The sequence below is a fragment of the Naasia sp. SYSU D00057 genome (genome assembly GCF_017916505.1).
Classification (GTDB): Bacteria; Actinomycetota; Actinomycetes; order Actinomycetales; family Microbacteriaceae; genus Naasia.
In genome coordinates, this window is record NZ_JAFMSZ010000002.1 from 391,366 (window position 1) to 446,699 (window position 55,334).

Here is a 55,334-nt window from a genome sequence, read left to right on the forward strand (position 1 = left end):
CCTTCTGCTCGGCTCAGGCGTTCGCCAGCTCGGCGGCCTTGTCCGCGGCGTCGTCCATGGTGTCGACCACGGTGACGAGCGGGTGGGCGGCGTCGGCGAGGATGCGGCGGCCCTCCTCGACGTTGTTGCCGTCGAGGCGGACGACGAGGGGCTTCGTGGCCGCGTCGCCGAGCTTGCCGAGCGCGCCGACGATGCCGTTGGCCACCGCGTCGCACGCGGTGATGCCGCCGAAGACGTTGACGAAGACGCTCTTCACCTGCGGGTCGCCGAGGATGACGTCGAGGCCCGCGGCCATGACCTCCGCGGAGGCGCCGCCGCCGATGTCGAGGAAGTTGGCGGGCTTCACGCCGCCGTGGCGCTCACCGGCGTAGGAGACGACGTCGAGCGTCGACATGACGAGGCCCGCGCCGTTGCCGATGATGCCGACCTCGCCGTCGAGCTTCACGTAGTTGAGGTCGCTCTCCTTGGCCTTCGCCTCGAGCGGGTCGACGTCGCCGGCCTCGGCGAGCGCCGCGTGGTTCTCGTGGCGGAACACGGCGTTGTCGTCGACGGTGATCTTGCCGTCGAGGGCGATGATCGTGCCCGACTCGGTGAGCACGAGCGGGTTCACCTCGACCAGCGTGGCGTCCTCATCGCGGTAGACCCACCAGAGGCGCTCGATCACGGGCACGATCCGGTCGAAGAGCTCCTCGGGGAAGCGCGCGGCCCGCGCGATCTCGGTGGCCTTCTCGGTGTCGATGCCGGCAAGCGGGTCGATCGCGATCCGGGCGAGCGCCTCGGGCTTCTCGACCGCGAGCTGCTCGATGTCCATGCCGCCCTCGACGCTCGAGAGCGAGAGGTAGGAGCGGTTCGCACGGTCGAGGAGGATCGAGAAGTAGAACTCCTGGGCGATGCGGGCGCCCGCGGCCACCATGACGCGGCGCACGACGTGGCCCTTGATGTCGAGGCCGAGGATGTCCTCCGCGAGCTCCTCCGCCTCGGCGGGGCTGTGCGCGACCTTGACGCCGCCGGCCTTGCCGCGGCCTCCGGTCTTCACCTGCGCCTTGACGACGACGGTGCCGCCGAGCTTCTCGGCCGCGGCGCGGACCTCGGCGGGGGTGTCGGCGACGATGCCGGCGAGTACGGGAACCCCGTAACTCTCGAACAGGTCACGGGCCTGGTACTCGTATAGATCCACGCTTGTCTTCCGGGTCCTTTTGGAGCGGGTCGGACGGCGACGCGCCGCCCGAGTGGGACAGGAGAACTCTACCCTCCCGACCCCGCGCCGCTCGCCGCTCCGCGGGTTCGGCGCCGTGGGCGACCGCAATTCACCGAAGTAATTGCCTTATCACAGCAATATTGAATTGCCGTTCGACTCGCGCTTCTGCGCCGTTTATCCCTACACTAATCGGCGCGGAGATCTCCGCCGATTCATGGCCTTGTCGCCCCTCACGATTGAGAAGATTCCCGTGGCACAGAAAGTCATTGTTGAGACCGTCGACGATCTCGACGGCACCGTCATCACGGATGGTTCCGGTGGAACCGTCGCATTCTCCTATCAGGGGAAGTCCTACGAGATCGACCTTTCCTCCGAGAACCGCGACCGGCTCGCCGCGGCCCTCGACCCCTTCATCTCGAAGGCCCGCCCCACCGGCCAGTCGCGCCGCGGCGCCGCTCCTTCGCAGTCCTCCCGCAGCGGGGGCGGCGGAAACCGCCTCCAGGAGATCCGCGAGTGGGCCCGCACGAACGGCTACACCGTGTCGGACCGCGGCCGGATCTCGAAGGAGATCCAGGACGCGTTCGAGCAGGCTCGCTGAGCCTCGGCTCCTCTGAGCGGCCCCGGTCCTCGCGGCCGGGGTCCGCTCGACCCCGCCTCGACCCCTCGGGGGCCGGGGCTTCTCAGCGCAGACGCCGAAGCGCCGGCGCGATCGTCGCGACGGCCTGACCGATCAGATCGCCGGCAGCCGCGTAGACAGCGAGCGGCCGTCGGTACGGGTCCGGCACGTCGTCGGCATCCGCGGGCGCCGGAGGCGCGTACCCCCGCCGAGCCGCGACCTGCGCCACCAGCTGCCGCCCGTCCGCGACCTCGGGCAGCGGCGCCAGCTCGAGCAGCCGCGCGAACTGCCGCAGCGTGAACGTGTAGGCGGACGCCCGCGGGAACAGCTCGACCGCCCGGGCGCGGTGCTCCCGCGACGCGGTGAGCACCAGACCGGCCCCCGCGACGAGGTCGCGGGTGAGGCGCCGCGACGTGCGGCCGTCCGGCTCGCCGCCGAGCGAGACCGCCGTCGAGAGCGCCTCGTCGGTCATCGGCACGCCGGGGTTCGCCAGCGTGCCCGCACTCGAGAACTCGACGGCGTTCCCCGTCACCCCCGCGCGAAGCACGAGCTCGGCCATCCTCGACCGGCAGATGTTGCCGGTGCACACGAGGAGCACCGGGAACGGCGCCGCGGTCACCGCCGCCGGCCCCTCCGCTGCTGGATGCGACCGGGGATGCGGCGCGGCGTACTCATGTCTCGTTCCTCCTTGCGGCGGTCCCGCGTGTCCAGGTTCAGAGCGTAAAGCGGCACGAGCGGAATGAGGAAACCGGGAACTCTCAGGCGTCCGCAATCAGTCTCTTCCCCATGCCGGAAGCGGAATCATCCGCATAGCCGAGAGCGGACCAGAATCCGGCCGCCTTCCCGTTCCCGGAGCGGATCTGGATGTTGACCTTCGGGCAGCCGAGTGCGGTCAGCCGGGCCTCGACCTCGGCGAGCAGCAGCCGTCCGAGGCCGCTCCCCTGCCGGTCGGGCGCGACGGCGACGTAGTAGACCCAGCCGCGATGTCCGTCATAGCCGGCCATCGCGGAGGCGATGAGCTCGCCCTCGTCCTCGCCGACGAGGAACAGCTCCGGCTGCACCGCGAGCTTCCGCTCGATGTCCCGTCGGGGATCGTTCCAGGGCCGGGTCAGCCCGCACTCCTCCCACAGGGCGACGACCGCGTCGGTGTCCGACCGGTCGAAGGCGCGGAGCCGCACGCTCAGATCTTCTCGATCGGCGCGACCTTGATCAGCAGGCGCTTGCGCCCGGCGGTGTCGAACTGCACCTCGGCGATGCGCTTGGCGCCCTCGCCCGTCACGGCGCTCACTCTGCCCTCGCCGAAGTCCGTGTGCTTGATGCGGTCGCCGGCGGCGAGCACCAGGTCGCCGTTGTCGCGCACCTGGCCGGTCACCTTGTTGGCCCACTCGGTCTTCGGCTTGAGTGCCGGACGCTCGGCGGGCACGCTGTACGCGCCGCCGTAGCCGTCCCGCCGGGCGTTGAGGGCGCGAGGCTGGGTGCCGCCGCGGCTGGTGGCCATGCCGGGCGACTGGCGCCAGTCGATGAGCTCGGCGGGGATCTCCTGCAGGTAGCGGCTCGGCATCGCCACCGCGACGTCGCCGTACTGGGCGCGAGTCATCGCGAGCGACAGGAAGAGCCGCTTCCGGGCGCGCGTGATGCCGACGTAGAACAGGCGCCGCTCCTCGGCCGGTCCGCCGGGCTCGCCCGCCGACATCCGATGCGGCAGCAGGTCCTCCTCGACGCCGGTGAGGAACACCGCCTCGAACTCGAGGCCCTTCGCGGTGTGCAGCGTCATCAGCGACACGGTGCCGCTGCGGTCGTCGAGGTCGTCCGCGGCGGCGACCAGCGAGACCTCGGTGAGGAAGTCGAGCAGGGTGCCCTCGGGGTTGTTGCGCTGGAACTCCTTCGTCACCGCGACGAGCTCCTCGACGTTCTCGGCGCGCGCCTCGTCCTGAGCATCACGGGACGAACGGAGGGCGTCGAGGTAGCCGCTCTTGCTGATCAGCAGGCTGAGCACCTCGGGCACGCCGTCGCCGGGCGCCGTGACGGGCCGCGTCGAGAGCGCCCAGGCCTCGTCGAGCAGGTCGGAGAGCGCGGTGATCGCCGCCGTGACCTTCGGTCCGAGCCCCAGCTCCGGCGCGTGGCGCAGGGCCTCGCGGAAGGTGAGCTCGTTCTTCTCGGCATAGGTGGCCAGCTGGGTCTCGGTGGCCGGTCCGATGCCGCGCTTCGGCGTGTTGAGGATGCGGCGGACGGCCAGCGTGTCCGCCGGGTTCGCGACCGCGATCAGGTACGCCATCGCGTCCTTGATCTCGGCCCGCTCGTAGAACTTGGTGCCGCCGACGATCCGGTACGGGATCGCGGACCGGATGAAGATCTCCTCCAGTGCGCGGGTCTGCGAGTTCGTCCGGTAGAAGACGGCCATGTCGTGATAGGCCATGCCCCGGTCGCGCAGCGCCTGGATCTCGTCGGCGACGAACTGCGCCTCGTCGTGGCCCGAATAGCCGGTGTAGCCGACGATCTTCTCGCCGTCGCCGTCGGCGGTCCACAGCTTCTTGTCGACGCGGTCGAAGTTGTTCGCGATCACCGAGTTCGCGGCGCTCAGGATGTTCTGCGTCGACCGGTAGTTCTGCTCGAGCAGGATCACCTTCGCGTTCGAGAAGTCGCGCTCGAACTCGACGATGTTGCGGATGTCCGCCCCGCGGAACGCGTAGATCGACTGGTCCGAGTCGCCGACCACGGTGAGCGACGCCGGCTCGACCGCGGCGATCAGCCCGGGCTCGAGCTCGGCCGGCTCGCGGGTGAGCTCACGGATGAGCGCGTACTGGGCGTGGTTCGTGTCCTGGTACTCGTCGACCAGGATGTGCCGGAAGCGCTTCTGGTACATCGCCGCGACGTGCGGGAAGGCCCGGAACAGGTACACGGTCTGGCTGATGAGGTCGTCGAAGTCGAACGCGTTCGCCGCGGACAGCGCGCGGCTGTACTGGCGGAAGATCTCGACGAACATGACCTCGTTGGGGTCGTTGAAGTTCGCCTGCCGGGCGTAGGTCTCGACGTCCGAGAGCTCATTCTTGAGCTTCGAGATCTTGGCGGCCGCGACCGGCACGGTGAAGCCGAGGACGTCGGCCTCGAGCTCCTTGATGATCCGCTTGAGCAGGGCGCGGGTGTCGCCGGAGTCGTAGATGGTGAAGTTGCGGCTGTAGCCGAACTGCTCGGCCTCGCGGCGGAGGATGCGCACGCAGGCGGAGTGGAAGGTGGAGATCCACATGCCCTCGGCGGCGCCGCCGACGAGCGCCTTCACGCGCTCCCGCATCTCGCTCGCGGCCTTGTTCGTGAAGGTGATGGCGAGGATCTGGCTCGGCCATGCCTCCCGCGACTCGAGCAGGCTGGCGATGCGGTGGGTGAGCACGCGGGTCTTGCCCGATCCCGCGCCGGCGACGATCAGCAGCGCCGGTCCGCGGTAGAGGACGGCTTCGCGCTGCTGTGGGTTGAGCCCCTCGAGCAGCGGCGAGGAGGCGAGGGCAGGGGTGCTCATGAGGCCATCGAGTCTAAGCGAGGGGTCCGACAGCGGGGCCGGGACGCGACGGTCCGCGCGATACGGTGACCGGGTGAGCGAGCGTCCCGCCTCCGCCGAGCCGAACGCGCTGCTGCCCCTCCGCTGGTCCGGCTACCGCACCCGGCAGGTGCTCGGGCTCGCCCTGATCTTCGCGGGCGCCGCCCTCCTGCTGCCGACCACCGCGTACACGATGCCGGTCGGCCTCGCCGGCGCGGCCGGGCACGTCACCGGATGGCTCATCCTCCCCGCCCCGGGCGGGCGGCGGCTGCTCGCCGCCGTCGCGAGCGTCTCGGCGCTGCTGCTGATGACGCTCCTGCCGCAGCTCGCCGCTCTCATGGCGGTGCCGCTCGCGCTGTGGCTGCTCGTGCGCCGCCGACCCGGCCGGGTGTATCCGCTCGCCCTGGCGCCCGCCCTCGCGGGCGTCCTCGTCACCCAGGTGGCGGGCCCCTACGCGGCCCGGCTGCCGGTGCTCGCGGGCACCGCGGCGGTCGCCGTCGCCGCGGCGTGGGCGGCGTCCGCTCTGAGCGTGAGATCTGCCCGTCCTATCAGCGCAAATTCACTCGCGGATCGCTAAAATCAGAGCAGTAATCACCTTCCCTGTTCGGGACCGTCCCGATCAGAGGGATCTGAGGAGCCATGGCATCGTCCAGCAATCCCGCATTCGCCAACAGCCCCGCCTTCAACGGGCGTGGTGATGTCGCCGCTCGCGTGAACACGCCGAGCGCCGACGAGCTCGACGCGCTCTACTCGCGTCCGTCCGCCAGCCCCACCGACACCGGCCGGATGACGTACGAGGACACCATCGTCAAGACGGTGAGCCTCTTCGCGGTCCTGCTCGTGGGTGCGGCCGTGGGCTGGTTCTTCCCGCCCCTGTTCATCCTCGGTGCGATCGTCGGCTTCGTCCTCGCGCTGGTGAACACGTTCAAGCGCCAGCCGTCGGCCGGCCTGATCATCGCCTACGCCGCGTTCGAGGGCCTCTTCGTCGGCGGCATCTCGGCGTTCTTCGAGATGGCGTGGCCGGGCGTCGTCGTCCAGGCCGTGCTCGCCACCCTCGTCACCGTCGGCGTGGTGCTCGCCCTGTTCGCGAGCGGCAAGGTCCGCGCGTCCGCCCGTGCGACGAAGATCTTCCTCGTCGCGATGATCGGCTACGCGGCGTTCTCGCTCGTGAACGTGCTGCTGATGGTCTTCAACGCCCCGGTCGCGGGCGGCGCCTTCGGCCTGAACTCGTCGATCGAGATCATGGGCATCCCGCTCGGCGTGATCATCGGCATCTTCGCGGTGCTGCTCGCCTCCTACTCCCTCGTGCTCGACTTCGACTTCATCAAGCGCGGCGTGGAGACGGGCCTCCCCCAGAAGTTCGGCTGGCAGGCGGGCTTCGGCATCATGGTCACCGTCGTGTGGCTGTACGTCGAGTTCCTCCGCATCTTCGCCCTCACCCGCGAGTAAGCGGCCGGATCCACACCACCGGAAGGCGGTCCCCTGCGGGGGGCCGCCTTTCCTCGTTCGTGGGGTTCTTCGGGTTTGCTGCGGGGCTAAGTCCGAGGTAACGGCGGTTCCAGCGGGTGCGGGTTTCTTCGGCTTAATACGCGCAGCAGGTGCGGCTCGCGTTGCCGGAGCGGGTTCCGTCGGATGCAGGGTCGCATTGCGTCCGTCGCGCTGCGTCTAGCTTCCGGGGCGCTCCTACTCACCGAGTGCGCCCTGAAGCACCGAATGCACCCTGGGCAACGGGGGCTTTCGGTGTTTCGGGTAGCAATCGGCGCATAAGGGCCCGGAGGCGGCGATTCCGGAGGGCTCCGCAGGAGTCCGACGGAATCGCCCAGCTACCGGCCTGCACCGCTGCGGACAGACAGAGCGGGGGCGGGGTGGTCCATTTTCTTGCGAGTTTTGGCGCGCATGCTTGCGCGCCAATGTCTGAGCTGAAAATGGACCACCCCGCCCCCGCGGACGAGCTGTCAGGAGTGGGGGATCACTCCCATTCGATGGTCCCCGGCGGCTTCGACGTGACGTCGAGCACGACGCGGTTGACGCCGGCGACCTCGTTGGTGATGCGGTTGGAGACGCGGGCGAGGAGGTCGTACGGGAGGCGCGTCCAGTCGGCCGTCATCGCGTCCTCGGAGGACACGGGGCGCAGCACGATCGGATGGCCGTAGGTGCGGCCGTCCCCCTGGACACCGACGGAGCGGACGTCGGCGAGGAGCACGACGGGGCACTGCCAGATCTCGCTGTCGAGGCCGGCGGCGGTGAGCTCCTCGCGGACGATGGCGTCGGCCTCGCGGAGGAGGTCGAGGCGGTCGCGGGTGACCTCGCCGACGATGCGGATGCCGAGGCCGGGACCGGGGAACGGCTGGCGGGCGACGATCACCTCGGGGAGCCCGAGCTCGCGGCCGATGGCGCGCACCTCGTCCTTGAAGAGGGTGCGAAGGGGCTCGACGAGCTCGAAGGTGAGGTCTTCGGGGAGTCCGCCGACGTTGTGGTGCGACTTGATGTTGGCGGTGCCGGTGCCGCCGCCGGACTCGACGACGTCCGGGTACAGGGTTCCCTGCACGAGGAACTTGATGCTGCTGCCGCCCTCCGCCTTCGCCTCGAGCACGAGCGCCTCGGCGGCGTCCTCGAAGGTGCGGATGAACTCGCGGCCGATGATCTTGCGCTTCTGCTCCGGGTCGCTGACGCCGGCGAGGGCGTCGAGGAAGCGGTCCTCGGCGTCGATGGTGACGAGGCGGACGCCGGTGGCGGCGACGTAGTCCTCCTGCACCTGGCGTGCCTCGTCCTTGCGCAGCAGGCCGTGGTCGACGAAGACGCAGGTGAGCTGGTCGCCGACGGCGCGCTGCACGAGGGCGGCCGCGACGGCGGAGTCGACTCCGCCGGAGAGGCCGCAGATGACGCGGGCGTCGCCGATCTGGGCACGGATGCGCTCCACCTGCTCGGCGATCACGCTGCCGCTGTTCCAGTCGCCCGGCAGGCCGGCGGCGCGGTGGAGGAAGTTCTCGATGACGGCCTGTCCGTAGGGCGAGTGCTTCACCTCGGGGTGCCACTGGACGCCGTACAGCTTGCGCTCGTCGCTCGCGAAGGCCGCGACGGGGGTGGCCGCGCTGCTCGCGAGCACCTGGAATCCGTCGGGAGCCTTCGCGACCGAGTCGCCGTGGCTCATCCACACCGTCTGGTCGACGGGGACGCCCTCCAGCAGCGAGCCGGCCTGGCTCACCTCGACGGGCGTGGAGCCGTACTCGCGGCGCCCGGTGTGCGCGACCTCGCCGCCCAGCTGCTTCGCCATCGCCTGGAAGCCGTAGCAGATGCCGAGCACGGGGACGCCGAGCTGCAGGATGCCGGGGTCGAGCTCCGGGGCGCCCTCCTCGTAGACGCTCGACGGGCCACCGGACAGGACGATGCCGGCGGGGTTGCGGGCGGCGATCTCATCCGCGGTGGCGGTGTGCGGCACGATCTCGGAGTACACGTTCGCCTCGCGCACCCGCCGCGCGATCAGCTGCGCGTACTGGGCGCCGAAGTCGACGACGAGGACGGGCCGCGCATCCGTGCCGGATGCGGGCTCCGGGGTCTCCGGGCTGACGGGGATGCTGTCGCTAATGGCGGGCCTCCGAAGGGACGGGCGTTGCGGCCGCCTCGCGCGAGGCGAGGTAGTCGCCCACCTCGCGCGTGATGCGGCGCTCGGTGAAGAACGAGAGCAGGGGGACCACGCCGCCCGCGGCGATCAGCAGGAAGCGCGTGATCGGCCAGCGGAGGAACGTGATGAGCACGAAGTCGACGACGAGGTACGCCAGGTAGAAGTACCCGTGCGCGATCTGCGCGACGAGGCTGAGGTTGATCCCGGTGTGGCCGTCGACGGGCACGAGCGCGAGGAACCCGTTCGCGCCGCCGAGGTCCGCCTCCAGTCCGAAGCCGTACTTGAGGATCATCTCGACGACGAGGATGAGGAGCATCACACCGGTCGCGTACGCGAGAACCCGGTAGATCGCGAGCGTCCTCCGGATCTTCGGGAAATCGCTGGTTCGCGGCTCGGCGGGCATGCCCTCAGTCTACGGGCGGACGCTGAGCGGACCCGGCGGGGACGGCACCGCCCGCGCTCCCGCCCTCACCGGTCGCGTCGTCCTCGGCGTCGCGGTCGGACCCCGGATCCGGCCCGGCGGCGGCGAGAGCCGCCTCCTCCCGCTCCTTCTCGTAGACGTCGCGGATGAGGCGGTACCAGATGTAGATGGCGGCGCCCGAGAAGAGCACCCACTCCGCCGCGTAGAAGAGGTTGAGGAAGTTGAGCTCCACCTCCACCTCGGGTGCCGGCGAGTCGATGGTCTCCAGGGCGGACGGCGCCTCGCGGAGGGTGATGTAGCCGGGGTATGCGGGGCCGGGGTCGGCCCACTGGTTGACGAAGGCCGCCGCCGACATCTCCGCGGGCAGCGGGTCGTCGGGGTCCGGCTCCTCGGGCGACTCGCCCGTCTGGTAGCGGCCCTCGAGGTCCGTGGGCAGGTCGGCCGCGTCCGAGTTCCAGCGATCCGCGGCGGCGAGCGCCGCATCCCGGTCCTCCGTCCAGCCGAGGCCGACGGCGAGCGTGTCGCCCGCCTCGGTGCGGAAGTGGCCGGCCGTCCAGTAGCCGCTGCGGCCCTGATCGATGCGATCGCGCAGCACGAGGAAGTCGCCTTCCACCCAGCTGCCGCTCACCGACACGAGCTGCCCGACCGCGCTGGCGGGCGTGAACACCTCCGGCTGGACGACCTCGGAGATCGGCCGCACGTCGTCGACCGGCTCGCCGACCACGTGCCCGTTCTGCGACGCCCTGCTCAGCTGCCACTGCCCGAGCAGGGCGAACACGACGGCGACCGCCATAGCGAGCACGAACAGCGCGATCGAGCGCGGGCGCGCCATCACGGCGAGCAGCGCGCGGCGCTCCTCCGGGGTCGTCCGCCGGGACTCCGTCACGTGGCCGCCACGATCTCCGGGGCGCCGAGCCGGATCCGGTCCGCGGACTCGTCGTCGGGCTGCAGCTGGCTCTCCCGCTCCGCCTGCACGCGGCGCAGGTAGGTCTGCACCTCCTTGTCGATGCGGGCCTCGTCCCAGCCGAGCACCTCCGCCATCAGGCGGGCGGCGACCGGCGCGGCGGAGACGCCGCGGTCCCATGCCTCGATCGAGATGCGCGTTCGGCGGGCGAGCACGTCCTCGAGGTGCAGGGCGCCCTCGTGGCTGGCCGCGTAGAGGACCTCGGCCTGGATGTAGTCGTCCGCGCCGGGCAGGGGCTCGGTGAGCTCCGGCCGCGCCTTGATGAGGTCGAGGATCTCGTCGGTGAGGACCCCGTACCGGTTCAGCAGATGCTCGACCCGCACCTTGTGCAGTCCGAAGTGGCGGGCGATCTTGCCGCGCTTGTTCCACGCGGCCTGGTAGCCCTCCGCACCGAGCAGCGGGATGTCCTGGGTCACCGACTCGGGCACGCGGCCGTCGAGGGCGTCCGCCGCCGCGTCGATCGCATCCTTCGCCATGACGCGGTAGGTCGTCCACTTGCCGCCGGCGACGACCACCAGCCCGGGCACAGCGTGCGCGACGACGTGCTCGCGGGACAGCGCCGACGTCTGCTCCGACTCGCCCGCGAGCAGCGGGCGGAGGCCGGCGTAGACCCCCTCGACATCGTCCCGGGTCAGCGGGACGGCGAGGATCTGGTTGACGTGCTCCAGCACGTAGTCGATGTCCGCCGCGGTCGCCGCCGGGTGCGCCTTGTCGAGGTGCCAGTCGGTGTCGGTGGTGCCGATGATCCAGTGCCGGCCCCACGGGATGACGAAGAGGACGCTCTTCTCCGTCCGGAGGATGATGCCCATCTTCGACTGGAAGCGGTCGCGGGGCACGACGAGATGTATGCCCTTCGAGGCACGCACCTTGAACTGGCCGCGCTCCCCCACCATCGCCTGGGTCTCGTCCGTCCAGACGCCGGTCGCGTTGACGACCTGCTTGGCGCGGACCTCGAACCGCTCCCCCGACTCCAGGTCGTGGGCCTTCACGCCGACCACGCGCTCGCCCACCTTGAGGAAGCCCTCGACCCGGACGCGGCTCGCGACGTGGGCGCCGTAGAAGGACGCCGTGCGCGCGAGCACCGCGTTGTAGCGCGCGTCGTCGACCTGGGCGTCGTAGTAGGTGAGGCCTCCGGTGAAGGCGCCGCGGCGGAGGCTCGGGATCGCCCGGAGCATCTGCCTCTTCGTCAGGTGGCGGTGGTGCGGGACGCCGGGCGGGCGGCCGCCCGTCCAGCTGAAGATGTCGTAGAGCGCCATGCCGGCGCCGATGTAGAACCGCTCCCAGACCCGGTGCGTGAGCGGGTACAGGAAGCGCACCGGCTTCACGAGGTGCGGTGCGAGGCGCTGGAGGAGCAGCCCGCGCTCGATGAGCGCCTCGCGGACGAGGCCGAAGTCGAGCTGCTCGAGGTAGCGGATCCCGCCGTGCACGAGCTTCGACGACCGGCTCGAGGTGCCGGACGAGAAGTCCCGAGCCTCGAGGAGGCCGACGCTCAGTCCGCGAGTCACGGCATCGAGTGCGGCGCCGGTGCCGACGATGCCCGCACCCACCACGAGGATGTCGACTTCGCGCTCCTTGAGAGCGGAGATCGCCGAGGCCCGCTCCTCGGGGCCGAGCTTCGACGAGAGAGTGACGGAATTGCCCTGCGCCATGATTCCTCCGTCCATCCGGCTGCACCGCGCCGGACAGTGCCGATCTGACTACACCCGGTACGGTGCGACGACGACTTCCACCCGCTGGAACTCCTTGAGGTCGGAGTATCCGGTGGTGGCCATGGACCTCTTCAGCGCGCCGACGAGGTTCGCGGTCCCGTCCGCCACCGGCGACGGGCCGAACAGGATCTGCTCCAGCGGAGCCACCTGACCGACCCAGACCCGGTTGCCCCGGGGAAGCTCGGAGTGGTGGGCCTCCTGGCCCCAGTGCCAGCCGCCGCCCGGGACGTCGGTCGCGCGGGCGAGGGCGGTGCCGAGCATGACGGCGTCCGCACCCATCGCGATCGCCTTCACGATGTCGCCCGCCGTGCCGAGCCCGCCGTCCGCGATGACGTGGACGTAGCGTCCGCCCGACTCGTCGAGGTAGTCGCGGCGGGCGCCGGCGACATCGCCGACCGCGGTCGCCATCGGGGCGTGGATGCCGAGGGTGGCGCGGGTGGTGGATGCGGCCCCGCCGCCGAAGCCGACGAGGACGCCCGCGGCGCCGGTCCGCATCAGGTGCAGCGCCGCCATGTAGGTGGCGGCTCCGCCCACGATGACCGGGACGTCGAGCTCGTAGATGAACTCCTTGAGGTTGAGCGGCTCCCGGCTGCGCGACACATGCTCGGCGGACACCGTGGTGCCGCGGATCACGAACAGGTCGACGCCCGCCTCCACGACGGTGCGGTAGTGCTCCTGCGTGCGCTGGGGGCTGAGCGCGCCCGCGACCGGCACGCCCGCGGCGCGCACCTCGGCGAGGCGGCTCTGGATGAGCTCCGGCCGGATCGGCGCCGAGTACAGCTTCTGCATGGCAGCGGTGACCTGGTCGCCCTCGAGCTCGCGGACCTGCGCGAGCTTGTCCTCCGCGTCCTCGTAACGCGTCCAGAGACCCTCGAGGTCGAGCACGCCGAGCCCGCCGAGCCGCCCGATCGCGATCGCGATCTCCGGGCTCGAGACGGAGTCCATCGGCGCGGAGAGGACCGGGACGTCGAAGGTGAAGGCGTCGATCGTCCACGACGTCGACACGTCCTCCGGGTTGCGGGTGCGGCGGGAGGGCACGACCGCGATGTCGTCGAACGCGTAGGCCCGTCGTGCCCGCTTGCTGCGTCCGATCTCGAAGTCCATGCTCACCCTCCCAGCCTACCGACCCCTCCCTGTGCCCGTTCCGGCCCCGTCCACCGGAAGCGCGGGCGAAGCCGGGCCGATTCGGCGGATCCGGCCCGCCTAGGTGGCCCGGATTCGCCGGACCGGCCCGGTTCGGGCGGACGGCAGTCCTGCGCGGTGCAGCAGCTCGAAGAGCTGCGGCCCGTCCGAGGCCGTCCGCCAGCCCCAGCGGACCATCCCGCGGCCGGTGCGCCGCAGCCGGTCCTCACGCCACTTCTCGTCGATCACCATGCGGCGGGCTGTCGCCCCATCGGGGCCGTACTTCCCCTCGCCGTCGAACTCCCCGATCAGCCGGTGCTCGGGCCAGTGGAAGTCGACGCGTCCGACGAAGCCCCGCTCGTCGCGGATCACGGACTGAAGGTCGGGAGACGGGAACCCCAGCTCGTGGATCATCGCCCTGCTCACCGACTCGCCGGGCGACTCGGCTCGCGGATCGGCGAACGCCAGCACGCGGGCGACCCGCGCCGCCCCTCGTCCGAGCGCCTGGTGTGCGACGTAGGAGGCGAACGCCTGCCTGTCCAAGGAGGGCTTCGGCTCGGAGCGCGCGGGCCGAAGCGCCCAGTCGAGGGCGACGGTGCCGGCCGGGAAGCTGCCGTCGCGCAGCAGGTCCAGGAGCGTCCGCCGCAGACTCGTGAAGCGGAAGCCGCCGTCCTCGAGGACGTCCTCGTCGTCGACCGCGAGCCCGTGCCGGCGCACGCCGTTCTCGGTGCGGGTGCCCGCGGTCGGCGAGGTGAGGACGTGCACCAGCTCCGACGCCCGGATGGTGGGGATGCCCCAGAGCGCGGCGGCAGACTCGTGGCTCAGCACCGGTCGTCCCCGCGACACCAGACCGACGGCTCTGACCCGGCAGCGGTACCGCTCGTTCCGATCCATGCCGTCCCAGACCTCGGCGGGGACGAACGCGCCGCGGTGCACGCGGATCAGCTCGCCCCGCGCCGCCGCGGAGCGGAGCGCCCGGTCATCAGCTCCGATGCGCACCACGTCGCTCGTGAACGTGATGCCGTGTGACGTCGCGAAGGTCTCCATCCCCGCAGATTCGCCCTGCCGCGACCGGTGCGAGGAGGACGCGACGACGTTGTGCAGCTTCCGAGCCACCCTTCCTCTGTGCAGGAGAGGGGTGGCCGGGCCGATTCGGCGAAGACGGGCCGCCTAGGTGGCCCGGAAACGCCGAACCGGCCCGTCGACGGACGACGGGCCGGCCCGGGAAAGGGCGTCAGCGGCGGTAGTTGGGGGCCTCGACGACCATCTGCACGTCGTGCGGGTGGGACTCCTTGAGGCCCGCGGCCGTGATGCGGACGAAGCGGCCCTTCTGCTTGAGCTCCTCGATGCTGCGCGCGCCGACGTAGAACATCGACTGCCGAAGACCGCCGGTGAGCTGGTAGACGACGGAGGCGACCGCGCCGCGGTACGGGACCTGGCCCTCGATGCCCTCGGCGATGAGCTGCTCGTCGCTCGGCACGTCGGCCTGGAAGTAGCGGTCGCGGGAGTAGGAGGTCTTCTTGCCGCGGGTCTGCAGCGCGCCCAGCGAGCCCATGCCGCGGTACGTCTTGTACTGCTTGCCGCCCACGAACACGAGGTCGCCGGGGCTCTCGTCGGTGCCGGCGAGGAGCGAGCCGAGCATCACCGTGTCGGCGCCCGCGACGAGCGCCTTCGCGATGTCGCCCGAGTACTGGAGGCCGCCGTCGGCGATCACCGGGACGCCGGCGGGACCGGCCGCGAGGGACGCCTCGTACACGGCGGTGACCTGCGGGACGCCGACGCCGGCGACGACGCGGGTCGTGCAGATCGAGCCCGGACCGACGCCGACCTTGACGGCGTCCACGCCCGCTTCGACGAGCGCCTGCGCGCCGCTGCGGGTCGCGACGTTGCCGCCGATCACGTCGATGCCCGCGAAGGCCGAGTCGGACTTGAGGCGGCGGATGATGTCGAGGACTCCCGCGGAGTCGCCGTTTGCGGTGTCGACCACGAGGATGTCGACGCCCGCGTCGCGCAGCATGCCGGCGCGCTCCCACGCGTCGCCGAAGAAGCCGATCGCGGCGCCGACGCGGAGACGGCCCTCGTCGTCCTTCGTCGCGTTCGGGTACTTCTCGCTCTTGTCGAAGTCCTTGACCGTGATGAGGCCCTTGAGGCGGCCCTCGGAGTCGACGAGCGGCAGCTTCTCGATCTTGTGCTGGGCGAAGATCGCGATGGCGCTGTCCGGGTCGATGCCCACCGGCGCGGTGATGAGGTTCTCGCTCGTCATCACGTCGCGGACGAGGGTGCTCGCCTTCTCGAACGGCGACACGAAGCGCATGTCGCGGTTCGTGATGATGCCGACGAGCCGGCCGCTCTCCTCGACGACGGGGAGGCCGGAGACCCGGAACCGTCCGCACAGCTCGTCCACCGCGGCGACCGTCGCGTCGGGCGTCGTGGTCACCGGGTTGGTGATCATGCCCGACTCGGAGCGCTTCACCTGGTCGACCTGCGCCGCCTGCTCGGCCATGGAGAGGTTGCGGTGCAGCACGCCGATGCCGCCGTGGCGCGCCATGGCGACGGCCATCCGCGACTCGGTCACGGTGTCCATCGCGCTCGACAGGAGCGGTGCGGAGACGCGGATGCGGCGCGTCAGCTGGGACGAGGTGTCCGCCTCGCTCGGGATGACGTCGGTGTGCCCCGGGAGCAGCATGACGTCGTCGTAGGTGAGGCCGATGAAGCCGAACGGGTCGTGGCCCTCCACGGGTACCCCTCTCGTCGCCGCCTGCCTGGCGGGGTCGAAAACAATCGCATCCGGGAAGCGACGCTGCGAGCCGGTGCTACATATTAACCGCGGCCAGAGGCGTACATTCCCGACATGCTCCCCGTCCCGGTTGGGACTGTGGAAACATCCAGGCAACAATGGCGACGTAGGGTCGGTCGCCAACGTAGGTCTGCCGGCATCCTGCAGGCACCCCTGGAGGTTGTGTGACTGACCACAGTTCCCGAGTTCGGCGAGCCTTCGCCGCCCTGGTCGGACTGCTCGTGGGCTTCCTCGCCGTGTTCGCGGCGGTGGCCGCTCCGGCGAGCGCCGCGCCCGCATCGTCCGCGCCGCGAGCGGCGGGCGACGTGATCGACCCGAACACGGCGGAGGAGTCGATCGCGGTCTGGATCCGCCAGACGAGCGACAAGGCCGGCATCCCCGGCGTCGGCGTCACGGTCATCGGCGACGACTTCGACCAGACCTTCACGACGGACGCGGAGGGCCGCGTCTACGTCGGCCTTCCCGGCCCCGGCACGTACTCCGTCGAGGTGGACGAGGCGACGATCCCGGCGGCGTCCGGCACGCTCCCCGACGCCGCTAGCCCGCGCGAGGTGCGGGTCGCCCAGACCAACAAGAACGTGCCCGCCAACTTCCTCGCCTCCACAACGGCGGGCGGCGGAGCAGCCGCCCCCGCGCCGGACGAGACCGGCGGCTCGACGCCCGCGCCCTCGAACACCGACGAGGCGACCGGCGCCGCTCCCCCGAGCGCCACGACGGGCGGCACGGGCTTCTGGGGAGTCGTGGCCACCAAGCTCGCGACGGGCCTCATCTTCGGCCTGCTCCTCGCCCTCGCCGCGATCGGCGCCTCGCTGATCTTCGGCACCACCGGCCTCAACAACTTCGCGCACGGCGAGCTCGTGACCTTCGGCGGCCTCATGGCCTACACGCTGGCGAGCTTCGGTGCGCCCGGCTGGCTCGGCATCCTCGGCGCGATCGTGCTCGGCGGCCTCTTCGGCCTGGTGCAGGACACCGCCATCTGGCGGCCGCTGCGGCGCCGGCGGGTGGGCCTCATCCCGCTGATGATCGTCAGCATCGGCCTCGCCCTCGCCACCCGCTACGTCTACGTCCTCTTCTACGGCGGCGACCGGCTGACGCTGCCGAACAACCCGGCGCCGTTCCTGGTGCTCGGGCCGATCAGCCTCCGCTTCACCGACGTGTTCGGCGCCGTGATCGCGATCGTGGTGCTGCTCGGCGTCGCCTACGTCATGCTCCGGACCAAGCTCGGCAAGGCGGCCCGCGCGGTCGCCGACAACGCGCCCCTCGCGGCGGCGTCGGGCATCAACGTGGACCGCGTCATCCGCTTCGTCTGGATCGGGGCCGGCGCTCTCGCGGGGCTCTCCGGCGTGCTGATCGCCTACTACCAGGCGCTGCGCTGGGACACCGGCAGCGCGATCCTGCTGCTCATCTTCGCGGCGGTCACCCTGGGCGGGCTCGGCTCCGCGTTCGGCGCCCTCGTCGGCTCGCTCGTGCTGAGCGTGTTCATGAACCTGGCGACGCTCGTGCTGCCCGAGAACCTGAAGTACGCCGCCGCCCTCGTGGTGCTCATCCTCATCCTGCTCTTCCGGCCCCAGGGCATCCTGGGCCGCAAGGAACGCGTGGGCTGAGCGGGAGGAGAAGATGAACCTGAACTTCGTGTGGCTCGCTCTCGGCGAGGCCCTCTCCCCCACCACCGCGGCGTACGCGCTCGCGACGATCGGCCTGGTCGTGCACTTCGGCTTCACCGGGCTGCTCAACTTCGGCCAGGCCGGCTTCATGGCTGTCGGCGGCTACGCCTTCGCCATCACGACGCTGAAGCTCGACTGGCCTGCGCCCTTCGCGTTCCTCGCGACGATCGCCGCGGCGACCCTGTTCGCGCTGATCCTCGGCATACCGACACTGCGCCTGAGAGCGGACTACCTCGCGATCGTCACGATCGCGGCGGCGGAGATCATCCGATTGTCGGTGAAGACCGCCGAACTCACCGAGATCACGGGCGGCGCGACCGGCCTCAACGGCGCCGGCCGCGTCTTCAACGAGCTGAACCCCATCCCCGAGGGCCGGTACGGCTTCGGCGTGCTCACCTACACGGCTGACCAGCTGTGGCTGCGGGTCTTCGGCTGGGCGCTCGTGCTCCTCGCCTGCCTCATCGTCTACCTGCTGATCCGCAGCCCGTGGGGCCGCGTGATCAAGGGCATCCGAGAGGACGAGGACGCGGTCCGCAGCCTCGGCAAGAACGTGTTCGCCTACAAGATGCAGGCGCTGATCTTCGGCGGCATCCTGGGCGGGCTCGCCGGGGCGCTGTTCATCCTCCCGCGCAGCCTCCAGCCCGACAACTACGGGACGCAGCTCACGTTCTTCCTCTACACGATCATGCTGCTCGGCGGCGCCACGACCGTCTTCGGCCCGGTCATCGGCTCGATGATCTTCTGGGTGGTCCTGTCGCTCTCGGACGGCCTGCTCTCGCTCGGCATCAACTCGGGGATCCTGCCGCTCACCACCACGCAGCAGGGCCCGATCCGCTTCATCATCGTCGGCGTCGCGCTGGCCCTGCTCGTGGTGTTCCGGCCACAGGGACTGCTCGGCAACAAGAAGGAGGTCTTCTTCAATGCCTAAGACCCCCGTCGCGGACCTCATCGCCGGGCCGGTCGCGCCCGGGGTGAAGAAGCGCAACCCGATCATCGTCGTGGACGGCGTCAGCCGGCGCTTCGGCGGCCTCACCGCCGTCGACGTCGAGCACGTCGAGATCCCCGCGAACGCCATCACGGCCCTCATCGGCCCCAACGGCGCGGGGAAGACGACGTTCTTCAACCTGCTGACTGGGTTCGACCAGCCGAACTCCGGATCCTGGACCTTCCAGGGCCGCGACATCGGCGGCGTGCCCGCCTATAGGGTGGCGCGGCGCGGCATGGTGCGCACCTTCCAGCTCACCAAGGCCCTCGGCCTGATGACGGTGATGGACAACATGCTCCTCGGCGCCACCAAGCAGCCGGGCGAGAACATGCTCCGCGCGCTGTTCCGGCCCACGTGGCGCGGCCGCGAGGACGAGATCCGCGAGAAGGCCGTCGACCTGCTCACGCGGTTCAAGCTCGACGCGAAGGCCGACGACTACGCCGCCAGCCTCTCCGGCGGACAGCGCAAGCTGCTCGAGATGGCGCGCGCGCTGATGAGCAGTCCCGACCTGGTCATGCTCGACGAGCCGATGGCGGGCGTGAACCCCGCGCTCACCCAGTCACTGCTCGGCCACATCCTCGACCTCAAGGAGCAGGGGATGACCGTGCTCTTCGTCGAGCACGACATGCACGTGGTGCGCGAGATCGCCGACTGGGTGATCGTCATGGCGGAGGGCCGCGTCGTCGCGGAGGGTGCACCGGACACGGTCATGAGCGACCCCGCCGTGGTGGACGCCTACCTGGGCGCCCACCACGACACCGACCTCGGCACGCTCAGCGGGCAGCTCGAGGTCGCGAAGGACATGGAGTCGGACCTGGTCCGCCACGACCTGGAGGAGGAGGCGGTGGCTGATGGCCGGTGACGTCGTGCTCGAGACGAAGGACCTCGTGGCCGGGTACATCCCCGGCGTGAACATCCTGAACGGCTGCAACCTGCACGTGAACCGCGGCGAGCTGGTGGGCATCATCGGCCCCAACGGCGCCGGCAAGTCGACGCTGCTCAAGGCCGTGTTCGGCCTCGTCGGCATCCGCAGCGGCTCGGTGACGCTCGCGGGCGAGGACATCACGGGCCTCAAGGCCGACAAGCTGGTCGGCAAGGGCGTCGGCTTCGTGCCGCAGACGAACAACGTGTTCCCGACGCTCACCATCGAGGAGAACCTCCAGATGGGGCTGTACCAGAAGCCGAAGGCGTACAAGGAGCGCATCGAGTTCGTCTCGAGCCTGTTCCCGGAGCTGTCCAAGCGCCTCAAGGCCCGCGCCGGCTCGCTCTCGGGCGGCGAGCGGCAGATGGTCGCCATGTCGCGGGCGCTGATGATGGACCCCAGCGTGCTGCTCCTCGACGAGCCGAGCGCCGGCCTCTCCCCCGTCCGCCAGGACGAGACCTTCATCAACGTCGCGGAGATCAACCGCGCCGGCGTCTCGGTGCTCATCGTCGAGCAGAACGCCCGACGCGCCCTGCAGATCTGCGACCGCGGCTACGTGCTCGACCAGGGCCGCGACGCCTACTCGGGCGCCGGCCGTGAGCTGATGAACGACCCGAAGGTGATCGAGCTCTACCTCGGCACCCTCGCCACCGACCAGGAGGCGGCCCGCCGGGTCTGAGTCCCCTTGCCTGGAGTGCCCGCTCCGGCGCCGGTGCCCCGTGGAGTGGGCGCTCGGCGCCGGAGCGGGCACTTCTGCGTTCGACGGCTCGTGCGGGGCCTCTGGGACGCCCACCTGTGCACCGAGGGGCTCCGCCTTCCTTCGCTCAGCAGGAGCCGCGGGGGTTCAGCAGGCAGGACAGGGCGTCCGGTGCCTGCTGAACCGGCTTCGCACCTGCTGAACGCTGTCGGGTATGCCCGTTGAAGCGGCTTCCGTGCCTGCTGGGAGGCGCAGTGGGCTCCTGCCGGAGCCCTCCCTCTTCGCCCTCAGCAGGAGCCGAGCCGGGTCAGCAGGTAGACGAGGGCGTCCGGTGCCTGCTGAGCCCGCTCCGCGCCTGCTGAAGCCGTCATCGTGCCCCGGACATGCGGAAGGGCGGGGCCCGGCGCTGCCGGACCCCGCCCTCCGCGGGTGGTGCGAGACCTACTCGGTCAGGTCACCGAAGACCGAGTCGACGTACTCGGTCTTGTTGCCGGTCTGGTACTGGTAGATCGACACGTAGGCCTGGCTCGGGTCGCCGTTCTCGTCGAACGTGACCGGGCCGGAGATGCCCTCGTAGTCGATGTCCTCGCCGTCGGCGAGCAGCTCCGCGCAGTCGGCGAACGACTCGCACTTCTCGCCGCCCGCGGAGACGTCCTGCAGGTTGTCCCGGATGGTCTGGCCGTCCGTCGCGCCGCCCGCGAGCGCCGCGAGGGCGAGGAGGGTGGTGGCGTCGTAGGACTCGGGGCCGTAGCTGAAGACCGTCAGCGGGTCCTCGCCCTGCTCCTTGACCAGGTCCTGGAGGCGCTGCTGGAACTCGTCGCTGGCCTGCACACCCGGGTTCGTGAACTGGGCGCCTGCGATGTCGACGTTCGTGTCCGACTCCGTGATCACGCCGTAGTTGCCGTCGACGCCGTAGAGCTTCGAGAAGTCGAAGCCGCGGCTCGCGAACTGCTCGGCCGCGCTGCGGATCTCGTCATACGAGATCATCAGCACCGCGTCGGGGTTCGGCGCCAGCACGTCGGTGACGGCGCCGGCGAAGTCGGTGGTCGCCTCGTCGAAGGTGACAGCGGCGACGACCTCGACGCCCTGCTCCTCGAGGGTGGCGGTCACGTTCTCGTTGAGCCCGATGCCGTAGTCGTTGTTCGCGTAGAGGATCGAGACCGTCGTCGCGCCGTCGGACGCGATCTTCTGGCCGACGACCTGGCCCTGCAGCACGTCCGAGGGCGCGGTGCGGAAGTAGTAGCCGTCATCCTCGTAGGTGCTGAAGGCCGGCGAGGTGTTGGCGGGCGAGACCTGCACGACGCCCGCGCCCGTCACCTGGTCGATGACGCTCAGCGAGACACCGGAGGACGCGGCGCCGACGATGGCGCTGACACCCTCCGACAGGAGCGCGGTGACCGACTGGGTCGCGAGGTCGGTGGTCGTGTCGCCCGAGTCCTTGTGCGAGACGTTGACCGTGATGCCGGCCCCCGCGTCGTTGATGTCCTGCAGGGCGAGGTCGACGCCCGCGAACTCGGGCGGGCCGAGAACGGCGAGGGTGCCGGTCTGGGGGAGGATCGTGCCGAGGTTGAGGGTCAGGTCCTCGGCTGCCGCCCCGCTGTCGCCGCCGTCGCCGTTGCCGGACTCGGAGGCCGCGCAGCCGCTCAGGACGAGCGCGCTGATGCCGAGGACGGCGATGCCGCCGAGGGCCGACTTGAGGGGGCGTGAGCGGGAGGCCGTGGCCTTCGAGAAGACGCTCATCTTGCTCCTTGCTGTGATATGCGGACACGGCGATGCAACGCCGTTCCGCAACGCTATGCGGATACGCGATGCGATATGCGTCCGACACGTTACGACCGTGTAACGCCCTGTCACACCAGCCTCAGCGGTTACGAAACGACGGCGTTCAGGAGAGCGCGACCACCCGCGCACGGCGGGCGCTGCGCACGAGGTCGGCGCTCAGCACCGCGAGCGCGACCCAGACGAGGACGAACCCTGCCCAGCGCTCCGGGGGCATCGGCTCGTGGAGCACCGCGACGCCGATGATGAACTGCAGGATCGGGGCGGCGTATTGGATGAAGCCGAGGGCACTGAGGGAGAGCCGCCGGGCCGCCGTCGCGAAGAGGAGCAGCGGAACTGCTGTGACCGGCCCCGCGGCGATGAGCAGCAGCACGTTCCCGACACCCGCCGTCCCGAACACCAGCTCGCCGGCTCCCGCGAGCACGCCGAGGAGGATCACCGCCGGCACGGCCAGCCAGGCCGTCTCGAGGGTGAAGCCGGTGAGAGCGTCGACGTCCGGCCCGAGACGCTTCTTCACGAGCCCGTACAGGCCGAAGGAGAGGGCGAGCGCGAGCGCGATCCACGGGAACACCCCGTGCCCGACGACGAGCACGACGACGGCGAGCGCGCTGATGCCGATGGCGGTCCACTGCAGCGGGCGGAGCCGCTCCCCGAGCACGAGGACCGCGAGCAGGATCGTGACGATCGGGTTGATGAAGTAGCCGAGCGAGCCTTCGACGACCTGGCCGTCGAGCGCCGCGATGACGAAGACCAGCCAGTTGACGAACACGAACGCGCCCGCGAGGCCGAGGCCGAGGAACAGCCGCGGCCGCCGGACGACCGCGACGACGCTGCGCCAGGACCGGGTGACCACCGTGAGCAGGACGCAGAGGATCAGCGAGAAGACGATGCGCCACGCGACGATCTCGAACGGCCCGGCGGGCGCGAGGGTGAGGAAGTAGAGCGGCAGCACGCCCCACAGCAGGTAGGCGGATCCGGCCGCGATCAGGCCGCGGCGGGTCGCGTCCCGGCCGTGCAGGGGGCGGTCCTGGCGGGCGTCCGCCGGCTCGGCGACGCCGGGGACCGGCTCACCGCCGTCCGGACCGGGAAGGGGGCGGGACGCGGTCACTCCCCCGAGTCTAGGCGGGGAGCGGGATGGTCACGCCGACGGCACCGGCCTGGCCGCGCGGCACCTGGCGGGCTGCTCAGCGGCGGGAACGACGAAGGGCCCGGCCGAACGGCCGGGCCCTCGCGCGAGTGTGGGTCGTGTCAGCGGACGACGACGGCGAGCACGTCGCGGGCGGAGAGCACGAGGAACTCCTCGCCGCCGAACTTCACCTCGGTGCCTCCGTACTTCGAGTAGAGCACCCGGTCGCCCACGGCGACGTCGAGCGGAACGCGGTTCCCGTTGTCATCGATGCGACCGGGGCCGACCGCGACGACCTCGCCCTCCTGGGGCTTCTCCTTCGCGGTGTCGGGGATCACGAGACCCGAGGCGGTGGTCTGCTCGGCCTCGACCTGCTGGATGACGATGCGATCCTCGAGCGGCTTGATGGTAACCGACACGGTTGACCTCTTCTTTCTTGACCTACGACGTGGTTAGCACACGGACCATCGGAGTGCTAAAGCCGAGTCTATTGGCTCCTTTGGCACTCCTGCAATGCGAGTGCTAGCGCCACAGGGCGGGCGGCTACCGTTGACGCGTGGAGAACTCGGAGATCCTCGCCCTCCTCACTCCCGAGGGTCTGCGACTGCTCGACGAGGTGCCGTCGTACGGCTCGGGCGCGGACGTCCTCCGGGTGTCGGCGGCGCTGCGCAAGGCGGGCCATCCTCCGGCTCTGGTCGCCGCGGTGCTGACGCAGGCGCGGCTCCGGCAGAAGGCGCGGGCGAAGTTCGGCGAGTTCGCGGACCGGATGCTGTTCACCCAGGACGGACTGGAGCAGTCCACACGTCTGGCGGTGGCCGCGCTGCACGCGGGCCGCTACCGGCAGGCGGGCATCGAGCGGGTGACCGACCTCGGCTGCGGGGTGGGCGGGGACGCGCTCGCCCTCGCGGCCCTCTCGCTGGAGGTGCGCGCCGTCGAGCGGGACCCGATCACCGCGGCCGTCGCCGCCTTCAATCTCGCCCCCTTTCCGAACGCCGCGGTCGAGGCGGCCTCCGCCGAGGACGTTCAGCTCGCGCCGGACGAGGCGGTCTTCCTGGATCCCGCCCGCCGTTCCGGGGGCCGCCGCGTCGGCGCCGACGAGTGGTCCCCGTCGCTCGACTTCTGCTTGGGGCTGCTCGCGGAGCGACCGACGGGTCTCAAGCTCGCGCCTGCCTTCGACCGGACCCGAATCCCCGCCGAGGTCGAGGCCCAGTGGGTGACGGCCGGCGGCGAGACCGTCGAGCTCCTCCTCTGGTCCGGACCCCTGCAGCGCGAGGGCGTGCGGCGCAGCGCGCTCGTGCTCGCGGCGGACGGCGCCCCGCGAGAGCTGACCGGCGGCGCGGACAGCCCGGACGTGGAGGTCGCGCCGCTCGGACGCTTCGTGCACGAGCCCGCGGGGGCCGTGATCCGCGCCCGCCTGATCGGCGACCTCGCCCGCGCTACGGGCGCAGGCATGCTGAGCGAGGGCGTCGCCTATCTCACCGGCGACGTCCCGCTGGACTCGCCGTTCCTCGCGACCTTCGAGGTGCAGGCGGCGATGCCCTTCGACGAGCGCCGGATCGCGCGCGAGCTGCGCGAGCGGGGCATCGGCCGCCTCGAGATCAAGAAGCGCGGGGTGGACGTCGATCCTGCGATCCTGCGAAAGCGGCTGAACCCGAAGGGCGACGCGGAGGCGACCCTGCTGATCGCGCCGGTGGACGGCAAGCGCACCGCGATCCTGGCGAGGCGCGTCAGCCCGGCAGCGTGACGATCGGCGCCAGCACCGCGAAGTAGACGGCCCACCAGGCGAGGAACAGCACCAGGCCTGCATAGCCGAGCGCGAGCGCGGCGACCGCGAGGCGTCGCCCACCGGTGCCTCGTGCGCGGATGCGGCCGAGGGCGAGATGCCCGAGCACGACGGCGAGGAGCGAGAGCCCGGCGATGGCGACCACCAGCGCCGCGATCGCGAGGCCGTCCGCGGGCTGCCGCGGCTCTCGGCGGGGCCGCCGCAGGGGCTCCTCGTCGGGCTGGGGATCAGCAGGGGCGAACGCGGCCGGGGGCGCGGCCGGCCGCGGCTCCGCGGAGGGCACTTCCGGAAGGGGACGAGGCTGCTCGTCCGTCACAGCGGGGTGACGAAGGGGAAGACCGCGAGGAAGGCGAAGGGCAGCAGCAGCGACAGCACGAGCAGCACGCCGAGGCCGAGGACGGCCGCGATGCCGACGTAGCCGAGCACGAGCCCGGTCACCGCGAGACTGCGCCCCTCCGGCTCGCGCCGCAGCGCGAGGTGGCCGAGGACGACGGCGGCGATGGAGGGCAGCCCGAGGAAGGCCCAGCCGAACACGAGTCCGCCCGCGCCGAGCGCGAGCGACGCGATGCTCAGCCCACGGGGCGGCTGAGCCGGCGGGAAGGACTGGTTCGGGGAGTACGGGGAGTACGGGGAGGTCATGGGAGCGCCTTGGCAGGCGGGAACGGCCGGCACGAGACCCGCGCCGGCCGTTCCCGCGCCGGGTCAGGGGGAGGTGGAGAAGTCGCCGCCGGTGGAGAAGCCGCCGTAGGACGCGAGCGCCACGATCCACAGGATGAGCGAGATGATCGCGATCGCGAGGCCGACGAAGCCGAGGATGATGCCGGTCAGCCAGAAGCCCTTCGGCGCCCACGGCTCCTTCGACTTGCCGAGGAACCCGAGCACCACCGCGCCCGCGGGGATGAACAGCTGCATGATCGAGCCGAAGATCGGGAGGATCACGACGAAGGCGCCGAGGACGCCGAGGATGCCGAGGACCAGCGAGATGATGCTCAGCACTGCCGGCTTCTGCGCCGGCGCGCCGCCGGCGTAGGGGCTCTGCCCGTACGGGCTCTGGCCGTAGGGGCCCTGTCCGGCGCCGTAGGCGTTCGAGGCGGGCGTGGCCGCGTAGTTCGGCTCCTGCGGCTGAGGCGGAGGGGGAGGGTTCTGATCGGACATGGCCGTTCCTTTCCGAGGGCGGTCAGCTGGTGACGACGCCGCTGGAGACGGCGATCGAACCGGCGACGAAGATCAGGATGAGGATCAGGATCTGGGCGATCAGCCAGAGGTAGCCGAGGACGAGTGCCGCGATCGCGAAGCCTCTGCCCCGCTCACCCCGGCTCTTCGTCTGGCTCAGCCCGATGTGGCCGAGGATGATCCCGATCAGGGGCACGCCGACCAGGGCCAGCACGAAGGCGACGATGCTGAGCACGTTGTACGGGCGCTCGTCGATCGACGAGGACGCGTAGGACGGCGAGGGGGGCAGGGGCTGGGACATTGGCGGGAGACGCTCCTGGTTTCCAGCAACACCGAAGGTCGGCGCGGCCGGTGCAATCGTCCCAGCCGCTCCGGGGGCTGTCAACGAAGGCGCACCCCGTGTCGGGGGCGCGGAACGGGGGCGCGGGCGCTAGGCGACGAGGACGTCGGTGACCGGCAGCGTCGAGTCCGCGCCGAAGCCGAGGCCCGACGGCGCGCGACCCGCCGCCACGAGTCCCGCTCCCACCGAGGCGATCATCGCGCCGTTGTCGGTGCACAGCGACAGCGGTGGGATGCGCAGCTCGACGCCGGCGGCGGCGCACCGCTCCTCGGCGAGCCGGCGGATGCGAGCGTTGGCGACGACTCCGCCTCCGAGCAGGAGGCGGGGCACCTCGCGGTCTCGGCACCCGGCGACCGCCTTGCCGATGAGGACGTCGGCGACCGCCTCCCGGAAGCTCGCCGCCACGTCGGCGACGGGGACGGCCGACCCGTCCGCCTCGGCCTTCTCGACCCAGCGGGCCACCGCGGTCTTGAGCCCGGAGAAGGAGAAGTCGTAGCGGTGCCGCTCCAGGTCGCGGGGCTGGGTGAGGCCGCGGGGGAAGCGGATGGCGCCGGGATCGCCGTCGGCGGCGGCGCGGTCGATCTGCGGTCCGCCGGGGTAGGGCAGACCGAGGAGGCGGGCGACCTTGTCGAAGGCCTCGCCCGCGGCGTCGTCGATCGTCTCGCCGAGCAGCTCGACATCCTCGAGGAGGTCGCGGACGAGGAGCAGCGACGTGTGCCCTCCCGACACGAGCAGCGCGACGGTCGCCTCGTCGAGCGGCGGTGCGGGCGGCTCGCCCGGCGGGCGGAGCAGGTCGGCACCGACGTGCCCGATGAGGTGGTTGACGCCGTAGAGCGGCTTGCCGGTCGCGGCGGCGAGGCCCTTCGCCGCGCCGATGCCGACCATGAGGGCGCCGGCGAGGCCCGGTCCCGCGGTGACCGCGATCGCGTCCAGGTCGGCGAGGCGCACGCCGGACTCGTCGAGCGCGCGGTGGAGCGCCGGCTCGATCGCCTCGAGGTGGGCGCGGGCGGCGACCTCGGGCACGACGCCGCCGTACCGCGCATGCTCGTCCATCGAGGAGGAGATGACGTTGGCGAGCAGCTCCCGCCCGCGCACGATGCCGACGCCCGTCTCGTCGCAGGAGGTCTCGATGCCGAGGACGAGGGGGCCGGTCATGCCGCTCCTCCCCCGCCGCGGCGCATGACGAGCGCGTCGACTCCGTCCGGCTGGTAGTAGCCGCGGCGCACGCTGATCTGCTCGAAGCCGAGCGACCGGTAGAGCTCCTGGGCCGACGGGTTGTCGGCGCGCACCTCGAGGAACACCCGCTGGGCGCCGCGGCGCTCCGCCTCGGCGAGCAGCGCCGTCACGAGCGCGCGGCCGAGCCCGCGCCGGCGGGCCTGCTCGGCGACGGCGACGGTCTGGATGTCGGCGTCCTCGGCGCCGATCGGCGAGAGCAGTCCCGCGTAGCCGTCGATGCTCTCCTCGTCCGACACGGCGACCAGGTAGGCGGCGTGCGGGTCGCCGATCTCGCGGCTCATGGTCTGCGCCGACCACGCGTCCCTCGGGAAGGTGGCGCGCTCGATGGCCATGATCGCCTCGAGGTCGGCGATCGTGGCGGGGCGGAGGGTCCAGGTCATCCGCTCACCTTCTTCGGCACGGAGAGGGTGACGTCCGGCGAGCGCAGGTAGAGCGGCTCGATGGGGACCACGGGCCGGTCCGCGCGCAGAGCGCGCGCGGCGACGAGGCCGAGCCAGCCGGCGGAGAGCGAGGTGGCGTCGATGCGCGACTCCGCGACGGGAACGGCGTCGGGCTTCGCGAGGGCGGGCCCGTCGACGCGCACGGGGAGGCCGTCACCGTCGAGTCCCGCGTAGCGCGACCAGTAGAGCTCCCGGCGGCGGGCGTCCGTCGTCACCACGACATCCCCGTCGAGGCCAGCGGCCGCCGCGATGGCGTCGTGGCTGACGACACCCAGCGCGGGAAGCCCGGCGGCGAGGGCGAAGGTGCGGCCGGCGGCCATCCCGACCCGCAGCCCGGTGAACGGCCCGGGACCCACGCCGATGGCGACCGCCTCGAGGTCGGCCGCGGTCACGCCGGCGTCGGCCAGCACGCCGGCGATCAGCTCGCCGACCACTTCGGCGTGCCGCAGCGGATCGGCGACGCTGCGCTCCGCGAGCACTCCGCGAGCGGCGTCGACGACGGCCGCGCCGGTGCCGGCGGAGCTGTCGATGGCGAGGAGCACCGGATAAGCCTACGAGGCCGCGGGGAAGCTCAGACCGGGAGGCCGGCGCTCCAGCGCGCTCCGAAGCCCTCCACGCGCACGACGCGGGGCTGGTCCTCGTCGTCGCCGGCGAGCGCCGGGCGCTCGATCGTCACGTCGAGGCGCGAGTCGACGAGCCCGTCGATCATGCCGGCGCCCCACTCCACCACGACGACGGAGTGCGGGAAGTCGATGTCGAGGTCGTCGAGCTCGACCGCGGAGGCGAGTCGGTACGCGTCGACGTGCACGAGGGGAGCTCCGCCGCGAAGGGACGGGTGGGTGCGCGCGAGCACGAAGGTCGGGCTCGTGACCGGCCCGCGGACGCCGAGGCCCTCGCCGATCCCGCGGGTCAGCGTCGTCTTGCCGGCGCCGAGCGGACCGGTGAGCACGACGACGTCGCCGGGACGCAGCGCGGCGGCCAGCCGGAGGCCGAGCTGGTGCATCGCCTCGGCGGTGGGCACCTCGAGGATCGTCACGCGTAGGTCCGCTCGACGCGGGGACCGATTCGCGTGACGATCTCGTAGTTGATGGTGCCGGCCCATTCCGCCCACTCGTCCGCGGACGGGTGGCCGGCGGCCGGGTCGCCGAAGAGGACCGCCTGGTCGCCGACCGCGACGGGCGCGTCGCCGACCTCGACCACGAGCTGATCCATGGCGATGCGGCCGCGCACCGGATGCCGGCGTCCGCCGATCTCCACTTCCGCGAGACCCGAGGCGGCGCGCGGGACGCCGTCCGCGTAGCCGAGCGGCACGAGCGCGAGCCGCGTGGCCTCCGGAGCCCGCCAGGTGTAGTCGTAGGAGACGCCCGCCCCCGCCGGGACGGTGCGGACGGCGGCCACCCGCGTGCGCAGGGTCATCGCCGGGGTCAGGCCCAGCTCCGCGGAGGTCACGCCGGCGAGCGGGGAGAGCCCGTACACGCCGATGCCGAGGCGCACGAGGTCGAAGCGGGCGTCCGGACGCTGCACGGTGCCGGCGGTGGCGGCGAGGTGGCGGAGCTCCGGCGTGATGCCGTGCTCCTCGAGCAGGTGCAGCGCGCGCCGGAACGCGGCGAGCGCCGTGGCGTCGTCGTCCTCGGACGCGTTCGAGAGGTGCGACATCACGCCGCGGACCCGGAGAAGCCCGGCCCGCTCGAGCAGGGCGGCGCGCTCGAACGCCGCCGGCCACTCCTCCGGCGCGAGGCCGTTGCGGCTCAGCCCCGTCTCGACCTTCAGGTGCACGTGCGGCAGGGCCTCGGCGTCCGCCGCCGCGACCGCGTCGAGCTGGTCGAGCGTCGAGACGCCGATGTCGATTCCGGCGTCGATCGCGGCGCGGAACTCGGCGCGCGGGTCGTGCAGCCAGGCGAGCATCGGGGCGCGGACACCGTCGGAGCGCAGCGCGAGGGCCTCGGCGAGGTCGGCCAAACCGAGCCAGTCGGCGCCGCCGTCGAGTGCCGCACGGGCGGCCGCGGCGGCACCGTGCCCGTAGCCGTCCGCCTTCACCACGGCCATGGCGTGCGGTGTGCCGGCGAGGGAGCGCAGGCGGGCGACGTTGCCGCTGATCGCGCCGAGATCGACGGCCGCCTCGCGCAGGGGGCCGGTCATGCCAGGCGCTCCGCGACGACGAACGCGCAGGCGACGCCGCCGTCGTGGGTCATCGACAGGTGCAGGTCGGTGATGCCCCGTTCGGCGAGCATCTCCGCCACGCCGCCGCCCGCGCTGATGTGCGGGTTGCCGTGCTCGTCCGAGTCCACCACCATGTCGACCCAGCGAAAGCCCGCGCGGGTCTCCCCGATCGCCTTGATGAGGGCCTCCTTCGCGGCGAAGCGCGCCGCGAGCGACGCCGTCGACCGGTTCCGCTCACCCTCCGCGAAGAGACGCGGCAGCAGCGCGGGCGTCCGCGCGACCGCGCGGTCGAAGCGCGCGATGTCGACCACGTCCACGCCGATCCCGACGATCATCGGAGCCGCTCCGCGCGGCCCGTCACTCGACCGTGACGGACTTGGCGAGGTTGCGGGGCTGGTCGACGTCGAGGCCCTTCGCGGCGGCGAGCTCCATCGCGAAGATCTGCAGCGGCACGACGGACAGCAGCGGCTCGAAGAGCGCGGCCGTGAGCGGGATGCGGATGACGTCGTCGGCGAAGGGCAGCACCGCGACGTCACCCTGCTCGGCGATCGCGATGATGTGGGCGCCCCGGGCGCGGATCTCCTGGATGTTGGAGACCACCTTCGGGTGCAGCGAGTTCGAGTCTCGAGGGCTCGGGACGACGACGAACACCCGCTGCCCCGGCTCGATGAGCGCGATCGGGCCGTGCTTGAGCTCGCCGGCGGCGAAGCCCTCCGCGTGGATGTAGGCGAGCTCCTTGAGCTTCAGCGCGCCCTCGAGCGCGATCGGATAGCCGACGTGGCGGCCGAGGAACAGCACCGAGCGGGTGTCCGACATCCCGCGGGCGAGCTCCTGGATCTCCTCCGCCGTCTCGAGGACGGTGCGGAGCTTGTCGGGCAGCGCGCCCAGCTCGTCGAGGGCGTCGCGCAGCTGGGTCTCGTCGAGGTGGCTGCGGACGCTCGCGAGGTGCAGCGCGAGCAGGTAGAGGGCGGTGACCTGGGCGACGAACGCCTTGGTGCTCGCCACGGCGACCTCGGGGCCGGCGTGCGTGTAGAGCGCGGCGTCCGACTCGCGGGCGATCGTGGCGCCCTGAGTGTTGCAGATGGACAGCGTCGTCGCTCCGCGCTCGCGCGCGTACTTGACGGCCATCAGGGTGTCCATGGTCTCGCCGGACTGGCTGATCGAGACGACGACGGTGCGCGGGCCGATCACGGGCTCCCGGTAGCGGAACTCGTGCGACAGCTCCACGTCGACGGGCACGCCCGCCCACTTCTCGAGGGCGTACTTGCCGAGCATGCCCGCGTAGGCGGCGGTGCCGCAGGCCAGGATGAGCACGCGGTCCGCGTCGGCGAGCACCGAGCCGACCCCGTCGAGCTCGGGCAGGCTCACCTGCCCGTCGGCGATCCGGCCGCGCATGGTGTTGGCGACGGCGTCCGGCTCCTCGCTGATCTCCTTCGCCATGAAGCTCGACCAGCCGCCCTTGTCGGCAGCGGCGGGGTTCCAGTCGATCTCGAAGGGGTGCGTCTCGACCGCGTTGCCCTCGAAGTCGGTGACCTCGATGGCGTCGGGGCGGATGGTGACGATCTGGTCCTGGCCGATCGCGACGGCGCGGCGGGTGTGCTCGACGAACGCGGCGACGTCGGAGCCGAGGAAGTTCTCGCCCTCGCCGAGCCCGATGACGAGCGGCGAGTTGCGGCGAGCGCCGACGACGACGCCGGGCTGGTCCTCGTGCAGGGCGAGCAGGGTGAAGGCGCCGTGCAGGCGGCCGACCACGCGGCGGAAGGCGAGCGTCAGGTCGCCGGTCTCGCGGTACTCGCGGCCGAGCAGGACGGCGGCCACCTCGGTGTCGGTCTCGCTCGCGAAGGTGAAGCCCTCGCCGACGAGCTCCTCCTTCAGCGCGGAGAAGTTCTCGATGATCCCGTTGTGGATGACGGCGAGCTTGCCGTCATCGCCGAGGTGCGGGTGGGCGTTGCGATCGGTGGGGCCGCCGTGCGTCGCCCAGCGCGTGTGGCCGATGCCGGTGGTGCCGTCCGCGATCGGGCTGGCGGTGAGCTCCTCGGTGAGGACGTTGAGCTTCCCGGCGCGCTTGTGCGTCGAGAGGCGCCCGCCCGCGTCGATCATGGCGACGCCCGCCGAGTCGTAGCCTCGGTACTCCAGGCGCCGCAGGCCCCCGATCAGCACCCCGAGGCTGGGGCGGTTGCCGACGTACCCGACGATTCCACACATGCGCCCAATCCTACGGAAGGCGGGAGCGGAGTCCGGTCCCCCGTTGTGGTCAAGCGCGTCGGCCCGGCGCGGCTACGCTGAAAAGGATGTCCGAGCCCGCAGCAGCGTCCAGCGGGACTCCGTTCCTCGAGATCGACCGGGCCCGCTGGGCCGCGCTCGCTCCGGCCGCCGCCCTTCCCCTCGACGAGCGGCAGCTGATCCGGCTCCGGGGACTCGGTGAGCCGCTTGAAGCCGACGAGGTGGCCGACGTGTACGCGCCGCTCAGCCGGCTGCTGAACCTCTACGCGACGGCGCGTCGCCGGCTGCACCAGGACACGTCGGCGTTCCTCGGCGAGCAGGAGTCCAAGGTGCCGTTCGTGATCGGCATCGCCGGGTCGGTCGCCGTGGGCAAGTCGACGGTGGCCCGCCTCCTGCGCGAGCTGCTGTCGCACTGGGAGGGCACGCCCCGGGTCGAGCTCGTCACGACGGACGGCTTCCTGCTGCCGAACGCCGAGCTCGAGCGGCGCGGGCTCATGACCCGCAAGGGGTTCCCCGAGTCGTACGACCGCCGATCCCTGCTGCGCTTCCTCAGCCGCGTGAAGAGCGGCGTCGAGGAGGTGCGCGCCCCCTTCTACTCGCACCTCAGCTACGACATCGTGCCGACCGCCGAGATCGTGGTCCGTAGACCCGACGTGCTCATCGTCGAGGGGCTCAACGTGCTGCAGCCGCCGACCGTGGGCGGCAAGCTGGCGGTCAGCGACCTGTTCGACGTCGGGATCTACGTGGACGCGCGCACCTCGGACATCGCCCGCTGGTACGAGGAGCGATTCCTGCGCCTGCAGCGCGGCGCGTTCGCCGACCCGAAGTCGTACTTCCACCGCTACGCGTCGCTCACCGAGAGCGAGGCCCGCGAGCGGGCGCGCTCGATCTGGGCGGAGATCAACGAGCCGAACCTCGTCGAGAACATCCTCCCGACGCGCTCGCGCGCCTCGCTGGTGCTCCGCAAGGACTCGGACCACAGCGTCCGCTCGGTCCTGCTCCGCAAGCTGTAGAACCCGCGCACGAGAAGTGCCCGCTGCGGCGCGAAGTGCCCGCTTCAGGCGTCACTTCGCGCCGCAACGGGCACTCGGCGGAGGGGTCAGGCGACGACGGCGAGGCGCTCGCGGACGACCGCGGCGAGCTCGTTCGCCACGTTCTCGGCGGTGTGCTGGTCCGCGGCCTCGACCATGACGCGGACCATCGGCTCGGTGCCGGACGGGCGCAGCAGGACGCGGCCCGAGTCGCCGAGGCGCTGCTCGGCGCCGGCGACGGCCTCCGCGATCGCGTCGTCGCCGCCGAGGCGGTCGCGGTCGACGCCCTTCACGTTGACGAGGACCTGCGGGTACATCGTGACCGCGGACGCGAGCTCGGCGAGGGTCTTGCCGGTGCGGGCCATCTCGCCCGCGATGTGCAGGCCGGTGAGGAGGCCGTCGCCGGTCGTCGCGTGGTCGGTCATGATCACGTGGCCCGACTGCTCGCCGCCGAGGGAGAGGTTCTTGGCGGTCAGCTCCTCGAGCACGTACCGGTCGCCGACGCGCGTCTGCACCACGTCGATGCCGTTCTCGCGCATCGCCATGGTGAGCCCGATGTTGCTCATCACCGTGGTGACCAGGGTGCGCTCCCGCAGCACGCCGCGCTCCGCCATGCCGAGGGCGAGGATCGCCATGATCTCGTCGCCGCCGATGATGTTGCCCTGCGCGTCGACCGCGAGGCAGCGGTCGGCGTCGCCGTCGTGCGCGATGCCGAGGTCGGCCCCGTGCTCGACGACGGCGGCCGCGAGCGGTCCGAGGTGGGTCGAGCCGACGCCGTCGTTGATGTTGATGCCGTCGGGGTCGTTGCCGATGACGGTCACGCGAGCCCCCGCGTCGGAGAACACCTCGGGCGAGACGCCGGCCGCCGCGCCGTTGGCGCAGTCGATCACGACGTGCAGCCCGTCGAGGCGGGCCGGGAGCGTCGTGAGCAGGTGCAGGACGTAGCGGTCCTCGGCGTCCGCGAACCGGCGGATGCGGCCGACCTGCGCGCCGACCGGCGCGAGCTTCGGCTCGTCCAGCGCCGCCTCGATCCGGTCCTCGACCTCGTCGGGCAGCTTCACTCCGCCGCGGGCGAAGATCTTGATGCCGTTGTCGGGAGCGGGATTGTGCGATGCCGACACCATGACGCCGAAGTCGGCGTCGATGTCCGCGATCAGGAACGCGGCGGCGGGCGTCGGGATCACGCCGGCGTCGAGCACGTCGACGCCGGAGCTCGCGAGCCCGGCGGCGACCGCGGCGGTCAGGAACTCGCCCGAGACCCGGGGGTCGCGGGCGACGACGGCGACGGGTCGGCGGCCCTGCGCGCGGCGAGCCTCCGCGCTGCGCCCCCTGCCCAGGACGACCGCAGTCGCCTGGGCGAGGGAGAGCGCGAGCTCCACCGACACATCGCGGTTGGCGAGGCCTCTGACCCCGTCAGTGCCGAAGAGTCGTGGCATGTCTCCGGACGCCGTGGATCAGCGCTTGGAGAACTGAGGCGCCTTGCGGGCCTTCTTGAGACCGGCCTTCTTGCGCTCGGTGACGCGGGCGTCACGGCTGAGGAAGCCGGCCTTCTTGAGCGTCGGCCGGTTGTTCTCGGCGTCGATCTCGTTGAGCGCACGGGCGATCGCGAGGCGCAGGGCGCCCGCCTGGCCGGAGGGGCCGCCGCCGGTGATCTTCGCGATCACGTCGTAGCTGCCGAGGAGCTCGAGGACCTTGAACGGGTCCGTGATGAGCTGCTGGTGCAGCTTGTTCGGGAAGTAGTTCGCGAACTCACGGCCGTTGACCGTGATGGTGCCGCTGCCCGGAACGAGGCGCACGCGGGCGATGGCCTGCTTGCGGCGGCCGACGGCCGCACCCGGGACGTTGAGGACGGCGCGCGGGGTGGCCGGCGCGGCCTCGACGGGGCTCTCGGTGGTGAAGCTCGAAGGAGCGTTGTCGATGGAGTCTGCGATTCTCGCCATGTTCGTGAAGTCCTTGAGGGCCGGCGCTACTGAGCGACCTGGTTGAGGGTGTACGGCGTGGGCTGCTGGGCAGCGTGGGGGTGCTCGGGGCCCGCGTAGACCTTGAGCTTCTTGAGCTGGGCGGCGCCGAGCGAGTTCTTCGGCAGCATGCCGCGGATCGCCTTCTCGACGGCGCGGGTCGGGTGCTTCTCGAGCAGCTCGGTGTACGAGGTGGCGGTGAGGCCGCCCGGGTAGCCGGAGTGGCGGTACGCCTTCTTCTGGGCGAGCTTCGAGCCGGTCAGGGCGACCTTCTCCGCGTTGACGATGATGACGAAGTCACCGGTGTCGACGTGGGGGGCGAAGGTGGGCTTGTGCTTCCCGCGGAGGAGGGCAGCCGCGTGGCTGGCGAGGCGACCGAGGACGATGTCGGTCGCGTCGATCACGAGCCAGTTGCGCTGGATCTCGCTCTCCCGGGGCGTGTAAGTGCGCGTCACGGTAGGTGCTTTCTTGTCGAGGTGTTCGTGGATCCCGCTCCGATGGGCGTTCCCCCTGGGAACGGCCGCGGTGGAGGGCTCAACTGAAGGCGTCGCAGTGCGCGAACGCCAACGGGAGAGCTTACCCGATGGCGGGCGGGGCGACAACCGAGGCGGTCTCGTGCGCCTGGCGGCGTGCACGGGTCTGCTCGGCGCGGGCGGCGAGATCGGCGTCCCGCGGATAGCCGACCTCCAGGAGGGTGAGCCCGCGGGCCGGCATCACGATGAACTCGCTGCTGCGGGCGCCCGCGCCGAGCAGCTGCTGCGGCCTGTCGATCGGCAGGCGGCCCTCCCCCACCGCGACGGCGGCGCCGACGAGGGCGCGGACCATCGAGTGGCAGAACGCATCGGCCTGGACGCGGGCGACGAGCACGCCGTCGCCGCCCCGGTGCCACTCGTAGTCCTGCAGCGTGCGGATGGTGGTCGCCTCGGCGCGCGGCTTGCAGTAGGCGGCGAAGTCGTGCAGGCCGAGCATCGCGCGCGCGGCGGCGTTCATGGCGTCCGCGTCCAGCGCGGTCGGATGCCACACGGTCCGGTGGCGGTCGAGCGGGCTCCTGGTCTCCGGGGTGTCGGCGATGCGGTACTCGTAGCGCCGCCACACCGCGCCGAAGCGGGCGTCGAACCCGTCGGGGGCGAGGTCGGCGGCGGTCAGGACGACGTCCGACGACAGACCGAGGATGCCGTTGAGGCGGGCGGCGAGCCGCTCCCCGGGCGAAGCGGTCGAGCGCGTCCGCCGCTCCCGGGAGAGCGCGGCGACCTGTTCGTCCGTGAGGTCGACGTGAGCGACCTGGCCGAGCGCATGCACGCCGGCGTCCGTGCGGCCCGCCACGACCAGCGAGGGGACGGGCGGATGCCGGCGCAGGAGCATCCCGAGCGCGTCCTCGAGCACACCCTGCACGGTGCGGAGGCCGGGCTGACGCGTCCAGCCGTGGAACCCGGTGCCGTCGTAGGCGACGCGCAGGCGGAAGCGGGTGGTCGCCGCTTCCCCCGTCGCCGGGGTCGCGCCCTGTTCCGTCACCCCGGAAGTCTAGGTGTGCCGCCGCGGAACCGGCTCCGGCAGGATGGGCCCATGGACCTGCCCGTCGACCTGCCAACGGAGCCGATGCTCGCGAAGGCCATCCCCGACATCCCGGCCTCCGCACCGGGCGGCGGGGCCCTCAGCTACGAGCCGAAGTGGGACGGGTTCCGCGGGATCGTCTACTTCGACGGCACCGAGGTCGAGATCGGCTCCCGCGGCTCGAAGACGCTCACCCGGTACTTCCCCGAGCTCGTCGAGGTGTTCCGTGAGCAGCTCCCCGAGCCGTGCGTCCTCGACGGGGAGATCATCGTGCGGACCGGCACGCCGGGCGCCGAGCGCCTGGACTGGGAGGCGCTCTCGCAGCGGATCCACCCGGCCGAGAGCCGCATCCGGAGGCTCGCCGAGGAGACGCCCGCGGCGTTCGTCGCGTTCGACGCCCTCGCGGCCGGCGACCGATCCCTCCTCGGCGCGCCCTTCTCCGAGCGTCGGGCCGAGCTCGAGCGGCTGCTCGCGGACGCGGCGGCTCCTCTGCACCTCACCCGCACGACGGGCGATCCGGAGGTGGCGCGGTCCTGGCTCACCGAGTTCGAGGGCGCCGGCCTCGACGGGGTGGTCGCGAAGCCGCTCGAGGCGACGTACCAGCCCGGCAAGCGGACGATGCTGAAGATCAAGCACGAGCGGACCGCCGACGTGGTCGTCGTCGGCTATCGCGTGCACAAGAGCGGCCGCGGCGTCGGCTCCCTGCTCGTCGCGCTGCACGACGACGCAGGGCAGCTGCGGAACGTGGGCGGCATCTCGGCGTTCTCGGACGCGCGCCGGCTGGAGCTCGTCGACCAGCTCGACCCGCTCGTGAAGCGCGATGCCGAGGGCAACCCGGTGACAGGGGAGGGCGAGCGCAACCGGTTCTCGACCAACAAGGACACCTCGTTCGTCGTGCTGCGACCGGAGCTCGTCGTGGAGGTGCGCTACGACCAGATGGAGGGCGACCGCTTCCGGCACACGGCGCAGTTCGTCCGGTGGCGGCCGGATCGGGACGCGGCGTCGTGCACGTTCGCCCAGCTCGACCGGCCGATCGCGTACGACCTCGACCGCGTGATCCGGTGACCGCCGCCTCCGTCGTCTGGCTGCGCGACGACCTGCGGCTCTCCGACAATCCGGCGCTCACGGCGGCGGCGGAGCGCGGCGGTCCGGTGGTCGTGCTCTTCGTGCTGGACGACGACCCGGCCGTGACGCGGCCCCGCGGCGGCGCGAGCCGCTGGTGGCTGCACGGCAGCCTCGCCTCGCTCGCGGACGAGCTGCGCTCGCGCGGCTCGGCCCTCGTCCTGCGGCGCGGATCGGCGGCCTCGATCGTGCCGGCCGTCGCGGCGGAGGCCGGCGCGGGCGCGGTGTTCTGGAACCGGCGCTACGAGGCGGGCGAACGCGAGCAGGACGCCTCCCTCAAGTCCGCGCTGCGGGGGCAGGGGCTCGAGGTGCGCAGCTTCGCGGCCTCGCTGCTCTCCGAGCCCGAGCAGGTCCGGCGTGCGGACGGCGAGCCGTACGGCGTCTACTCCGCCTACGTCCGCGCCGCCCGCGCGCTCGGGGCTCCGCGAGAGCCGCTGCCCGTCCCCGCGGCGCTGCCGGCCCCCTCCGTGCCGCCCTCCTCCGACGTGCTCGAGGACTGGGAGCTCCTGCCCACCTCGCCCGACTGGGCGGCCGGGCTGCGCGACACCTGGACCCCCGGCGAGCGCGGCGGCGGCGACCGGCTCGCCGCGCTGACGGGGCGACTCGAGGAGTACGGGCACGACCGGGACCTGCCCGCGGCCGACGCCACCTCCCGCCTCTCCCCCCACCTCCGGAACGGCGAGGTGAGCCCGCACCAGGTGTGGCACGCGGTGACCGCGGCGGACCCCGCGGGCCGCAGCTCCGGCAAGTTCCTCGGCGAGCTGCTCTGGCGCGAGTTCAACTACAGCCTGCTCACCGCCCACCCGCGCCTCGGCGACGAGAACCTCCGGCCCGCCTTCGACCGGTTCCCGTGGAACCCGGCGGATCCGGCGGTCCTGGAGCGCTGGCAGCGCGGCCGCACGGGCTTCCCGCTCGTCGACGCCGGCATGCGGCAGCTGTGGACGACGGGCTGGATGCACAACCGGGTGCGGATGGTGACCGCCTCGTTCCTCGTCAAGAACCTGCTGATCGACTGGCGGGAGGGCGAGCGGTGGTTCTGGGACACCCTCGTCGACTCGGATCCGGCGAACAACGCGGCCAATTGGCAGTGGGTGGCGGGCACGGGGATCGACCCCGCCCCCTACTTCCGGGTGTTCAACCCGGTGCTGCAGAGCCGCAAGTTCGACCCGGAGGGAACCTACCTGCGCACCTGGCTGCCCGAGCTCGCCCATCTCGATGCCGCGGCGATCCACGAGCCGCGCGGCGTCACCGGCTACCCCGTGCCGATGGTCGACCTCAAGGCGAGCCGAGCGGCGGCGCTGCGCGCGTTCGACTCGATCTCCGGCTGACCGCCGCACCGTCGGAGCGAGCTCTGCGGCTCACCAGACCATGACGGCGGACTGGCCCGACTCCCACGAGTAGTAGAGCCGAACGCGGACGACGTAGCGCCGGCCGGCGAACAGCTTGACCTTGACGAGCGCGTTCCGCTCCTCGCCGCCGTCGTCGTCGCCCGCGAGGTAGCGCAGCTCGCCCTCCACCTCCTCGAACAGCACGAGCACGACATCCGAGGAGCCGAAGGTGCCGATGCTGTACTCGCGGCTCGCGTCCGGCCGGAACTCCGCGTCGAACTGCTCCGTCGGCTGCAGCGACAGGGGCACCGAGACGAAGGGCTGCAGCACCGCCATGGTCCCTCCGGCCTGTCCCGGGTACCAGGTGCGGATGTACTCCTTGTCGGCCTCGGACAGGGTCCCCGGCGGGTAGATGCCGTTCTGGTACTGCTCGGGCGAGAGCACCAGGCCACCCGGGAACTCGTACTCCATGACCGAGTTCGGGTCCCAGTTCGAGCCGGTGACCTCACCCGGCGACAGCTTCTGCAGCACGTTGCGGTAGACGGTGTCGCGGTCCCAGTTGTTCGGCGGGCCGCCGAGGTAGGAGTACACCGCCTCCTCGTCCCAGACGATGCCGGCGTTCGGGTTCTGGTGCTCGTGCGGCATCCCGAACGCGTGCCCGAGCTCGTGCAGCGCGGTCGTGCGGCCGTAGGGCGACGTGAGGTCCCAGCCGAAGTTCATGGTCCGCTCGGTCACGCCGATCTCCAGGCAGTCGCGGCCGATGTACGACCACGATCCGTCGCCCTGCCGGAAGCCGATGCGCAGCTCCGACTCGGACGCCTGCGCGACCTCCTCGAAGACGAGCCCGATGCCGAGCGCCTTCCACTCGGCGAAGGCGTCGCGCACCGCCTGCTGCTGGTCGGCGCCGCCGGGATCGGTGTCGATGAAGCAGTAGTGCAGCACCGTGCCGTTGACCCACTGGCTCCGTCCCCGGATGAGCGCCTCGTACCGGTCCGCGGGCATGCCGGGACGGGCGGGCGGCAGCGCGCGGGGCTTGAGCACGCAGTAGCGCAGCTCGTCCTGCTCGTGGCGCGGTCCCGTGGTGCCGGGCTGGTCATCGGACATGTCGCACTCCCTCGGTCGGTGCTGCGGACGCTACCCGGGGCCGCCGACGGCCCCCGCGGCGACGCCACCCTAGACCCGGGCCCTGCGGCACCTCCATGGACCTCCGGCCTTGACAGCGTGCCGCCCCTTCCTCAGCCGGCATGCCCGGAGCAGGATGTTCGCCGTGCCTTCCGGAACAGCTCACAGGGCCGAGGCGGTCCTCTTCGACGGGTCGCGGATCCCGTTCACCGTGGCGGGGAACGGGCCGGCGGTGCTCCTCCCCGTCCGGGTCGAGCCGTTCGAGGAGGCGGCGGCCACGACGCTGCGCGCGTGGGGCGGCGACCCGGACCTCGGGCCCGCCCTGGTCGCGGCGCTGGCGCAGGGCTTCACGGTGGTGGCCGCGGACTACGAGGGTCACCGCATGGCGACCCCGGCCGAGGGCGGCCTCGTGCCGGACGCCCTCGCATCCGACCTGCTCGCGATCGCGGACGCGGCGGGCGCCTCGTCGTTCGCCTACTACGGCTACTCCTGGCTCGCGGTCGCCGGGCTGCAGCTCGCGATCCGCACCGACCGCCTGTGGGCGCTGGCAATGGGCGGATATCCGCCGGTGGACGGGCCGTACGCGGCGATGCTCGCCGTCACCCGCGCCGCCCACGAGAAGGCCCTCGCCCCGACGCCCCCGCCGCCGATCGAGGCGGTCGAGCCCGGGGACTGGGACGCCGCGGGCGTGGGCGCCGGCGCCGACGTGACCGGGCAGTTCGTCGCGCTCTACGAGCACCTGCAGGGCTTCGACGACCGCGCCGCCGCGCTCAGCCTCCGCATCCCGCGGCTGGCCTTCGCCGGGGACGCCGACGACATCGCCTACGGGGAGGGCTGGGGCGACACGGTGGTGCGCATCGCGGAGCCGCTCGCGCGGACCCGGGCGGAGCTGGAGGCGGCGGGATGGGAGGTCGAAGTGCTGCCCGGCCTCGACCATCTGGGTGCGATGCACAGCGCCGCCGTGCTGCCGGTGCTGGCGCCGTGGCTCGACAGGCATCGCCCCGATCCCGCGACCACCGACGGGTGACGAATCAAGGAGATCCGGGCCCCGGCGACGGGGTCCATGCGGATCCCGGCGGTTCCTTGGCCGGATCCCCTTGAGTCGTCACACCCCTGCAGGAGGGGCCGGCGAGAGCGCCGCGGCTCAGTCCCAGTTCTTGGGGTTGATGCGGCTCGGCTGCACGCGCGGAGGCTCGCCCGGCATCTTCGGGTAGTCGGGCGGGTAGGGCATCTCGCCCTGCCCGTTCGCCACGTCGCGCTCCCACCACTCGAGGAGCACGCGCAGGTCGCCCTGCCGCTCCCCCATCGTCGCCCACGCATCGCCGCGCTCGGCGACGATGCCGGGCACGGTGCGGACCGTGAAGTCGGCGGGCGTCACGTCCTCGAGGTCCTCCCAGCGGAACGGCATCGAGACGGTCGCCCCCGCGGTCGCGCGCGGGCTGTAGGCGCCGGCGATGGTGCGGTCGCGCGCGGCCTGGTTGAAGTCGACGAACACGCGCTCGCCGCGCTCCTCCTTCCACCACGCCGTCGTGACGCGGTCCGGCATCCGCCGCTCGAGCTCGCGGGCGGCCGCGATGACGGCATGGCGCACGTCGATGTAGTCCCACTCGGGGCGGATGGGCGCGAACACGTGGATGCCCCGGTTGCCGGAGGTCTTCGGGAACGCGTCGAGCCCCGCCTCACGCAGCACCTCGCGCAGCTCGGCGGCGGCGGGCACGGCGTCCTCGAAGCCGCGACCCGGCTGCGGGTCGAGGTCGATGCGCAGCTGGTCGGGGTGGTCGACGTCCGCCGCCCGGCTCGGCCAGGGGTGGAACACGACCGTGTTCATCTGCACCATCCACACGAGCGCCGCGGGGTCGTCGATGACGAGCATCGGATGCTTCCGGGCGCTGGGGAAGGTGACCATCACCTCGCGGATGAAGTCCGGCTTGCCCTTCGGCGGGTTCTTCGAGAAGAACATGTCGCCGTCGACGCCCGCGCCATAGCGCTGCAGCGCGACCGGGCGGTCGCCCACCGCACGCACGAACGGCTCGCCGACCGCGACGACGTACTCGGCGAGCTCGAGCTTCGTGACCCCCGCCTGCGGCCAGATCACCCGGGAGGGGCTGGAGACCCGCATCTCGAGGGGACCGTCCGGGCCCGGGACGGTCAGGGTCGTCGCCTCGCTCGCCATGGCCCGACCCTACCGAACGGCCCGTCCCGGCTTCCCCTCCCGTCAGCAGGAACCGGACCGCTGTCCAGCAGGAACGGAACGCCCTCAGCAGGAGGAATCCGGCCACTTCTGCCTGCTGGACCTCCTGCCTTCCTGCTGGAAGTCAGGGGAGGGACCAGGAACTCCCCGGCCGCCGACGCCGGAGACGGCGAACCGCCCGCCCCCAGAAGGGGACGGGCGGTTCGCACTGGATGCTGCGAGGACTACTTCTTGTCGTCCTCGGCCACCTCGGCGGCGTCCTGCTCGACCTCGGTCGCAGCCGGGGTCGGCTCCTCGGCGGGCGTCGGCTCGGACGTCTCGACGGCCTCGGTCGCCTCGACGGGGGCCTCGTCGGCGCCACCGGCGGCCTCGTCGACCGTCGCCTCGGACTCGGTCACCACGTCGTCCGCGGCAGCGGCGTCCGCGACCGGAGCCTCAGCGGCGGGAGCGGCGGCCGGAGCGGCCGCGGCACCGCGGGAGCGGCGGGTCGTGGTCGGGGCGGTCGCCTTCGCCTGGAGCGGCTCGAGGACGAGCTCGATCACGGCGAGGGGCGCGTTGTCGCCCTTGCGGAAGCCGATCTTCGTGATGCGGGTGTAGCCACCCGGGCGCTCGGCGACGAGCGGCGCGATCTCGGTGAAGAGCTCGTGCACGGCGCTCTTGTCGCGGACCACGGTCAGCACGCGACGGCGCGCGTGCAGGTCGCCGCGCTTCGCGAACGTCACGAGACGCTCGGCGAGCGGCTGAAGGCGCTTCGCCTTGGTCTCGGTCGTCGTGATCGACTTGTGGGTGAAGAGGGCCGTCGCGAGGTTCGCGAGCAGGAGGCGCTCATGCGCCGGGCCGCCCCCGAGACGGGGACCCTTGGCTGGTCTGGGCATTGTCTATTCCTCGTGGATCAGGACCGAACGTCAGTTCGCGTCGTCGTCGTCGTAGCCGCTGAAGTAGTGCGCGCCGTCGAACCCGGGCACCGCGTCCTTGAGCGAGAGGCCGAGCTCGACGAGCTTGTCCTTCACCTCGTCCACGGACTTCTGACCGAAGTTGCGGATGTTCATCAGCTGCGTCTCCGAGAGGGCGACGAGCTCGCTCACCGTGTTGATGCCCTCGCGCTTGAGGCAGTTGTAGGAGCGGACCGACAGGTCCAGGTCCTCGATCGGCATCGACAGCTCGGAGCTGAGAACGGCGTCGACCGGCGCGGGGCCGATCTCGATGCCCTCGGCGGCCGTGTTCAGCTCGCGGGCGAGGCCGAACAGCTCGGTCAGGGTGCGGCCGGCGGACGCGATCGCGTCACGCGGGCTGATGGCCGGCTTCGTCTCGACGTCGACCACGAGACGGTCGAAGTCGGTGCGCTCACCGGCACGCGTCGCCTCGACACGGTAGGTGACCTTGAGCACCGGCGAGTAGATGGAGTCGATCGGGATCTGGCCCGCCTCCGAGAACTCGCTGCGGTTCTGCGCCGCCGACACGTAGCCGCGGCCGCGCTCGATGGTCAGCTCGAGGTCGAACTTGGCCTTGTCGTTGAGCGTCGCGATGACGAGGTCCGGGTTGTGGATCTCCACGCCCGCCGGCGCCGAGATGTCGGCGGCGGTGACGGGGCCGGCGCTCTGCTTGCGCAGGTAGGCGGTGATCGGCTCGTCGTGCTCGCTCGAGACCACGAGGCCCTTGACGTTCAGGATGATCTCGGTGACATCCTCCTTCACGCCCGGGATGGTCGTGAACTCGTGCTGCACGCCCTCGATGCGGATGCTCGTGACCGCGGCACCCGGGATCGACGAGAGCAGCGTGCGGCGAAGGGAGTTGCCGAGGGTGTAACCGAAGCCCGGCTCGAGCGGCTCGATGACGAACCGCGAGCGGAATTCAGAGATGTTCTCTTCGACGAGCGTCGGTCGCTGTGCGATGAGCACTGTGTGTTCCTTTCGAAAGAGTGTCCGCTATATGACACGCTTCTGCGACGCCGGGTGGCGGCCGGCGGGTATTGAGTTAGCTCTGGGGGCGCTGGGCCGGGACCGTGGTCGCGACCCAGCGCACCTCACGTGATTTCGAGACGCGCGCTGCGCGCGCTCCTCAATCAGCGGGGCGGTCGCTGCTGCGCGGCGACCGTCGGACCGAGGCTGCGCCTCGGGCTGTGCTTGGCGTCAGACCCGGCGCCGCTTGGGCGGGCGGCAGCCGTTGTGCGCCTGCGGCGTCACATCGTTGATCGACCCGACCTCGAGGCCGGCGGCCTGCAGCGAGCGGATGGCGGTCTCGCGTCCCGAGCCGGGGCCCTTGACGAACACGTCCACCTTCTTCATGCCGTGCTCCTGCGCCTGGCGGGCGGCCGACTCGGCGGCGAGCTGCGCGGCGAACGGGGTCGACTTGCGGCTGCCCTTGAAGCCGACGCCTCCGGAGGAGGCCCAGCTGATCACGGCACCGGTGGTGTCCGTGATGGAAACGATCGTGTTGTTGAACGTCGACTTGATGTGGGCCTGGCCCACGGCGATGTTCTTCTTCTCCTTGCGGCGCGGCTTGCGGCCGGCGCCCGCCTTCGGTGCTGCCATGTTGGCGTTCTCCCTGAAATTCCTTGACCGGGTGTTGGGGATGCGGCGGATGCCGCAGCCCTGCTACTTGCGGCCGGCCTTCTTCTTGCCGGCGACGGTGCGCTTCGGGCCCTTGCGGGTGCGCGCGTTCGTCTTGGTGCGCTGTCCGCGCACGGGGAGGCCGCGGCGGTGGCGCAGGCCCTCGTAGCTGCCGATCTCGACCTTGCGGCGGATGTCGGCGGCGACCTCGCGGCGGAGGTCACCCTCCACCTTCCAGGTGCCTTCGATGTGGTCGCGGAGCGCGACGAGCTGGTCGTCGGTCAGGTCCTTGACGCGGATGTCGCCGCTGATCCCGGTGACGCTGAGCGTCTGCAGGGCGCGGGTACGGCCGATGCCGTAGATGTACGTGAGGGCGACCTCCACGCGCTTGTCGCGCGGGATGTCGACGCCGGCGAGACGTGCCATGTGTGGCTTCTCCTTGGAGAGACGTCGGAGGTGTGGAGCGGATCCGGTGCCCGGGCCTCCGACCCGGGGTGTCCCCCACTTCCGTGGGTTCTGGAACCGCCTAGTTGCTGTTCAGTTGTGTCTTCGGTTCCGGTATTCGCCGGAACCTGCGTCTTCGAGGTTTCGAGACGCGCGCCAAGCAATGGCGCGCCCTCAACCTTGATGGGCGGGCGCTGTTCGCGCCCGCGCCATCAACCCTGCCGCTGCTTGTGCCTCGGGTTCTCGCAGATCACCATGACGTTGCCGTGGCGACGGATCACCTTGCACTTGTCGCAGATGCGCTTGACGCTGGGGTTGACCTTCATGTTGTTTCCTTCGCTGGCCTCGTGCCCCCGCAGGGGCCGTTCCTTCCCAGCAGCTGCTACTTGTAGCGGTAGACGATCCGGCCGCGGGTCAGGTCGTACGGGCTCAGCTCCACGATCACCCGGTCCTCGGGGAGGATTCGGATGTAGTGCTGTCGCATCTTGCCCGAGATGTGAGCGAGGACCTTGTGTCCGTTGCTCAGCTCGACGCGGAACATCGCGTTGGGCAGAGCTTCGAGCACCGAGCCTTCGATCTCGATTACGCCGTCCTTCTTGGCCATAGCCTCACTTCAATGCATGCAGAGTTCTGCTGGTCGTGCGGGATGATGGATTGCGGTGCCGCCCCGAGCGCACGACGCCGCGATGAACTCGCTGCCGGAGAAGGGGGATGGGCCGACGGGCCCGGGCACCAACGAGCTATCGTATGCGAAAGCCGGCACTTGCGCCAGCCGACCCGCCCACGGCCCGTCCATCAGGGGAGAACGCGGTGGCGCGCTCCCCTATTCCTGCCGTGCGCCGCGGGCCGCGTCGATCTCGGCCACGACGGCGGCGAGGAGCGGCGACCCGGTGTCGAGGCCGGTGATCTCCTGCGCGAGCTCGGCGGATGGGCGGTCGCTCGCGAGCAGCTCCTGCAGCCGGACGCTCTCGGCGTCCTCCGGGACGTCGAAGCGCAGTGCGGCCCCGATGGCGCGGACGAGCGCGTCGGCGGGGCGGCCCCGCTCGACGAGCTCCGCGGCCGGGCCGACGAACCGCTCGTGCCGGCTCAGCTTGCGCAGCGGGGCACGCCCCACCCGCTCGACGGTGTCGGACAGGGCGGGGTTGCCGAACCGGGCGAGGTTCTTCTGCAGGTACTCCTCCTGCTGTGCCTGGGAGAACCCGTGCTTCGCGACGAGGAGGTCCTTCGTCTCGGCGAGCACCGCCGCGACCTCGGCGGCCACCTCGGGGATCTCGAGCGCCTCGACGAGGGTCGAGGCGCCGCGCGCGAAGCCGTGGTACGCGAGGGTCGCATGCCCGGTGTTGACGGTGAAGAGCTTGCGCTCGATGTAGGGGGCCAGGTCGTCCACGAAGGTCGCCTCGGGGATGGCCGGCGGCTTCCCGCGGAACGGCCCCTTCTCGATGGCCCACTCGAAGAAGTCCTCGACGGTGACGTCGAGTCCGGCGGCGGGATCCTGGCCCGGCACGATCCGGTCGACCGCCGTGTTGGCGAACACCGCGCGCCGCAGCACGTGCTCGTCGTCGGCGAGCAGCATCTCGATCTCGGAGCGGAGCAGGTCGGTGGCGCCGATCGCGTTCTCGCACGCCATCACGTGCACGGGGGCCGCCTTGTTCCCGCGGGCCCGGAGGCCCTCGGCGATGACGGGGGCGATGAACTTGAGGATGCTCGGGCCCACCGCGGTGGTGACGATGTCGGCGGTCGCGACCTCGCGCACCACCTCGGCCTCGGCGGTGCGGCTGTTGAGCGCGCGGTAGTTGTCGACGGTCCAGTCGCGCGCCTTCGGGCCGACCTCGTGCACGCGGTAGCTGGGGGTCGCGGCGAGCGCGTCGATCAGCTCGGCGTTGACGTCGGCGAAGACCACCTCGTACCCGGCGTTGTGCAGGATCAGCCCGACGAAGCCGCGCCCGATGTTGCCGGCGCCGAAGTGGACGGCCTTCACGCGTCGTCCTCGTTCACGTCTCCGAGGAGCTCGAACAGCTCCTCGGGCGTGCGGGCCGCCAGCAGCTTCTCCACCTCGTCCTCGTCGCTGAACACGAGGGCGATCTTCGACAGGATCCCGAGGTGCTCGTTGTTCTGGCCGGCGATGCCGATCACGAAGCGCACCTCGTTGCCGTCCCAGTCGAGCGGGGAGTCGTATCGGACGATGGCCAGCGCAGACCGGAGGATCGTGTCCTTGGCCTCGTTGGTGCCGTGCGGGATGGCGAGCCAGTTGCCCATGTAGGTGGACACGGTGTTCTCGCGGTCGAACATGGCGTCGACGTAGGCCGGCTGCACCGCCCCGGCGTTCACCAGCATGGCGCCCACCTCTCGGATGGCATCGTCGCGCGAGGCGGCGGTGCCGTTCAGGGTGATGCGGTCGAGCTCCAGGACGTTCATCGGGTTCCTTCCACGGGAGATGGGAGTGGGTGCGGGGAGAGGACTCCCCGCACCCACTTTTCGCCTACTTGTTCTGGCCCGCCACCCGTTGCACGACCTCGTCGTACCGGGGACTGTTCATGAAGTTGTCCACCGACACGTGCTGAGCGTGCGGCGCCTTCTGCTCGGCCCGCGGCGTGAGCTCGCGCTGGGTGATCACGAGGTCGGCGCTGTCGTCGAGGTTCGAGATGGCCTTGTTGACCACCGTCACCCCTTCCACGCCCGCCTTCTTGATCTTGTTCCGGAGCACCGAGGCGCCCATCGCGCTGGAGCCCATGCCCGCGTCGCACGCGAACACGATGCTTCGGATGGGAGCGCTGTCCGTGGCGGTGCTTCCGCCCGCGCCGCCCTCGGTGGCGACCTCCGAGCCGCCGACGATGCCGGCGCCGACGTTCTGGGCGCTTCCGGGACGGTCCGAGGTGCCGAGGTTCGACAGGACCGAGCTCTCCTTGCCCTTGTTCGCCTGCGTGGCGGCGACCGCGGCCGACATGTCGCCCGCGTCATCCCGCTCGAGGTCGCGCTTGCGGCTCGCCCGGAGGATCACCGACGCGACGACGAACGAGACCAGCGCGGAGAGGATCACCGACAGGATCACGCCGACGTAGCTGTCGCTCGCGGTCTGCAGCAGCACCGCGAAGATGCTGCCGGGAGACGCGGGCGCACGCAGACCCGAGTTGAAGATGACGTTGGTGAAGATGCCGGTCATGCCGCCCGCGATCGCCGCGAGGATGAGGATCGGCTTCGACAGCACGTACGGGAAGTAGATCTCGTGGATGCCGCCGAGGAAGTGGATGATGATCGCGCCGGGCGCGCTCGCCTTGAACATCCCGATGCCGAACACCGCGAAGGCGAGCAGGATGCCGAGGCCGGGGCCCGGGTTCGCCTCGAGCAGGAACAGGATGCTCTTGCCATCCTCGAGCGACTGCTGGACACCGAGCGGCGTGAGCACGCCCTGGTTGATGGCGTTGTTCAGGAACAGCACCTTGCCGGGCTCGATGAAGAGGCTGACGAGCGGCAGCAGGCCGAGACCCACGAGCCAGTCGACGGCACCCTCGATCAGCGCGCTCAGCGCGGTGACGATGGGGGCGATGCCGAAGAAGGCGCCGATCGCGAGGAGCATGCCCAGGATGCCCGCGGAGAAGTTGTTGACGAGCATCTCGAAGCCGGGCCGGATCTTGCCGTCCCAGATGCTGTCGACCTTCTTCATGATGTACGCCGCGAGCGGGCCGACGATCATCGCGCCCATGAACTGCGGGATCTCGCTGCCGACGATCACGCCCATGGTGGCGATGGTCGCCACGACGCCGCCACGGGTGTCGTAGATCATGCGCCCGCCCTGGTTGGCGATGAGGAGGGGCAGCAGATAGGTGATCATCGGGCCCACGAGTCCGCCGAGGGTCTCGTTCGGCGTCCACCCGGTGGGGATGAAGAAGGCCGTGATGAGGCCCCAGGCGATGAACGCCGCGATGTTCGGCAGGACCATGCCGGAGAGGAAGGTGCCGAACCGCTGCACGTGCACCCGTGCCCCGCGCTTCCGCGGCGGGGCTGCTGACGTCGCTGTCATTGTTGTTGTTCTCCTGTTTCTCGCTGGACTCGGTGGGAGGGGAGGGAAGGGTCAGACAGGCAGCAGGGCGCGTGCTGCGGCGCGCGCGCCGGCGGCGTCCTCGGCCCCGAGGGCTGCCTCGGCGAGGGCGACGGCCTGCTCCCGCGTGTGCTGGAGGAGCTCGGCGCGCACGTCCCCGAGCGCCGACGGCGACATCGAGAGCGAGGTCGCGCCGAGGCCGACGAGGACGACGGCGAGCAGCGGGTCGGCGGCGGCCTCGCCGCAGATGCCGACCGGCTTGCCGAGGGCGGCGCCGGCACGGCCGACCTCGCGCACGAGGCGCAGCACGGCGGGATGCCACGGGTCCTGGAAGGACGCCACCGAGCCGAGGAGCCGGTCCGCGGCCAGGGTGTACTGCGTGAGGTCGTTGGTGCCGATGCTCGCGAAGTCGGCCTCGAGCAGCACGCGGTCCGCCAGCAGCGCGGAGGAGGGCACCTCCACCATGACGCCGGCGGTGCGGATGCCGAGCTCGCGGGCCAGAGCCACGAAGTACCGGGTCTCCTCGACGGTCGACACCATCGGCGCCATCACCCAGAGGTCCGCGTCCGACTCGGACTGAGCGCGGGCGAGGGCGGTCAGCTGATCGCGGAGGATCTGCTCCGTCGCGCGCAGTGCGCGGAGGCCGCGGAGCCCGAGCGCAGGATTCTCCTCCGGCGCGTCGTTGAGGAAGCTGAGCGGCTTGTCCGCGCCGGCGTCGAGCACGCGCACGACGACCTTCTTGCCGCCGGGGAAGCCGCGGAGGAGCTTCGCGTAGTGGGCGTACTGCTGCGAGACGGTGGGGGCGGTCTTCGCGTCGAGGAACAGGAACTCGGTGCGGAACAGCCCGACTCCCTCGGCGCCCGCCGCGACGGCGGCGTCGACGCCGTCGGCGGAGCCCAGGTTGGCCAGCAGCGGCACGCGGGTGCCGTCGGCGAGCGCGCCCGGCCCGACCGGGACGGAGGCGCGCGCCGCGCGCCGCGCCCCCTCGGCACGTGCGGCCGACAGCTGCTCCTCGTCCGGAGCGACCCGGATCTCGCCGGTCGACGAGTCCGCGATGACGACGGTGCCATCGGCGAGGTCCAGGGCTCCGCGGGCGCTCACGATCGCGGGGATCGACTTCTCGCGGGCGAGGATCGCGGTGTGCGACGTGGGCCCGCCCTCGCTTGTGACCACAGCGAGGACCTTCTCGAGGTCGAGCAGCGCCGTGTCGGCGGGGGCCAGGTCGCGAGCGACGAGCACGAAGGGCGTGTCGCTCTCCGGCACACCGGGCGCCGGCACCCCGGAGAGGCGGGCGATGACGCGCTGGGCGACGTCGTCGAGGTCGGTGGCGCGCTCCGCCATGTAGCCGCCGAGGCCCACGAGCATGTCCCGGAAGCCGGCGAACGCCTCGAAGACGGCGCGCTCGGCGGTGGCGCCGTTGTCGACGCGGGTGTCGATGTCGCTGCGGAGGGTCGGGTCGTCGGCCATCAGGGCCTGCGCCTCGAGCACCTCCTGCGCCTTGCCGCCCGCCTTCTCACCGCGCGCGCGGATGTCCTGCGCCGTCGCGGCGAGCGCGCCCGTCACCCGGTCCTTCTCGGAGTCGGGGCCGATGGTGCTCGGCAGCGTCGGGGGCTCCGGCAGCCGGTCGGGCATGCGCAGCACCGGCCCGACCACGAGGGCCCGGCCGATGCCGACACCGGTGAGGGTGCTCATGCGTCGTGGTCCGTCGTGAGGAGGCCCTCGAGCTCGTCGAGCACGCCCTCCGCCCCCTCGCCGTCGACGCTCAGCTGAACCTCGTCGCCGTGGTCGATGCCGAGCGAGATGACGCCGAGGATGCTCGCGGCGTTCACCGACTTCCCGTTCTTCGTGAGCTGGACGGGGACGCCCGCTTTGGCGGCGGCCTGCGTGAAGATCGCGGCGGGACGGGCGTGCAGCCCGTGGGTGGAGGCGACGACGACGGTGCGTTGCGGCACGACTACTCCTTCGTTTCGATGGTCGGGATCCCACGGTAGGCCGCCGTGGCGAGCAGTTCTCGGGCTTGCGCGACGGCCGCCTGCGCCCCTGCCGCGCCGAACGCGGCCGCCGGCAGCAGCCCCACCGGGGTGGGTGCGACGAGCGTGCGGACCGCTTCGGTGCGGTCGGCCAGCTGGGGTGCGAGCAGCACCGCCTCGCCCAGGACGGCGCCGAGGGCGTCGATCGGGGTGACCACGGGTTCGAGATCCGGGTCGACGGCCCGCATCCGCTGGGCGAGGAAGGTCCCGGAGACGCCGGCGACGCAGACGAGCAGAACTCTCGCCATGTCCGCCTCCTCGCGTCCGGGGTCTTCCGCCACAGTTTCCTCCTCCCCTCCGCGACGACGCCAGCGGAAACGCTTCCGCACCCCCCGGAAGCCCGCCGCCGGGGAAAGGTGGTTGAGTTGACGCGATATGGCCGACAAGACCCCGCAGCTGCTCGAGCACCTCGCGCGCGCCGACGGCTGGGTCGCCGCGAGCGAGCTCGCCGAGCGCCTCGGGGTGAGCACGCGCACGGTGCGCAGCTACGTCACGGCGATCAAGGCCGCCGCGGGGCCCCTCGACGTCATCACGTCGTCGACGAGCGGCTACCGGCTCAACCGGGACGCGTACGCCGACTACGCGTCGGCGTCGGGCTCGGGCGACGGAACGCCGAGCAGGCCGCGCGAGCGCGTGGCGTTCCTCGTCAGCCGGCTCACCCAGTCCTCCTCCGGTGCCGGCATCCACGACCTGGCCTCCGCCCTCTTCGTGTCGGAGTCGACCCTCGAGTCCGACCTGCGCCGCGTGCGCAGCCTCGCCCGGGACTGCGGCGTCGAGCTGGTGCGCAGCGGCGACGCGGTGCGGTTCGAGGGCACGGAGGAGGGCGTGCGCCGGCTCATCAGCCGCATCTTCCGAGAGGAGACCGCGCGCGGCATGTTCGACCTCCGGCAGGTGCAGGAGGCGTTCGCCGTCGGCGACCTCAGCGCATTCAAGACCGACGTGATCGAGCTGCTGCACTCGTCCGGGTACGCCGTGAACGAGCTCGGGCTCGACGGCGTCCTCGTGCACACCGCGATCGCGGTGGAGCGGTCGAGGCGGAGCCTCCCGCCCGCCGGATCGGGGGCCGCCGCCGACGCGGCCGAGCTGCAGGACGCTCTCGCCGCGATCGTGGAGCGCCATTTCGGCACAGCGCTGCCGGAGGGAGAGCTCGCGTCGCTGACCCTCCTGCTCACGACCCGCGTGGGCACCCGGCGAGCCCGTCCCACCGACCTCGACTCCCCCGCCGTCGCCGACGACGTCGCCGTGCTGCGGCGCCTCGTGCACGGCGCGGAGCGCGAGTACCTCGTCGACCTGTCGGACGAGGACTTCCTGCTCCGGCTCGCGCTGCATGTCCGCAATCTCGTGGCCCGCTCACGGGCCGGGTCGCTCACGCGGAATCCGCTCGCCCGCTCGATCAAGACGTCGTACCCGCTGACCTACGAGCTCGCGGTCTACCTCGCGAGCGAGATCCAGCGCGAGTTCGGGATCACGGTCAACGACGACGAGATCGCCTTCATCGCGCTGCACGTCGGATCCTCGCTCGAGCGCCGCGGCCGCCCGGCCGACGAGGTCACCGTCACGCTGGTGCTGCCGGAGTACCACGACATGGCGGACGTCCTGCGGGATCGGGTCGAGGCCGCCGCGGACGTCCGGGTCGCCGCGGTCGTGACCCGCACCGACGCTCCCCTCGCCGAGCTGCCCGGCGACCTCGTGGTCACGACCGTGCCCGTCGCGCCGCGGCCAGAGGGGGTCGTCGTGGTCAGCCCGTTCCCGACGGCGGCCGATGCGGAGGCCGTGCGCTCAGCGGTCGCGCGCGTCCGCCGGCACCGCCGGCGCCGGCGCATCCGCGACGACCTGCTCCTCTACTTCGACGAGTCGCTGTTCCTGCGCGACCCGGACGCCGCCGACGAGGCCTCGGTCATCCGCCTCCTCGGCGAGCGGATGATCGGTCAGGGCATCATCGACGAGACGTATCTCGACGGCGTCCTCGAGCGCGAGCGCCTCTCCTCGACGGCGTTCACGGAGAGTCTGGCCGTGCCGCACTCGATGGCGATGACGGCCCGGCGCACCGCCATCGCGGTCGCCGTCTACGGCAGCCCGATCGCCTGGGGCGAGGGCCGCGTCAGCGTCGTCGCCCTCGCGGCGTTCAGCGCCGAGGGTCGTGCGGCCTTCCAGACGGTGTTCGAGCAGTTCGTCGAGGTCTTCTCCGACCGCGCCGACGTCGCCCGCCTGCTGCACGGCTCCGCCGACTTCGCGTCGTTCATCGAGCAGCTGACCCTGCTGATCGACAGCTGAGCCGCGCACCCTCTGCGTCCCCGCGCCGGAAACGCACTCGCCGCGGGGGATACGACACCCGCGGGGAGTGCGTTTCCCCCGCGGCGAGCGGAGATGGTGGAGGCTACGCCGCCTTGCCGTCGATGCCGAGCCCGCCGAGCGCGTCGACGATGCGGTCGGTGACCTCGTCCATCGAGCCCAGGCCGTCGATGCTCACCACGACGCCGCGCGAGGCGTACACGTCGATGAGCGGCGCGGTCTCGCGGGCGTAGACCTCGAGCCGGTGGCGGATGACGTCCTCGGTGTCGTCGGTGCGGCCCTGCTCCGCGGCGCGGCGGAGAAGGCGGCTCACCGTCTCGTCCTCGTCGGCGGTGAGCTGCACGACCGCGTCGAGGGAGTGTCCGCGGGTGGCGAGGAACTCGTCGAGGGTGCGGACCTGCTCCGCCGTGCGGGGATAGCCGTCGAGCAGGAAGCCGCTGTCGGCGTCCGCCGCCGCGAGCCGGTCGCGCACGAGGTCGTTCGTCACCGAGTCGGGCACGTACTCGCCCCGGTCCATGAACGACTTGGCGAGGACGCCGAGCTCGGTGCCGCCGCGCACGTTGTCGCGGAAGATGTCGCCGGTCGAGATCGCGGGGATGCCGAGCCGGGCCGACAGGCGCGCGGCCTGGGTGCCCTTCCCGGATCCGGGCGGGCCGATCAGGAGCAGCCGGGTCACCGGAGCAGCCCCTCGTAGTGGCGCTGCTGCAGCTGCGAGTCGATCTGCTTCACGGTCTCCAGGCCGACACCGACGATGATCAGGATCGAGGCGCCGCCGAACGGGAAGTTCTGGTTGGCGCCGACCCACACGAAGGCGATGAGCGGGATGAGGGCGACGACGCCGAGGTAGATCGACCCCGGCAGGGTCACGCGGGTGAGGACGTAGTCGAGGTACTCCGCGGTCGGCCGGCCGGCGCGGATGCCCGGGATGAAGCCGCCGTACTTCTTCATGTTGTCCGCGACCTCCTCCGGGTTGAAGGTGATCGCGACGTAGAAGTACGTGAACCCGACGATGAGCAGGAAGTACAGGAGCATGTAGAGCGGGTGGTCGCCCTGGGTCAGGTAGTTCTGGATCCAGGTCACCCATGCCTGCGGGGTCTGGCCCGCGGCCGGCTGGTTGAACTGCGCGACGAGCGCGGGCAGGTACAGCAGCGACGAGGCGAAGATCACCGGCACG

At 71.5% G+C, this 55,334-nt stretch carries 57 protein-coding genes, 1 tRNA gene and 1 pseudogene (1 of these 59 running past the window's edge); 13 read left to right on the forward strand and 46 right to left on the reverse strand.

All coding sequences use genetic code 11. The features are described from left to right. Positions 1–13: 13 nt before the first annotated feature. Entirely contained in the window at positions 14–1,177 is a 1,164-nt protein-coding gene (gene sucC, locus J3P36_RS09140) for an ADP-forming succinate--CoA ligase subunit beta (RefSeq protein ID WP_210507313.1), read from the reverse strand. 271 nt (positions 1,178–1,448) lie between these two features. Between sucC and J3P36_RS09145 the strand changes: the two genes are divergently transcribed. Further along, entirely contained in the window at positions 1,449–1,796 is a 348-nt protein-coding gene (locus J3P36_RS09145; protein WP_210507315.1) for an Lsr2 family protein, read from the forward strand. 82 nt (positions 1,797–1,878) lie between these two features. On the opposite strand, the gene J3P36_RS09150 is transcribed toward J3P36_RS09145, so the two are convergent. From J3P36_RS09150 to J3P36_RS09160, 3 genes are all read right to left on the reverse strand, one after another. Then, entirely contained in the window at positions 1,879–2,433 is a 555-nt protein-coding gene (locus J3P36_RS09150) for a low molecular weight phosphatase family protein (RefSeq protein WP_210507317.1), read from the reverse strand. 139 nt (positions 2,434–2,572) lie between these two features. Continuing rightward, positions 2,573–2,992, reverse strand: a complete 420-nt coding sequence (locus J3P36_RS09155; protein WP_307807022.1) for a GNAT family acetyltransferase — start codon at positions 2,990–2,992, stop codon at positions 2,573–2,575. A 2-nt stretch (positions 2,993–2,994) separates the two neighbouring features. Then, a complete protein-coding gene (locus J3P36_RS09160) occupies positions 2,995–5,325 on the reverse strand; it encodes an ATP-dependent helicase (protein WP_210507319.1) in 2,331 nt (776 codons plus the stop codon). Between the two features lie 73 nt (positions 5,326–5,398). On the opposite strand from J3P36_RS09160, the gene J3P36_RS09165 reads away from it, so the two are divergent. Both J3P36_RS09165 and J3P36_RS09170 read left to right on the forward strand, forming a co-directional pair. Beyond that, positions 5,399–5,920 carry a hypothetical protein gene (locus J3P36_RS09165; RefSeq protein ID WP_210507322.1) on the forward strand — a complete coding sequence of 174 codons (522 nt, stop codon included), beginning with the start codon at positions 5,399–5,401 and terminating at the stop codon, positions 5,918–5,920. Between the two features lie 62 nt (positions 5,921–5,982). Further along, positions 5,983–6,792: a Bax inhibitor-1/YccA family protein gene (locus tag J3P36_RS09170; protein ID WP_210507324.1), complete on the forward strand. Its 810-nt coding sequence runs from the start codon at positions 5,983–5,985 to the stop codon at positions 6,790–6,792. A gap of 520 nt (positions 6,793–7,312) precedes the next feature. On the opposite strand, the gene guaA is transcribed toward J3P36_RS09170, so the two are convergent. The 7 genes from guaA to guaB form a co-directional block, all read right to left on the reverse strand. Beyond that, positions 7,313–8,917, reverse strand: a complete 1,605-nt coding sequence (guaA, locus tag J3P36_RS09175; protein ID WP_210507864.1) for a glutamine-hydrolyzing GMP synthase — start codon at positions 8,915–8,917, stop codon at positions 7,313–7,315. Between the two features lie 7 nt (positions 8,918–8,924). Continuing rightward, positions 8,925–9,368: a DUF3817 domain-containing protein gene (locus J3P36_RS09180; RefSeq protein WP_210507326.1), complete on the reverse strand. Its 444-nt coding sequence runs from the start codon at positions 9,366–9,368 to the stop codon at positions 8,925–8,927. A gap of 4 nt (positions 9,369–9,372) precedes the next feature. Continuing rightward, positions 9,373–10,272, reverse strand: coding sequence for an SURF1 family protein (locus tag J3P36_RS09185; protein WP_210507328.1), 900 nt, complete (start codon positions 10,270–10,272; stop codon positions 9,373–9,375). Next, positions 10,269–11,999, reverse strand: coding sequence for a glycerol-3-phosphate dehydrogenase/oxidase (locus tag J3P36_RS09190; RefSeq protein ID WP_210507330.1), 1,731 nt, complete (start codon positions 11,997–11,999; stop codon positions 10,269–10,271). The genes J3P36_RS09185 and J3P36_RS09190 overlap by 4 nt, the downstream gene beginning before the upstream one ends. Positions 12,000–12,047: 48 nt before the next feature. Then, positions 12,048–13,163 (reverse strand): GuaB3 family IMP dehydrogenase-related protein, encoded by a 1,116-nt coding sequence (locus J3P36_RS09195; RefSeq protein WP_210507865.1) that lies wholly within the window; start codon positions 13,161–13,163, stop codon positions 12,048–12,050. 99 nt (positions 13,164–13,262) lie between these two features. Beyond that, positions 13,263–14,297 carry a type IV toxin-antitoxin system AbiEi family antitoxin domain-containing protein gene (locus J3P36_RS09200; RefSeq protein ID WP_210507332.1) on the reverse strand — a complete coding sequence of 345 codons (1,035 nt, stop codon included), beginning with the start codon at positions 14,295–14,297 and terminating at the stop codon, positions 13,263–13,265. 118 nt (positions 14,298–14,415) lie between these two features. Then, positions 14,416–15,918: an IMP dehydrogenase gene (gene guaB, locus J3P36_RS09205; protein ID WP_210507335.1), complete on the reverse strand. Its 1,503-nt coding sequence runs from the start codon at positions 15,916–15,918 to the stop codon at positions 14,416–14,418. Between the two features lie 224 nt (positions 15,919–16,142). Here guaB and J3P36_RS09210 point away from each other — a divergent pair, with 224 nt between their 5' ends. Genes J3P36_RS09210 through J3P36_RS09225 form a run of 4 tightly spaced genes read left to right on the forward strand, consistent with a single transcriptional unit; the run spans position 16,143 to position 20,228 of the window. Beyond that, positions 16,143–17,582: a branched-chain amino acid ABC transporter permease gene (locus tag J3P36_RS09210; protein ID WP_307807023.1), complete on the forward strand. Its 1,440-nt coding sequence runs from the start codon at positions 16,143–16,145 to the stop codon at positions 17,580–17,582. 13 nt (positions 17,583–17,595) lie between these two features. Next, complete coding sequence (locus tag J3P36_RS09215; RefSeq protein ID WP_210507337.1) at positions 17,596–18,570, forward strand: branched-chain amino acid ABC transporter permease; 975 nt, start codon at positions 17,596–17,598, stop codon at positions 18,568–18,570. Continuing rightward, complete coding sequence (locus J3P36_RS09220; RefSeq protein WP_210507339.1) at positions 18,563–19,489, forward strand: ABC transporter ATP-binding protein; 927 nt, start codon at positions 18,563–18,565, stop codon at positions 19,487–19,489. The genes J3P36_RS09215 and J3P36_RS09220 overlap by 8 nt, the downstream gene beginning before the upstream one ends. Continuing rightward, a complete protein-coding gene (locus J3P36_RS09225) occupies positions 19,479–20,228 on the forward strand; it encodes an ABC transporter ATP-binding protein (protein WP_210507341.1) in 750 nt (249 codons plus the stop codon). Before J3P36_RS09220 ends, J3P36_RS09225 begins: the two co-directional genes overlap by 11 nt. 459 nt (positions 20,229–20,687) lie before the next feature. Here the strand turns inward: J3P36_RS09225 and J3P36_RS09230 are convergent, their stop codons facing one another. The 3 genes from J3P36_RS09230 to groES all read right to left on the reverse strand — a co-directional run bounded on the left by J3P36_RS09230 (position 20,688) and on the right by groES (position 23,570). Further along, the gene (locus J3P36_RS09230) at positions 20,688–21,986 is read right to left on the reverse strand and encodes an ABC transporter substrate-binding protein (protein ID WP_210507343.1); all 1,299 of its coding nucleotides are present in this window, start codon (positions 21,984–21,986) and stop codon (positions 20,688–20,690) included. A gap of 145 nt (positions 21,987–22,131) precedes the next feature. Beyond that, entirely contained in the window at positions 22,132–23,133 is a 1,002-nt protein-coding gene (rarD, locus tag J3P36_RS09235; RefSeq protein WP_374100713.1) for an EamA family transporter RarD, read from the reverse strand. Positions 23,134–23,273: 140 nt separating this feature from the next. After that, complete coding sequence (groES, locus tag J3P36_RS09240) at positions 23,274–23,570, reverse strand: co-chaperone GroES (RefSeq protein WP_210507345.1); 297 nt, start codon at positions 23,568–23,570, stop codon at positions 23,274–23,276. A 137-nt stretch (positions 23,571–23,707) separates the two neighbouring features. Between groES and J3P36_RS09245 the strand changes: the two genes are divergently transcribed. After that, complete coding sequence (locus J3P36_RS09245) at positions 23,708–24,895, forward strand: SAM-dependent methyltransferase (protein WP_210507347.1); 1,188 nt, start codon at positions 23,708–23,710, stop codon at positions 24,893–24,895. Here J3P36_RS09245 and J3P36_RS09250 read toward each other — a convergent pair. The 11 genes from J3P36_RS09250 to glmS form a co-directional block, all read right to left on the reverse strand. Next, complete coding sequence (locus J3P36_RS09250; RefSeq protein WP_307807024.1) at positions 24,879–25,217, reverse strand: DUF4190 domain-containing protein; 339 nt, start codon at positions 25,215–25,217, stop codon at positions 24,879–24,881. The genes J3P36_RS09245 and J3P36_RS09250 overlap by 17 nt on opposite strands. 29 nt (positions 25,218–25,246) lie before the next feature. Further along, positions 25,247–25,573 carry a DUF4190 domain-containing protein gene (locus tag J3P36_RS09255; RefSeq protein WP_210507349.1) on the reverse strand — a complete coding sequence of 109 codons (327 nt, stop codon included), beginning with the start codon at positions 25,571–25,573 and terminating at the stop codon, positions 25,247–25,249. Between the two features lie 63 nt (positions 25,574–25,636). Further along, a complete protein-coding gene (locus J3P36_RS09260; RefSeq protein ID WP_210507351.1) occupies positions 25,637–26,089 on the reverse strand; it encodes a DUF4190 domain-containing protein in 453 nt (150 codons plus the stop codon). Between the two features lie 22 nt (positions 26,090–26,111). Next, positions 26,112–26,408 carry a DUF4190 domain-containing protein gene (locus J3P36_RS09265; protein ID WP_210507353.1) on the reverse strand — a complete coding sequence of 99 codons (297 nt, stop codon included), beginning with the start codon at positions 26,406–26,408 and terminating at the stop codon, positions 26,112–26,114. A 129-nt stretch (positions 26,409–26,537) separates the two neighbouring features. Continuing rightward, entirely contained in the window at positions 26,538–27,602 is a 1,065-nt protein-coding gene (gene tsaD / locus J3P36_RS09270) for a tRNA (adenosine(37)-N6)-threonylcarbamoyltransferase complex transferase subunit TsaD (RefSeq protein WP_210507355.1), read from the reverse strand. Further along, the gene (rimI, locus tag J3P36_RS09275) at positions 27,599–28,063 is read right to left on the reverse strand and encodes a ribosomal protein S18-alanine N-acetyltransferase (protein ID WP_210507357.1); all 465 of its coding nucleotides are present in this window, start codon (positions 28,061–28,063) and stop codon (positions 27,599–27,601) included. Before rimI ends, tsaD begins: the two co-directional genes overlap by 4 nt. Beyond that, positions 28,060–28,665 carry a tRNA (adenosine(37)-N6)-threonylcarbamoyltransferase complex dimerization subunit type 1 TsaB gene (gene tsaB, locus J3P36_RS09280; protein ID WP_210507365.1) on the reverse strand — a complete coding sequence of 202 codons (606 nt, stop codon included), beginning with the start codon at positions 28,663–28,665 and terminating at the stop codon, positions 28,060–28,062. Before tsaB ends, rimI begins: the two co-directional genes overlap by 4 nt. 29 nt (positions 28,666–28,694) lie before the next feature. Next, positions 28,695–29,126 carry a tRNA (adenosine(37)-N6)-threonylcarbamoyltransferase complex ATPase subunit type 1 TsaE gene (gene tsaE / locus J3P36_RS09285; RefSeq protein WP_246854573.1) on the reverse strand — a complete coding sequence of 144 codons (432 nt, stop codon included), beginning with the start codon at positions 29,124–29,126 and terminating at the stop codon, positions 28,695–28,697. Positions 29,127–29,155: 29 nt separating this feature from the next. Beyond that, complete coding sequence (alr, locus tag J3P36_RS09290; protein WP_210507370.1) at positions 29,156–30,262, reverse strand: alanine racemase; 1,107 nt, start codon at positions 30,260–30,262, stop codon at positions 29,156–29,158. After that, on the reverse strand, positions 30,259–30,618 hold the full coding sequence (locus J3P36_RS09295; RefSeq protein ID WP_210507372.1) for a holo-ACP synthase: 360 nt from the start codon (positions 30,616–30,618) through the stop codon (positions 30,259–30,261). Before J3P36_RS09295 ends, alr begins: the two co-directional genes overlap by 4 nt. Positions 30,619–30,640: 22 nt before the next feature. Continuing rightward, positions 30,641–32,488: a glutamine--fructose-6-phosphate transaminase (isomerizing) gene (glmS, locus tag J3P36_RS09300; RefSeq protein WP_210507374.1), complete on the reverse strand. Its 1,848-nt coding sequence runs from the start codon at positions 32,486–32,488 to the stop codon at positions 30,641–30,643. Between the two features lie 86 nt (positions 32,489–32,574). Here glmS and coaA point away from each other — a divergent pair, with 86 nt between their 5' ends. Then, positions 32,575–33,519 carry a type I pantothenate kinase gene (coaA, locus tag J3P36_RS09305; protein WP_210507376.1) on the forward strand — a complete coding sequence of 315 codons (945 nt, stop codon included), beginning with the start codon at positions 32,575–32,577 and terminating at the stop codon, positions 33,517–33,519. Positions 33,520–33,605: 86 nt separating this feature from the next. Here coaA and glmM read toward each other — a convergent pair whose 3' ends face one another. The 4 genes from glmM to truA form a co-directional block, all read right to left on the reverse strand. After that, entirely contained in the window at positions 33,606–34,973 is a 1,368-nt protein-coding gene (gene glmM, locus J3P36_RS09310) for a phosphoglucosamine mutase (RefSeq protein ID WP_210507378.1), read from the reverse strand. Positions 34,974–34,991: 18 nt separating this feature from the next. Then, positions 34,992–35,477 (reverse strand): 30S ribosomal protein S9, encoded by a 486-nt coding sequence (rpsI, locus tag J3P36_RS09315; protein WP_210507380.1) that lies wholly within the window; start codon positions 35,475–35,477, stop codon positions 34,992–34,994. Positions 35,478–35,503: 26 nt separating this feature from the next. Then, complete coding sequence (rplM, locus tag J3P36_RS09320; protein ID WP_210507382.1) at positions 35,504–35,950, reverse strand: 50S ribosomal protein L13; 447 nt, start codon at positions 35,948–35,950, stop codon at positions 35,504–35,506. 121 nt (positions 35,951–36,071) lie between these two features. Then, positions 36,072–37,007 (reverse strand): tRNA pseudouridine(38-40) synthase TruA, encoded by a 936-nt coding sequence (gene truA / locus J3P36_RS09325; protein WP_210507384.1) that lies wholly within the window; start codon positions 37,005–37,007, stop codon positions 36,072–36,074. Between the two features lie 51 nt (positions 37,008–37,058). On the opposite strand from truA, the gene J3P36_RS09330 reads away from it, so the two are divergent. Next, entirely contained in the window at positions 37,059–38,111 is a 1,053-nt protein-coding gene (locus J3P36_RS09330; RefSeq protein WP_210507387.1) for an ATP-dependent DNA ligase, read from the forward strand. Continuing rightward, positions 38,108–38,602 (forward strand): annotated as a pseudogene (locus tag J3P36_RS16900) (deoxyribodipyrimidine photo-lyase); the annotation flags it as partial. The gene J3P36_RS09330 and the pseudogene J3P36_RS16900, both read left to right, overlap by 4 nt. A 658-nt stretch (positions 38,603–39,260) precedes the next feature. On the opposite strand, the gene J3P36_RS09340 reads toward J3P36_RS16900, so the two are convergent. Together J3P36_RS09340 and J3P36_RS09345 are read right to left on the reverse strand one after the other, a co-directional pair. After that, a tRNA-Phe gene (locus J3P36_RS09340) sits at positions 39,261–39,376 on the reverse strand. Between the two features lie 150 nt (positions 39,377–39,526). Continuing rightward, on the reverse strand, positions 39,527–40,600 hold the full coding sequence (locus J3P36_RS09345) for a M12 family metallopeptidase (protein WP_210507389.1): 1,074 nt from the start codon (positions 40,598–40,600) through the stop codon (positions 39,527–39,529). A 163-nt stretch (positions 40,601–40,763) separates the two neighbouring features. On the opposite strand from J3P36_RS09345, the gene J3P36_RS09350 reads away from it, so the two are divergent. Next, complete coding sequence (locus tag J3P36_RS09350) at positions 40,764–41,645, forward strand: alpha/beta fold hydrolase (RefSeq protein WP_246854480.1); 882 nt, start codon at positions 40,764–40,766, stop codon at positions 41,643–41,645. A gap of 117 nt (positions 41,646–41,762) precedes the next feature. Here the strand turns inward: J3P36_RS09350 and ligD are convergent, their stop codons facing one another. From ligD to J3P36_RS09415, 13 genes are all read right to left on the reverse strand, one after another. Then, positions 41,763–42,791 carry a non-homologous end-joining DNA ligase gene (gene ligD, locus J3P36_RS09355; RefSeq protein WP_210507393.1) on the reverse strand — a complete coding sequence of 343 codons (1,029 nt, stop codon included), beginning with the start codon at positions 42,789–42,791 and terminating at the stop codon, positions 41,763–41,765. A gap of 242 nt (positions 42,792–43,033) precedes the next feature. Next, positions 43,034–43,684, reverse strand: a complete 651-nt coding sequence (rplQ, locus tag J3P36_RS09360; RefSeq protein ID WP_210507395.1) for a 50S ribosomal protein L17 — start codon at positions 43,682–43,684, stop codon at positions 43,034–43,036. Positions 43,685–43,714: 30 nt separating this feature from the next. Then, entirely contained in the window at positions 43,715–44,707 is a 993-nt protein-coding gene (locus J3P36_RS09365; protein WP_210507397.1) for a DNA-directed RNA polymerase subunit alpha, read from the reverse strand. Positions 44,708–44,938: 231 nt separating this feature from the next. After that, entirely contained in the window at positions 44,939–45,340 is a 402-nt protein-coding gene (gene rpsK / locus J3P36_RS09370) for a 30S ribosomal protein S11 (protein WP_210507399.1), read from the reverse strand. A 63-nt stretch (positions 45,341–45,403) separates the two neighbouring features. Further along, entirely contained in the window at positions 45,404–45,784 is a 381-nt protein-coding gene (rpsM, locus tag J3P36_RS09375; RefSeq protein ID WP_210507401.1) for a 30S ribosomal protein S13, read from the reverse strand. A gap of 230 nt (positions 45,785–46,014) precedes the next feature. Continuing rightward, positions 46,015–46,128 (reverse strand): 50S ribosomal protein L36, encoded by a 114-nt coding sequence (gene rpmJ, locus J3P36_RS09380; protein WP_129520984.1) that lies wholly within the window; start codon positions 46,126–46,128, stop codon positions 46,015–46,017. A 56-nt stretch (positions 46,129–46,184) separates the two neighbouring features. Then, positions 46,185–46,406, reverse strand: a complete 222-nt coding sequence (gene infA / locus J3P36_RS09385; protein WP_100365313.1) for a translation initiation factor IF-1 — start codon at positions 46,404–46,406, stop codon at positions 46,185–46,187. Between the two features lie 219 nt (positions 46,407–46,625). Continuing rightward, positions 46,626–47,780: a mannitol-1-phosphate 5-dehydrogenase gene (locus J3P36_RS09390; protein WP_210507403.1), complete on the reverse strand. Its 1,155-nt coding sequence runs from the start codon at positions 47,778–47,780 to the stop codon at positions 46,626–46,628. Further along, positions 47,777–48,217 (reverse strand): PTS sugar transporter subunit IIA, encoded by a 441-nt coding sequence (locus J3P36_RS09395; protein ID WP_210507405.1) that lies wholly within the window; start codon positions 48,215–48,217, stop codon positions 47,777–47,779. The genes J3P36_RS09390 and J3P36_RS09395 overlap by 4 nt, the downstream gene beginning before the upstream one ends. Positions 48,218–48,281: 64 nt before the next feature. Continuing rightward, positions 48,282–49,820: a PTS mannitol transporter subunit IICB gene (locus J3P36_RS09400; protein ID WP_210507407.1), complete on the reverse strand. Its 1,539-nt coding sequence runs from the start codon at positions 49,818–49,820 to the stop codon at positions 48,282–48,284. 51 nt (positions 49,821–49,871) lie between these two features. Next, positions 49,872–51,530, reverse strand: coding sequence for a phosphoenolpyruvate--protein phosphotransferase (gene ptsP, locus J3P36_RS09405; protein ID WP_210507409.1), 1,659 nt, complete (start codon positions 51,528–51,530; stop codon positions 49,872–49,874). Next, positions 51,527–51,790 (reverse strand): HPr family phosphocarrier protein, encoded by a 264-nt coding sequence (locus J3P36_RS09410; protein WP_210507411.1) that lies wholly within the window; start codon positions 51,788–51,790, stop codon positions 51,527–51,529. Before J3P36_RS09410 ends, ptsP begins: the two co-directional genes overlap by 4 nt. A 2-nt stretch (positions 51,791–51,792) precedes the next feature. Beyond that, on the reverse strand, positions 51,793–52,116 hold the full coding sequence (locus tag J3P36_RS09415) for a hypothetical protein (protein WP_210507413.1): 324 nt from the start codon (positions 52,114–52,116) through the stop codon (positions 51,793–51,795). A 127-nt stretch (positions 52,117–52,243) separates the two neighbouring features. Between J3P36_RS09415 and J3P36_RS09420 the strand changes: the two genes are divergently transcribed. Beyond that, positions 52,244–54,142, forward strand: coding sequence for a transcription antiterminator (locus J3P36_RS09420; protein ID WP_210507415.1), 1,899 nt, complete (start codon positions 52,244–52,246; stop codon positions 54,140–54,142). Between the two features lie 103 nt (positions 54,143–54,245). Here J3P36_RS09420 and J3P36_RS16335 read toward each other — a convergent pair whose 3' ends face one another. Continuing rightward, positions 54,246–54,836 carry an adenylate kinase gene (locus J3P36_RS16335; RefSeq protein ID WP_307807025.1) on the reverse strand — a complete coding sequence of 197 codons (591 nt, stop codon included), beginning with the start codon at positions 54,834–54,836 and terminating at the stop codon, positions 54,246–54,248. Further along, positions 54,833–55,334: the final stretch of a preprotein translocase subunit SecY gene (secY, locus tag J3P36_RS16340; protein WP_307807026.1), read on the reverse strand. 821 nt of this gene lie beyond the right edge of the window; the window shows 502 of its 1,323 coding nt (coding positions 822–1,323); its start codon lies beyond the right edge, outside the window; the stop codon is at positions 54,833–54,835. Before secY ends, J3P36_RS16335 begins: the two co-directional genes overlap by 4 nt.

What these genes read in the sequence shown, in the direction of transcription:
- tsaD (WP_210507355.1), bottom strand. Translation starts at nt 27,602, where the DNA reads ATGACCGGCCCCCTCGTCCTCGGCATCGAGACCTCCTGCGACGAGACG.
- coaA (WP_210507376.1), top strand. Translation starts at nt 32,575, where the DNA reads ATGTCCGAGCCCGCAGCAGCGTCCAGCGGGACTCCGTTCCTCGAGATC.
- J3P36_RS09260 (WP_210507351.1), bottom strand. Translation starts at nt 26,089, where the DNA reads ATGTCCGATCAGAACCCTCCCCCTCCGCCTCAGCCGCAGGAGCCGAAC.
- J3P36_RS09255 (WP_210507349.1), bottom strand. Translation starts at nt 25,573, where the DNA reads ATGACCTCCCCGTACTCCCCGTACTCCCCGAACCAGTCCTTCCCGCCG.
- rimI (WP_210507357.1), bottom strand. Translation starts at nt 28,063, where the DNA reads ATGACCTGGACCCTCCGCCCCGCCACGATCGCCGACCTCGAGGCGATC.
- rpsI (WP_210507380.1), bottom strand. Translation starts at nt 35,477, where the DNA reads ATGGCGAGAATCGCAGACTCCATCGACAACGCTCCTTCGAGCTTCACC.
- J3P36_RS09395 (WP_210507405.1), bottom strand. Translation starts at nt 48,217, where the DNA reads ATGAACGTCCTGGAGCTCGACCGCATCACCCTGAACGGCACCGCCGCC.
- infA (WP_100365313.1), bottom strand. Translation starts at nt 46,406, where the DNA reads ATGGCCAAGAAGGACGGCGTAATCGAGATCGAAGGCTCGGTGCTCGAA.
- J3P36_RS09330 (WP_210507387.1), top strand. Translation starts at nt 37,059, where the DNA reads ATGGACCTGCCCGTCGACCTGCCAACGGAGCCGATGCTCGCGAAGGCC.
- rplQ (WP_210507395.1), bottom strand. Translation starts at nt 43,684, where the DNA reads ATGCCCAGACCAGCCAAGGGTCCCCGTCTCGGGGGCGGCCCGGCGCAT.
- rpmJ (WP_129520984.1), bottom strand. Translation starts at nt 46,128, where the DNA reads ATGAAGGTCAACCCCAGCGTCAAGCGCATCTGCGACAAGTGCAAGGTG.
- alr (WP_210507370.1), bottom strand. Translation starts at nt 30,262, where the DNA reads ATGACCGGCCCCCTGCGCGAGGCGGCCGTCGATCTCGGCGCGATCAGC.
- J3P36_RS09295 (WP_210507372.1), bottom strand. Translation starts at nt 30,618, where the DNA reads ATGATCGTCGGGATCGGCGTGGACGTGGTCGACATCGCGCGCTTCGAC.
- J3P36_RS09420 (WP_210507415.1), top strand. Translation starts at nt 52,244, where the DNA reads ATGGCCGACAAGACCCCGCAGCTGCTCGAGCACCTCGCGCGCGCCGAC.
- glmM (WP_210507378.1), bottom strand. Translation starts at nt 34,973, where the DNA reads ATGCCACGACTCTTCGGCACTGACGGGGTCAGAGGCCTCGCCAACCGC.
- J3P36_RS09225 (WP_210507341.1), top strand. Translation starts at nt 19,479, where the DNA reads ATGGCCGGTGACGTCGTGCTCGAGACGAAGGACCTCGTGGCCGGGTAC.
- J3P36_RS09400 (WP_210507407.1), bottom strand. Translation starts at nt 49,820, where the DNA reads ATGACAGCGACGTCAGCAGCCCCGCCGCGGAAGCGCGGGGCACGGGTG.
- J3P36_RS09415 (WP_210507413.1), bottom strand. Translation starts at nt 52,116, where the DNA reads ATGGCGAGAGTTCTGCTCGTCTGCGTCGCCGGCGTCTCCGGGACCTTC.
- glmS (WP_210507374.1), bottom strand. Translation starts at nt 32,488, where the DNA reads ATGTGTGGAATCGTCGGGTACGTCGGCAACCGCCCCAGCCTCGGGGTG.
- J3P36_RS09345 (WP_210507389.1), bottom strand. Translation starts at nt 40,600, where the DNA reads ATGTCCGATGACCAGCCCGGCACCACGGGACCGCGCCACGAGCAGGAC.
- J3P36_RS09220 (WP_210507339.1), top strand. Translation starts at nt 18,563, where the DNA reads ATGCCTAAGACCCCCGTCGCGGACCTCATCGCCGGGCCGGTCGCGCCC.
- J3P36_RS09265 (WP_210507353.1), bottom strand. Translation starts at nt 26,408, where the DNA reads ATGTCCCAGCCCCTGCCCCCCTCGCCGTCCTACGCGTCCTCGTCGATC.
- J3P36_RS09160 (WP_210507319.1), bottom strand. Translation starts at nt 5,325, where the DNA reads ATGAGCACCCCTGCCCTCGCCTCCTCGCCGCTGCTCGAGGGGCTCAAC.
- tsaE (WP_246854573.1), bottom strand. Translation starts at nt 29,126, where the DNA reads ATGCACCAGCTCGGCCTCCGGCTGGCCGCCGCGCTGCGTCCCGGCGAC.
- ligD (WP_210507393.1), bottom strand. Translation starts at nt 42,791, where the DNA reads ATGGCGAGCGAGGCGACGACCCTGACCGTCCCGGGCCCGGACGGTCCC.
- rpsM (WP_210507401.1), bottom strand. Translation starts at nt 45,784, where the DNA reads ATGGCACGTCTCGCCGGCGTCGACATCCCGCGCGACAAGCGCGTGGAG.
- J3P36_RS09195 (WP_210507865.1), bottom strand. Translation starts at nt 13,163, where the DNA reads ATGGACTTCGAGATCGGACGCAGCAAGCGGGCACGACGGGCCTACGCG.
- ptsP (WP_210507409.1), bottom strand. Translation starts at nt 51,530, where the DNA reads ATGAGCACCCTCACCGGTGTCGGCATCGGCCGGGCCCTCGTGGTCGGG.
- J3P36_RS09180 (WP_210507326.1), bottom strand. Translation starts at nt 9,368, where the DNA reads ATGCCCGCCGAGCCGCGAACCAGCGATTTCCCGAAGATCCGGAGGACG.
- J3P36_RS09230 (WP_210507343.1), bottom strand. Translation starts at nt 21,986, where the DNA reads ATGAGCGTCTTCTCGAAGGCCACGGCCTCCCGCTCACGCCCCCTCAAG.
- J3P36_RS09170 (WP_210507324.1), top strand. Translation starts at nt 5,983, where the DNA reads ATGGCATCGTCCAGCAATCCCGCATTCGCCAACAGCCCCGCCTTCAAC.
- J3P36_RS09215 (WP_210507337.1), top strand. Translation starts at nt 17,596, where the DNA reads ATGAACCTGAACTTCGTGTGGCTCGCTCTCGGCGAGGCCCTCTCCCCC.
- J3P36_RS09190 (WP_210507330.1), bottom strand. Translation starts at nt 11,999, where the DNA reads ATGGCGCAGGGCAATTCCGTCACTCTCTCGTCGAAGCTCGGCCCCGAG.
- rpsK (WP_210507399.1), bottom strand. Translation starts at nt 45,340, where the DNA reads ATGGCAGCACCGAAGGCGGGCGCCGGCCGCAAGCCGCGCCGCAAGGAG.